Source organism: Streptomyces sp. NPDC048436 (genome assembly GCF_043200355.1).
Classification (GTDB): Bacteria; Actinomycetota; Actinomycetes; order Streptomycetales; family Streptomycetaceae; genus Streptomyces.
The window spans coordinates 536344-590836 of sequence record NZ_JBICXP010000005.1; the positions used below are offsets into that span (position 1 = coordinate 536344).

The window sequence follows — 54493 nt, forward strand, 5'->3', positions numbered from 1 at the left end:
CCGAAGCGCTGCGCAAGACGTTGAAGTCTGTTGTTGTCTCACGGGAGTCGGTGCTGGACGACGCGTCCATCGGGACTTTCGTGCAGAGCATCCGGAACTCTCTGGTTTGGGAGCGTCAAGGGGTGGGCCGGTGGGCGGACATGGCGGACGTTGTGTTCGCCCCGAACGACATCGTCAAACCCTTCGAGAACGAGTACGGCGAGCCCATGATCTTCTGGCAGCAGCGTGGGGAGCCGTTCGCAGTCCTGCTTCATCATGATCTCGACTGGGATCCGGTGCGTGTTCAGGAGCGGATGCTCCGCTTCGATCCCATCCCGATGATCGGCAATGTCATTTTGAACAGTGCGGAAGCGCACTGGCTCATGGGGTGCTTCAAATCCACGGAGTGGTGGCGTCGGCCGGCCGAGCAAAGTGTCTGACCCGCTGGGCTGTTCGCGTCCCGGTCCCAGGCTGCCGGGTCCCAGCGCCGTCAGATGGTTCCCAGGTCGACGGTGACGGAGAAGGGCGCCGCGGCCTTGATCACGCCGGTGAACATCTCGCCGTCCCTGTAGGCCTTGGTGGCGGGGTCGAGGACGTAGGTGTAGATGATGGGGACACCGGTGGCGGCCTGTTCGATACGCCAGTAGAAGGGGATGCCGGCCTTGGCGTACTGGTCCACCTTCACGATCCGGTCGGTGGTCTCCGAACCAGGCGACACGACCTCGACGACCAGGAGTACGTGTTCGGGGCGGGTGGGCGTGAGGTCGATGGTCTCCGCCCGGTAGACGACGACGTCCGGACGGCGGTTGGTGAGCGGAACGTCCTGCAGACGGACGTCAAAGTCCGTGTCGGCGTTCCAGTCCGGGCCTGCGGCGGCGTCCAGGGCATTGGCCAGGATTCGGGCCAGCCGGTTGTGCCGCTTGGACGCGCTCGGGCTCACGACGACCATCCCGTCCACGATCTCAATGCCGGCGCACTGCTCCTCGGACCAGGAGTCGTACTGCTCCGCGCTGATCTGGGTGTGCATCCACGCGGGCGCCACCATCTCGGCGGTCATGATGTGCCTCCTTCGAGGAGCCTTAACAGTTCCAGCGCTGCTGGGCTCAGCCTACTGTTCTGGGATGCCGGGGCGCCGATTTGTCGTCCCCCACGTGATGGCGCACCAGTGCAGCTCGGCCGAAGCGGGTGGGAGCCGCGCGGGCTTCGCCGACAGGAATGGGCACTGTGAGACGCTGGGGCGCATGAACCGGCTAGCTGGCGTGACCTCGCCGTATCTGCTTCAGCACGCTGACAATCCGGTCGACTGGTGGCCCTGGGAACCGGGGGCTTTCGAGGAAGCGCGGCGGCGCGACGTCCCCGTGCTGCTGTCAGTCGGCTACTCGGCGTGCCACTGGTGTCACGTCATGGCGCACGAGTCCTTCGAGGACGAGCGGACCGCCGCCTATCTGAACGAGCACTTCGTCAACATCAAGGTCGACCGCGAGGAGCGGCCCGACATCGACGCCGTCTACATGGAGGCGGTGCAGGCCGCGACCGGGCAGGGCGGCTGGCCCATGACGGTTTTCCTGACGCCCGACGCCGAGCCCTTCTACTTCGGTACGTATTTCCCGCCCGAGCCGCGCCACGGCATGCCCTCCTTCCAGCAGGTGGCCGACGGTGTCCACCGGGCCTGGCAGGACCGGCGTGACGAGGTCGCCGAGGTCGCCGGGAAGATCGTCAAGGACCTCGCCGACCGGCAGCTGGCGTTCGGCGCGGGCGAACTGCCCGGCGAGAACGAACTGGCCCAGGCGCTGCTCGGCCTGACGCGGGACTACGACGAGGCGAGGGGCGGCTTCGGGGGCGCGCCCAAGTTCCCGCCGTCCATGGCTGTGGAGTTCTTGCTGCGGCACTACGCCCGCACGGGCGCGCAGGGCGCGCTGCAGATGGCGGCCGACACCTGCGAGCGGATGGCGCGCGGCGGGATCTACGACCAGTTGGGCGGCGGGTTCGCCCGCTACTCCGTGGACCGCGAGTGGATCGTGCCCCACTTCGAGAAGATGCTGTACGACAACGCGCTGCTCTGCCGCGTCTACGCCCACCTGTGGCGGGCCACGGGTTCGGAGCTCGCGCGGCGTGTGGCGCTGGAGACCGCCGACTTCATGGTGCGTGAACTGCGCACGAACGAGGGCGGGTTCGCCTCCGCGCTCGACGCGGACAGCGAGGACGCCGCCGCCGGCAAGCATGTCGAGGGCGCGTACTACGTATGGACACCGGAGCAGTTGCGCGAGGTGCTGGGCGACGCGGACGCGGAGGTCGCCGCCGCGCACTTCGGGGTGACGGCGGAGGGGACCTTCGAGGAGGGTGCCTCGGTCCTCCAACTCCCGCAGGACGACGGCATGGTGGATGCCGCGCGACTGGCCTCCATCCGGGAGCGACTGCTCGCGGCGCGCGCGGAGCGCCCCGCCCCCGGCCGTGACGACAAGGTGGTCGCCGCCTGGAACGGCCTTGCTGTCGCCGCGCTCGCGGAGGTGGGCGCGTACTTCGAGCGACCGGATCTGGTGGCGGCGGCGGTGGACGCCGCGGATCTCCTTGTACGGGTGCACATGGACGAGCGTGCGCGGCTCGCGCGGACATCCAAGGACGGCCAGGTGGGCGCGAACGCCGGTGTCCTTGAGGACTACGCCGATGTCGCGGAGGGATTCCTCGCGCTGGCCTCCGTGACGGGGGAGGGCGTGTGGCTGGAGTTCGCCGGGTTCCTCCTCGACCACGTGCTCGGACAGTTCGTGGACGAGGAATCGGGTTCTCTGTACGACACGGCGGCGGACGCCGAGCAGTTGATCCGCCGCCCGCAGGACCCCACGGACAACGCGGTGCCGTCCGGGTGGACGGCAGCCGCGGGCGCACTTCTCTCGTACGCCGCGCAGACCGGGGCGGAGCCCCACCGGCGGGCCGCCGAGCGGGCGCTTGGCGTGGTGAAGGGCCTCGGGCCCCGGGCGCCGCGGTTCATCGGGCACGGGCTCGCGGTGGCGGAGGCGGCGCTGGACGGGCCGCGGGAGGTCGCGGTCATCGGTGAGGTGGGCGGCGAGCTGCACCGGGTCGCGCTGCTGGGTACGGCACCCGGGGCGGTCGTCGCTGTCGGCCCTACGGGCGGCGAACTTCCGCTGCTCACGGGGAGGGGGCTGGTCGGCGGGCTTCCGGCGGCTTATGTCTGCCGACGGTTCGTGTGCGACGCGCCTACCACTGACGCGGGGGAGCTGGCGGCGAAGCTTTCGGGGTGAGGGGGTGAGGGGGTGAGGGGGTGAGGGCGGGGCTCGGGCTGGCCCTGCGGGGCTTCCCCGATCCCGCCCCTTCCCGATGTTCCACACTGGCGTGGAAGCGAGGCGCCAAGACCGGCCGACAGCGATTCAGAAACTAGCGAAAGCGACCAGGTCAGCGAAGCCGTTGATTTTGACATGAGTGCGTCCAAGGTTGGCCTGTTCGATCGTCCGCAGCTTGATGGGCGTCCCGAAATTGCTGCCTGACGGCATTTAGCCATACCCAAGGCGTTCCTAAGTGTAAGCATTTCCGGAACGGGTGCGTCGACACGCTTGAGTGGGACCATATGGGAATAGGTCCGCCCAGGAGGTATGCATGAACAATCCTGCCCCGACAACCGGCGGCCCCCCACGCCCACCACGGCCACCAAAAACCCCAGAGCACTGGAACGCCTTAGCCTCTGTCGTCGCCGCCGCGGTGTCAGCTCTGACGTTCCTGGTGGGATTCATCGGTCTGCCGGCAGCTGGTGTTCATTCACCTGCGGCCACGCCTGAAACAGTAACGGCTACAACCACAGTGACCGCTACTGCCACTCGTGAGGCGCCAGAACCAAATGAATCTTCCGACGAGCAGCCGAGTGCCTCCGCCTCAATCGGCGAGCGCTGGTCCGGATCGCTTTTATATGAACCGGACAACGACTACGATCTGGACCTGACCCCTCCCAGGAAGGAGGGGGATCAAACCGACGCGCTTTTCGAAAGTATAACTGAAGGAAGGGATGCGGTATTCTCTTCTGGATCGATGGCGCTCGTCCACCAAGGGGATGAGATGAATGCCGCCGACTGCATTTTCCTGGTCCAAACGCAGTCCAAGGCGAGCATCAGTGTCCCAGTTGGGGGCAGCTTTTGCGTAACAACCACAGCTAGCCGTGCGGCAATTGTTACGGTCAGGAAATTGGATACAACAGACGGCACCGTGACCGTGGACGTTCGAGTGTGGGATAAGGCGCCGTAGCGAGATGTCCCCGGATGCGTCACGGCGCTGTTCGGTCCAGGGACGCCAATGCCCCCGTCACAAGAGAACGTGCGGCAGCCCCGCGCGCGGCTTCCTGAGAAAGTCGTTCGAAGGCTCGGGCGTACAACTCGACCTGAGTGGGCTGGGTGAGGGTGGAAGCCGCATCCAGTGTGTCCGCGTGCACCCTGGTGCCGTCGAAGATGGTGAAAGTTGGCATTGGCCATACGGCCCGCTGCGCCGAGAGCGGGACGATACCGACAGCAACGTTCTGTAGATCCATCACTCCGAGCAAGTGGCCAAGCTGCCCTGCCATGGTCTCCTTGCTGCACAGCCGGTACCGCAAGACCGACTCCTCCAGAACGAACGAGAAGCGGTGCGCCCCGTTGTTCAACACCGAGTTGCGCCTTATTCGAGCCGTCACGGCATCACTCACATCATCTGGGGTCCCGCGGAAGTCCGCGATGGATGACAGGAGGGCGGCGGCATACCCGGGGGTCTGGAGGAACCCGGGGATCACGTCCGAGACGTAGACCCGAAACATTCGGGTCCGCTGGTACAGGCTCTCCGTGGACTCTTGAAGGTGCCGGAGGCCGCTCTGCTGGAGCCGTTTCCACTGGACATGAGCGTCAGCGGACTGCCTGTTGGATGCGATGAGGTCAGGCGCTTGCTCGTCGGCGTCGCAGGCGCGGCACCATGCCCTGATGTCCGCATCGGAGGGAGGCGTCTTGGCGTTCTCGATCCGGGATGATTTCGACTCCGACCAACTGCACCTGAGAGCCAACTCCCGCCCACTGATCCCCGCATCTTTCCGGATCTCGCGCAGGCTGCCGGCGAGGTCCTCGCGGGCTTTCTGCACACTCGAAGAAGGGTGGAGGGACATTGGAGCCGGCCTCGGTCAGATCTCGTACAGGTGGTGTGGGACTGCTCGCTCCCACACCGCTTCAAAGGCAACAGAGCACAGTTTCACTGTCTTCGGCACGCTGGTGATCTCGTCTTCCACGACCACACCGTCACCCGAGAAGTGGTGCACGCGAAGCAGCGCCCCGTCGAACAACCAGAAGTCATTCCCTGGCAGTGGGATGTCTGTGGCACGTCGCCGTGGCAGCCACCGGACCTCCTCGCCTGCGGTGACGTTGGCGTGTGTGACGTAGTGCTCCCACCGGATGTACTCGGATACGGGCTCTGAGACAACTCGTGCCCGGCGGATCACCACGCCCCGAGCCACGGCGTTGCTGATCAACTGGTCGTAGGAATGCCACCATGACGCGCGGTCCTCCCAGTCGATCTGCGCCCCTCGCCGCCACGCCTCGAACCGCTCCGTGGGGGCGTACGAGTCACGCAGCTCCAAATGGACAGCGGAACGTTCGCAACGGCCGAGCAACTCAGCGAAGTTGGGCACGTTCAACGGCATCACATGCCTCCCTGATCAACGGAATCATCCGAGCCGGAATCCTGACGATGGCTTCGCTGTCGGGAACCGAGCCATTAGCGGGGCTGCTGCCCTCGCAGTGCGCCTGAGTCTCCGCGTTCGGCTTCCATCCCTGCAACAAGATCTCCTGAGCTTCCGCGTCCGCCCACACGGTGGGGCAGTGATCCCGGTCGGTGTCGGGGTCGATGCCAACGAACTCTACGGTCATGGCTGGCTCCCTGGACTAGGCAGTTGCTCGAGCTTGCACGAGCTTCGCTGAACAGTGGAGATCGCGTCAACTCCCCCATCTCTTAGGTGAATTAGTGTGCAAGTGCATGCAAGTTTGTGGAGTAACAGGTGAGCCAGCTCCTAGCGTCGCCAGTACCGCGACGGCACCGAGGGGACGGCAAATGACGACAAGTGCGACCGACACGGATGCGACCAGAGACGAGTACGGGACCTTCGCCCCGGCGGGCGAGACATGCCCTACGTGCATGAAGCCGATCAAACCCCTGGAGCCGGTGCGGCGGGGCTCGCTGGAACGGAAGTCGGGGCCGCCCGTGGTCGCCTACCGGCATGTGGCGTGCGTTCGCAAGATGGAGCGGTGAGGGGGCGGGCATGATCCCCATGGATCAGTACAAGAGCGCGCGTGCGGAAGCTGATCACGTGGCCGCGTTGTTGCGGTTTGCTCTCATGCGTGCGGGTGTGCCCGAGGGGGAGGCGGCGCGAGTTCGGGGCGTGGTGACGGGATCGGGGCGCGCTTACGTCGAACTCGGCGCGTTGCGCATGGGCTCTGCGGTGAAGCTGTGCGAGGCGCTGCCGCTCGCAGGGGACGGTGCGGCACCCTCACCTCCCGCCGACTCACTCGGCTGATCAAGACCCCCGTACTTTCGTGGCCGCGCGGCGTGGCAGGGACGGGGCGCTCGCCGGCGCGGCTTCGGCGGGCTGTGGCCTCGTCCGTGCGCTGCCCTCGCGGCGTGCGGGCGGGGCTATTCGTCGCCGGAAGCGCTGCGGTCGCGCACGTAGGTCCCCCGGTTCGGCACGGTGTAGACGAGCCCGTTTTCCCTGAGCACGGAGATCGCTGACCGGACCGTGTTCCGAGCGACACCGTATCGGTCCGTGAGTGCTTTCTCCGAGGGGATGGGCCGATCGGCGGCGAGTTCTCCCCGCTCGATCTGGCCCGTCAGATCGGCAGCGATCTGCCGGTACGGGGGCTCCGGTGCCTGGTGATCAATTTCGAGCGCTGCCATGACGTGAAGCGTAGACAACCGGTCATTGCTGTACCGGACTGGACCGCCCTAGACGGGGCTATACCGGTTGCTCTAACGTCAGGCATGAAAACGCCCCGACAGACCGCTTAGGACCGGTCCGCCGGGGCTCCGCCGAACAGCTTTACAGGAGCTGAACGACTATGCGTGATCGTATCGCCCGAGCCCTCGCATGGACCCTTTCGGTCCTCGCTCCCCGCCGACCGGGACGCCACAGCGCCGCATTCTTCGCCGAGAGGCCCGCCGCGGCCCCCGCCCCGGTCAACCCATGGTCCCGTCCGTTCACCGGGCCGACCAAGGAGGAAGCCGCCGCGATCTTCCGGCAGCAAGCCGAAACCGCGATGGAACCCCGCCTGATCCATGAACGGCGACGCGCGGCAGCTCTCGCGGCGCTCGGCGTGGACTACCCGTACACATACGAGGGGGCCCCGTTTCCCCGGTCCGCGTTCGCTGTTGCGGGGGTGTCGGCATGACTGCCGAAGAACTGTTCCCGGTCGTCCTTGCGGGCCACGACGCGCTCTGCGTCGAGTGCAAGACCCTCACGCGCGCCCCGATCCCCGTCCGCTACATACAGAGCAACAGCGGCCCGGGAACCACTCTCTACGCATGCCCTGAGCACGCCGTGAAGCTCGGGGCGGGACCGACCCCGGATGACGTGATCGGCACCCGCTAAGGCAGGCAACGGGTAGCGCAGACAGCCCCGTTCGGATCTTCCGAACGGGGCTTTCATGACCGGGGGCTCCGCGACCGACCCCCGACGAGATGACCTCAAGCGCTGCGGCGCAGGGGGGACCCCCACGCCGGGCTGGAAGTTAAAGGGGCGGCGTCGGGGAGAATTCCCGTACCGCCCCCGCCACGATTCCCTCCAAGCGGTCGTGGTGCGCCCCCCGCCAGTACACCCTCCCGCACTCCCCACACTCCGCGAACACGTCATACGTCCCCCGCGTCCCGCCCTCCAAGCGCCCCGCCACCTCCTCCTTCGTCGCCGCCTTCAGCATCCCGTTGCACGCCGTGCACCGCGTCCAGGGGGCCAGGGCGGGAGCGAACCTCCCCAGCACATCCCGCAGTTGCTCATCCGGCGCGTCGCTGTAGACGTACGCCCCCGCCCACAGCTCACGTCGCCGCAGCAAGCCCCGGTCCCGGCTGAGCAGCACCCGGCGCTCGGCGGCCGAGCGTGCGGCCAGGGCCGGGTCGCCGATGTCCGTGCTCTCGTACGCCGCGTCCACGCCGAGGAGTCGCAACCGGCGGGCCAGCGTGCCGAGATGGACGTCCAGGAGGAAGCGGAGTGGGGCGCCGGGTACGGATTGGGGGCGGGGGACCGCGTGGACCTCGACCGTCTCGTCCCGCGTCGGGATGTGGGAGGCCGGGACCTCGCCGCCGTCGACCACCAGCGCGCCGACCTCCGTCAGCGGAACGCCCAGCGATTCGACCACGTGCCCGAGCGTGGACGCGCCGTCGGTAACGGCCTTGGTGGGGCCGCCCCTTCGCTCGTACGGGACGAATACGCGCAGCTCGGGGGCGAAACCGATGAGGATCTCCGGACCGTTCATGCGGTCAGGATGGCATGACGAGGGTGGGGGCGGCCCGGGATTTCGGGCTGGCGGGTGGCGTCACGTCCCCGGAGCGTCGGCGCCGCCGCCGAAGCCCGTGGCCAGCATGTCCATCGTCCGGTTCACCAGCTCGCCCAGGTCGTCCTCGTGACCGTGTTCCGCCCAGTACGCCGCCGTCTCCGTCAGCGCGCCGATCAGGCCCATCGAGAACACCCTGACCTCAAGCTCACCGGGGTCGCGACCGGTGCGTTCCGCGATGACGCGGCACAGCATCCGGCCGGTGACCGACATGCTCTCCAGCATCCGGGACCGCACCGCGGGGACCTCGACCATCAGGCGCGTGCGGAGGCGTGACACCTCCGGCTCCTCGGTGAAACCGAGGCCCACCGCCCCGCGCAGCACATGCCGCAGTGACTCCACGACCGGCTCGTCCGCGGGGCGCGCCCGCAGCTCCTCTTCGAGCAGTGGGTCGTACTCGTCGGTGAGGACGATGTCCTCCTTGGTCGGGAAGTAGCGGAGGACCGTCGACGGCGACACCTCCGCGGCCTCGGCGATCCGCTCGACCGTCGTCGCCTCGTACCCCTGCTCCTCGATCAGCCGGTAGGTGGCCTCACGGATCGCGATGCGCGTCTTGAGCTTCTTGCGCTCACGGAGCCCGAGCTGCGCCATGTGCGCTGTCTGCCGCGGGCGAGTCGGCTGAGGGGCGTGCGCGGGAGGGGAGGTACGTGCGGCCGTCATGGCGCTCATTGTCGTGCGCGGCGACCACCGACTCACCCGCGGCCCGGCGGGGAGCGCCCCTAGGGCCGGTACGACGCCTACCCGTGCTGGTACGCCACCAGCGAGATCCCCACGTAATGCACCGCGAACGCGGCCAGCGTCAGCGAGTGGAAGACCTCGTGGAAGCCGAAGAAGCGGGGGGAGGGGTTCGGGCGCTTGATTCCGTAGATCACGCCGCCCGCGCTGTAGAGCAGTCCGCCCACGATCACGCAGACCAGGACGGCGACGCCGCCCGCCCGCAGAAAGTCGGGCAGGTAGAACACCGCGGCCCAGCCCATCGCGATGTAGCAGGGGGTGTAGAGCCAGCGTGGGGCGCCGACCCAGAAGACGCGGAAGAGGATGCCGGCCACCGCCGCGCCCCATACGCCCCAGAGCAGCCACTTCCCCTCGGAGTCGGGCAGGAGCAGCATCGTCAGGGGCGTGTACGTGCCCGCGATGATCAGGAAGATGTTGGCGTGGTCGAGTCTGCGCAGGATGCCGTCCGCCCGCGGACTCCAGGTGCCACGGTGGTAGATCGCGCTCACTCCGAAGAGCAGGCAGGCCGTCAGGACGTAGATCCCGCAGGCGATGCGCCCGCGGGTGGAGTCCGTGAGCGCCGTGAGCACGATGCCCGCGATGAGCACCGCGGGGAACATCCCCGCATGCAGCCAGCCGCGCATCAGCGGCTTCAGCGGGGTCGGCAGGGCGTCGAGCGCGGGCGAATCGGGGCTGGTGCCCTTGGAGTTCGTGATCGCGTCAGGGACGGGTGCGGTCATATCGGCATCGTACCTACGCAACCGTAAGTTAGGCATCAATCAGAGGGGGACCGGAGCCCATAAGTGGCGATGCTCACGGTGATACCCGAGCGTACAAGTGACGGATTCGCGTACGGAAGCCCGGACGGCCGAGTGGCGATGCTCACGCCGCTCAGTTGTGAGGCACTCTGGACATATGCGCAGAAGCATCGGATGATCAAATGAGTGCGGTCGGCACCGGATGAGCGCCAGAGGGAACACGTGAAGCGTCCGGGTCGCAGCCCCCACGGGGCAACAAACCTATAAACCCCTCATATAGGAGCAATCGTGGCGCGCGACATCGCGGCTCCCCTTCTCTCTGAGTCCCTGGGCACCATCCCCACCAACCACCAGGACCTCATCTCCTGGGTGAACGAGATCGCCGAACTGACACAGCCGGACAGCGTGGTCTGGTGTGACGGATCCGAGGCTGAGTACGAGCGCCTGTGCGAGGAGCTCGTCGCCAAGGGCACCTTCAGGAAACTCGACCCGATCAAGCGCCCGAACTCGTACTACGCGGCCTCCGACCCGACCGACGTCGCGCGCGTCGAGGACCGCACCTTCATCTGCTCCGCGAAGAAAGAGGACGCGGGCCCGACGAACCACTGGAAGGACCCTGCCGAGATGCGGGAGATCTTCCAGGGCGAGAAGGGTGTCTTCCGCGGCTCCATGCGCGGTCGCACCATGTACGTCGTGCCCTTCTGCATGGGCCCGGTCGGCTCCCCGCTGTCCGCCATCGGCGTCGAGATCACCGACTCCGCGTACGTCGCCGTGTCCATGCGCACCATGACCCGCATGGGCCAGGCGGTCCTGGACGAGCTCGGCGAGGACGGCTTCTTCGTGAAGGCCGTCCACACGCTCGGCGCACCGCTGGAGGACGGCGAGGCGGACGTGCCGTGGCCGTGCAACTCCACCAAGTACATCTCGCACTTCCCCGAGGACCGCGAGATCTGGTCCTACGGCTCGGGCTACGGCGGCAACGCCCTGCTCGGCAAGAAGTGCTACGCCCTGCGCATCGCCTCCGTCATGGCGCGCGACGAGGGCTGGCTGGCCGAGCACATGCTCATCCTGAAGCTGACCCCGCCGCAGGGCGAGTCGAAGTACGTCGCCGCCGCCTTCCCCTCCGCCTGCGGCAAGACCAACCTCGCCATGTTGGAGCCGACGACCCGCGGCTGGACCGTCGAGACCATCGGTGACGACATCGCCTGGATGCGGTTTGGTGAGGACGGCCGGCTCTACGCGATCAACCCCGAGGCCGGTTTCTTCGGCGTCGCGCCCGGCACCGGCGAGCACACCAACGCCAACGCCATGAAGACGCTGTGGGGCAACTCCGTCTTCACGAACGTCGCGCTGACGGATGACGGCGACGTCTGGTGGGAGGGGATGACGGAGGAGACCCCGGCCCACCTCACCGACTGGAAGGGCAACGACTGGACCCCGGAGTCCGGCGTTCCCGCCGCGCACCCGAACGCCCGCTTCACCACGCCCGCCTCGCAGTGCCCGATCATCGCGCCCGAGTGGGAGGACCCCAAGGGCGTGCCGATCTCGGCGATCCTCTTCGGTGGCCGCCGCGCCAGCGCGGTGCCGCTCGTGACGGAGTCCTTCGACTGGAACCACGGCGTCTTCCTCGGCGCCAACGTCGCATCCGAGAAGACCGCGGCGGCCGAGGGCAAGGTCGGCGAGCTGCGCCGCGACCCGTTCGCGATGCTGCCGTTCTGCGGCTACAACATGGGCGACTACATGGCCCACTGGATCAAGGTCGGCGCCGACAAGGATCAGTCCAAGCTGCCGAAGATCTACTACGTGAACTGGTTCCGCAAGAACGAGGCGGGCAAGTTCGTGTGGCCCGGATTCGGCGAGAACAGCCGCGTCCTGAAGTGGATCGTCGAGCGCCTCGACGGCAAGGCCGAGGGCGTCGAGACCCCCATCGGCATCCTGCCGACGGTCAACTCCCTGGACACGGACGGCCTCGAACTGGCCCCCGCTGAACTGGAGTTCCTGCTCACGGTCGACAAGGACATCTGGCGCGACGAGGCGTCGCTGATCCCCGAGCACCTCAACACGTTCGGCGACCACACGCCGAAGGAGCTGTGGGACGAGTACCGCGCGCTGGTCCAGCGTCTCGGCTGACAGGCCTCGCACGCTTCGCAGGCCTCGCACGCCTTACACACCTCGCATTCCGGATGGGCCCCGCACAACGGCGTGCGGGGCCCATCCGTCTGCCAGCCCCGCCCCATCCGCGTACATACGCATCTTGCGTACGTCGCCTTCACATGGCCCCCACATGTTTCAATGACCCCACAAGGCGGCCCGCCTATCAGCGCAGGCCGCCAACTAAGCCTGTGGGGGGCCAAGTTGAAGCACAGTCAGCGGTTGAGACGGGGGACGGGGATCGTCCTCGCGGTGGCGCTCGGCTCGGCGGGTCTCGTCGGCGTCGGCGCACCCGCCGCGTACGCGGCGACCCCGTCGGACGAGGTGGCGAAGCTGCCCATCTACTCGTTCGGGGCGATGGTGGTCGACTCCGCGCACGAGCGGGTCTTCATCACCGACGGCGGCAGCGGCAGCGGGCCGAGCGAGGTCCTGGTCTACAACTTCCAGGGCAAGCGGATGGGTTCGCTCGCCACCGACAAGGCGGTCTCCGGCATGGCGCTGAGCGCCGACAGCGGCACGCTGCACGTGTCGCAGTCCGACCGGATCCTGAGGTTCGACACGGAGACGCTGACCAAGAGCGGCGCCGCCGTCACGGGGTACGACGTCACCTGTGGCCGTCAGGTGGCGGTGGCGGGCGGCAAGACGTACTTCACGGAGACGGCGTACCTCAGCGGGTACTGCGACCGGACCGACAACATCACGTCGCTCGAACAGGTCGGCGACCCCAACCCCATCGGCACCGGCTGGAGCGGCCTGGGCCGGCTGAAGCTGGAGAGCGGGCCCGGGGCGCCGGACCGGCTCGTGATGGGGCAGGCGGGGGCGGGAACCTCCGCCGACCCCTTCCTCACGACGTTCGACGCGAGCGGCGAGTCCCTGGTGCGAGGTCCCTCGCGCCGGTTCGCGGACGCCGATGGCAAGGGCGCGCTCGACCTGAAGGACATCGCGCAGAGCGCCGACGGCAAGCACATCGCCGTCGCCGACGCGGCGTACGGCACGCGGCTGCTCGACGCCCCCGACCTGACGGACTCCGCGGTCGGCTACCAGCCGCTCCCGGAGGGCGCGAAGGCCTCCGCCGTGGCGTTCAGCGGCGACGGCAGATATGTGGCGCGCGGCGCGGCGGCCTCGGGCAGCACGCCCGATCTGCTGATCCAGCCCGCCGACCCGGCCAAGGGCACCACGCCGCTGGAGTTCGCCTTCGAAGGGGAGCTCGACGGGGCGCGGGTCGTGCCGCAGGGCCTGGACTGGGCCAAGGACGGCTCGCGGCTCTTCGCGGTGACGAGCGGCGCCGGGGGGCAGTGGCTGCACGTCATCCAGCCGCCCGCCGCGCAGTACGACGCGCGCTTCAGCGGCACGCTCGGCACGACGCCCGCGACGCCGGTGGTCGGTGAACCGCTCGGTATCCGGGGCCGTCTTGAGCTGGACGGGCCCGCGCCCGCAGAGCCGGTGAAGGTCGAGGCGGTACGCAAGGACGCGGGCGGCACGAGCGAGGTGGCGCCCGCCAAAGTCGCCGCGGACGGCAGCTTCACCGTCCTCGACGTGCCGGACCGGCTCGGCGAGGCGACGTACACCCTGCGCTTCCTCGGCGATGTCACGCACCGCCCGGCCGAGGACGTCACGGTCACCGTCGACGTGGCCAAGGCACCGACCGCGCTCACGCTGACCGCGCCCGCCGAGGCGACCCGCGCGGGCGGCGTCGAGATCACCGGCAAGCTGACCGGGCAGGGGCGTGCGCTGCCGTCCGGGATCGGCCTGAAGGTGACGCGCACCGACAGGTTCGGCACCACGGGTGAGCTGACGTCGGCGTCGGTCGCGGCGGACGGAACGTTCCGGATCAAGGACCTGCCGAGCAAGCGGGGCAAGACGCTCTACGCCGTGAGCTACGAGGGCGACGACCTGCACTCCGCGTCGTCGGCGCAGGCGACGGTGCGGGTGAGCTAGCCACAGGAGGTGCGTGGCACCCGGTCCGCAGGCCTCTGAGAGCCCGCGGACCGGGGCCGTCTAGAGGGCGCCGACGAGGTGGGCGGCGCCTGCGTGGGCATCCATGCGCTGGGCGGCGAGGATCGCCGCCGCGGTGTCCGCGCGGGAGGCGGCCACCACGAGGGCGCGGCCCGCGAGGGCGTGGGCGCGCTGGTGCAGGGCGGTGAGGTGCGGCTCGTGTATCGCGGTCACGACGGCCGAGCGGACGGGCGCGAGCCCGCCGCGCAGCCGCGCCACCTCGGACGCGAGCTGCTCGGCGGCGGCGTCGAGATCGGCGTCGGGCGCGAGCGCGCGCAGCTCGTCCGTGACGGCGAGGAGCGCGGCCAGATGTCCGGCGAGCTGGATGTCGAGCTCCTCCCCGCGGGAACGGTGCGGGAAGTCGCCGGGGTCGGCCATGGCATGGACCGACTTGGTGCGGATCGGTTCGTACATGGGATGGCCTCCTGGCGGTAGCTTGAAGACCATCCTAGCTTAGATCCTGTCTAAAGTTGAGTCGGGTCGTCTTCTGGTCGGCGCGATCGGCTCACACTCGGCTCACGCCCGGTTCACGGCTGGCTGTAGCCGTCCAGGAAGTTGCCGATCCTGGTCACGGCCTCGGTCAGGTCCGTCGTCGTGGGCAGCGTGACGACGCGGAAGTGATCCGGCTCGGGCCAGTTGAAGCCGGTGCCGTGGACGACCATGATCTTCTCGGTCCGGAGCAGGTCGAGGACCATCTGCCGGTCGTCCTTGATCTTGAAGACCTTCGGGTCGAGCCGCGGGAAGAGGTAGAGCGACCCCTTCGGCTTCACACAGCTCACGCCCGGGATCTGCGTCAGCAGGTCGTACGCGGTGTCGCGCTGCTCCACGAGCCGGCCGCCCGGCAGTACGAGATCGTTGATGGTCTGCCGCCCGCTGAGCGCGGCGACCACGCCGTGCTGGCCCGGCATGTTCGCGCACAGCCGCATGTTGGCCAGGATCGTCAGGCCCTCGATGTACGAGGTGGCGTGCGCCTTCGGCCCTGAAACGGCCACCCAGCCGACGCGGTAACCGGCCACCCGGTACGCCTTCGACATGCCGTTGAAGGTGAGGGTGAGCAGGTCAGGGGCGATGGCGGCGGTGGGGGTATGGGTCGCGCCGTCGTAGAGGATCTTGTCGTAGATCTCGTCCGAGCAGACCAGGAGATTGTGGCGGCGGGCGATGTCGGTCAGGCCGCGCAGCATCTCCTCGCTGTATACGGCGCCGGTCGGGTTGTTCGGGTTGATGATCACGATCGCCTTGGTGCGGTCGGTCACCTTGCGCTCGATGTCGGCGAGGTCCGGCATCCAGTCCGCCTGCTCGTCGCAGCGGTAGTGCACGGCCGTGCCGCCGGAGAGCGAGACGGCCGCCGTCCACAGCGGATAGTCCGGCGCCGGTACGAGGACCTCGTCGCCGTCGTCGAGCAGGCCCTGCATGGCCATGACGATGAGCTCGGAGACGCCGTTGCCGATGAAGACGTGCTCGACGTCGGTCTCGATGCCCAGGGTCTGGTTGTGCATGACCACCGCGCGGCGGGCGGCGAGCAGCCCCTTCGCGTCTCCGTAGCCGTGCGCGTCGCCGACGTTGCGGAGGATGTCCTCAAGGATCTCCGGGGGGCACTCGAAACCGAAGGCCGCGGGGTTGCCGGTGTTGAGCTTGAGGATGCGGTGACCGGCCGCCTCAAGACGCGTCGCCTCCTCGAGCACGGGGCCCCGGATCTCGTAACAGACGTTGGCGAGCTTCGTCGACTGGATGACCTGCATGTCCGCGAGCTTACGGCCGCGTAACGAGACCCGCCTCGTGTTTTGCGCCACGTAGGGCAAGGAGAGCCTGTGCGGGCGGCCGACGGTGTCGGCCTTGGGGCACAGCGGTACAGCCGTTAACGCTAAGCCGGTGATCACGGGGTCAGGGCAGGTCGTGGGCGGACTACCGCAGCTCTGCGTTGGGGTGGGGCTGGGCCTGGAGCCGTTCACGGAGGTCGATTTCCTCGGGGGTGAGCGGGTCCTCGGGCCGGCGGATGCGCACGGGCTTGGGCCGCAGCGGCAGACCGTCGTCGGCCGCGGCTTCCTCGGCTTCCACGAGCGCCCGGTACAGCGAGGCGACCGACGGGGACTTGCCCGCGTTCTTCCCGGTCTTGATGGTCAGCTTCTTCGCGATCTCAGGGACGGGGATGCCCTTGTCCTTGAGCGCGACGGCGAAGGTGAGCATGTCGTCGTCGATGACCTTCGGGCGTCCACCGTGGTTGCCCTTGGACGCGGCGATGACCTGGCCTTCGAGGGTCTTCTCCCGGATGTAGTTGCGCTCGATCTGCCCGGCCACGGCGAGCACGGCGAAGAACATGGCGCCCATGCCGTTGGGGTCGTAGATGCCGGTGAGCGGCCCGGTGAGGAGTTCGAGCTGGATGCCGCCGGCCTGGAGCTCGGCGGACAGCGTCATCGGCTCGGCCGCGTTGCGCGCGAGGCGCTTGAGCTCGTGAACGGTGAGGATGACGGGGGTCTCGGGGGCGGCTTCCTTGAACTGGTGGGCCAGGGCGAGCGCCTTCTCCAGAGGTGTTTCGCGTGGCCACCGGGCGGTCCGCAAGAGGGGCCTGGGGGTGGTGTGTCAGCCCGAGGTGCCGCTGCGCCGGGCGTAGGCGCGGGCGGCACGGACACGGTCGCCGCAGCGTGTGGAGCACCAGTGGCGTCGGCCGTGGGTGCGCAGGAGGAACCGGTCGCAGGGGGCGGAGCCGCAGGCGGCGAGGATGCCGGCGTCGGGACCGGTGAGCAGGTCGGCGGCGTCGGCGGCGAGGGTCGCCAGTGCGTGGTTGACGGCTTGGTCGGTGGGGTGCGCCTGAACGCGGCGCAGCCCCTGGGCCCCGTCCCAGGCTAGGAGGGGGGCGGTGGGCACGGCCGTGAGGGCCTCGTTCACCGCGTGCAGGGATTCCTCGGGCGGGGGCGCGCCGTCCACGCGCGCGGCGAATAGGGCCCGGACGTGTCCGCGCAGGGTGCGCATCCGCTGGGCGCAGAACTCGTACAGCTGCACGTCCGGGGTGGTCAGGTTGTGAGCGGCGAGCCAGCGCATGGCGGATTCCGGGGCGGCGAGCAGGTCGTAGCTCTGGCCGGCGGGCAGGGTGGCGGCGGTGTCGGCGAAGTCCAGGGAGCGGTACCGGTCGGCACCCGGGGCCGGGGGCAGAGCGGTCGGTGCCACGTCGGTGGCCAGGGTGTCGTCCATGCCCCTCATGGTAGCGCTTGCATTTTTCCGTGACACCTGCCTAGCCTGGTGTCACGTTAATCGCCTGCTTTTTTCGTGAGAAATGGAGATGTGATGTCCCAGCTCAACGCCAACCAGTTCCCGGTCCGCACGTTCGGCGGCCCGACCGCCCTGTTCGAGTACGGCGGCCTGCGCTTCCTGACCGACCCGACCTTCGACGGCCCCGGCGACTACCCCGCGCCCGGCGGCCCGACCCTGGTCAAGACCGCGCCCTCCACCGCTACGCCCGCCGATGTCGGCCCCGTCGACGTGGTCCTGCTCTCCCACGACGAGCACGCCGACAACCTCGACACCTCCGGCCGCGCCCTGCTCGCCGACGTCCCCCTCACCCTCACCACCCCCGCCGGCGGCAAGCGCCTCGGGGCGAAGGCCAAGGGCCTGGCCGACTGGGAGACGGTCGAACTGGAGCGCCCGGGCGGCGGCACCATCACGGTGACCGGCGTCCCGGCCATCCACGGGCCCGGCGCGCGTGAGGAGATTGAGCCCTTCGCCGGCCAGGTCGTCGGCTTCGTTCTGACGGGCGAGGGCCTGCCGACGGTCTACGTCAGCGGTGACAACGCCTCGCTCGACGCGGTCAGGGAGATCGCCGACCGCTTCGCCCCGATCGACACCGCCCTCCTGTTCGCCGGCGCTCCCCGCTTCCCCATGCTCTTCGACGGCAACCTGATCGTCCTGGACAGTGCGCAGGCCGCCGAGGCCACCCGGATTCTTGACGCCCGCCGTGTCGTCCCGGTCCACCACGACAGCTGGGCCCACTTCACCGAGGGCCGCGACGCCCTGGAGGCCGCCTTCGCCGCCGCGGGCCTGACCGACCGCCTGGACCAGGACTGGGCGCAGCGCGCCTGAGCCCGGACCACCACTTAGGAACCGAGAGCTCGTGCCGGGGGCGGGGCTCCCCACACCGAGCCCCTCCCCTGCGAGCAACCCCTCGCGGCGTCCCCTGCGCCGTGCCAGAACGACAGACAAGGACTCGATCACATGTCCACCGGAACCAACGCCGGCCTCGTGCACCGCTTCTACCAGGCCCTTCAGCAGGGCGACTACGACACGCTCGCCGGCATGTTCCACCCGGACTTCGTCTTCTACCCCCAGATCGACAGCCCCCGGCCCGGCGCCGCAGGGTTCATCGGCGCGGAGAAGAAGCACGTCGACGCCTTTTCCGATATCCGCCTGACGGTCCTTGACACCGTCGCCGAAGCCGACAAGGTCGGCGCCTACGTCGTGGTCGAAGGAGACCAGGGCGGCGACTACTACGACATCCCCCCACGCGGAGCGCACGTACGGTTTTCCATGTTCAACCTGTTCACGTTCAAGGACGGGAAGATCATCGAGAAGCGGGCCCACTACAACCTGGCCGACATCATGGACCAGCTCACGGCCGGCTCCGCCGCCTGACGACACGGGCCTCGACAGGGCCACACCCTGCCCCTCTCCACCGCCGCCCACCGACGGCACCCGCCTCGAACGAAACGCTCCCACCCAGCCAGCGATCCGGGTCCCGTCGGGAGACGCCAAGAGCTCCTCTACTCCTCGTCGTCCTCATCCAGCCCGAGCCCGGCCGCGTCCGGGTCGCGCAGCGGGCGCAGGGCGCCGGCGGCCGGGGTGGAGGCGGTGAAGCTGTAGCGGCCGAGCACGTTGAGGTTGCGGTGCTCGAGCGGAGAGAGCCGGGCGATGTCCTCGTCCCGCAGCTCGTGTCCCTCGGCGCGGAGCTGGGCGACGGCGGCGTCGATGTACTTCGTGGTCCAGAGCACGATGGCGTTGAGGACCAGATCGCGCGGGGTGCCCGGGACCACCATCTGCCCGATCCCGGCGACCTGGTCGTTGACGGCGTTGAGCCAGGTGATACCGCGCTTGAACCCGAAGTACTTCGGGGAGGGCGCCGCGCTGATCGTGCGGACGGGAACGACGAACCGCAGTCCGTCGACAGGCGGGTCGCCATCAGCACCTGGAACAGGTCCAGGGCCTCGTCGATGGCCTTCGCCTCCAGGTGCCGCATCACCGCGGTGAGCATCGCGGTGCGCTTGGGCTCCTCGGCCCGCTCCAGGCTCGCCGCCTTCGACCCCAGCCCGTAGCGGGCCAGTGCGGCCAGCCGGTTCGGCGGGACCTGCGAGAGCCGCACCCGGCCCAGACCGAACGCTCCGATCTCATCGACCCGCTCCAGCGACCGCGCGAACGCCGTCCCGGTCGTCCGCGTCGGCGGCCGGCGCAGCCATTCCAGCTCCGAGAAACGGGCGCCTTCCGGCACCGCCAGCGTGGCCACCAGGTCCCCGGGCAGCGCCGCGTCCGCCCGGTGCGCGGCTCTGGCGACCGTGGCGTGCAGCCGCTTCTCCGCGACCGCCCGGACCTCCGACACCTTCCGGGCCAGCACGCTCACCCCGGGCAGCAGCACACGGTGCCGGCGCAGCCAGCCCACCGCCTGGTTGAACAGGGCCACCGGCCCCTCGGCGTGCGTCCACGCCCGCCCGTGCAGGAACGTACGGAACTTCCGCCCCCACTCCGCATCGTCGTACTCGTACGCGTCCCGGATCTCCCACGCGTGCTCGTACGCCGTCGGCTTGCGCTCGGTGTACTGCTTCACGCAGCTGACGTCCTCGATGCCGAACTGTTCCCCGAGGTACTCCACCACCGCCCACGGAACGTCCAGCGGATCGTCCGGGAGGAACCGGCCGATGTAGCGCACGGTGCACATCTGGAGAGCGAACCCGAGACGGTGGTGATCACCGCGCCGCTTCGCGACCAGCTTGCGGTCCTCGTCGTCGAGGAAGAAGAACCGCTCCAGCTCCGGCCGGGTCGGCTCTTCGTTGAACTCCCCGTACGAAGCCGCCTGCTCGTCGGTCAAGAACTCCACTGGCATGGACCTGACGCTAACGACGCCCGCAGCCGCTCAACGATCTTCCGACGAACCCCGGCGCCAAGCTGATCGACTGTGCTAGAAGCCCATGATCACCGTCTTAGCGTTAACCGCTGTACCGCTGTACCGCTGTGCCCCAAGGTCGGGTGTGTCCTCTCAGCGGTCAGCTGTGTCCGTATGTGGTCTTGTCCTCGGGGCCGAGTACCTCAACAATGCGCATGACAAAACCGATGCAACTTCGGTCACATAGTCAACAGAGGGGACCCCCCACATGAACAAGCCTCTCGTCGTCGCGTGTTTCTCCGCCCTGCTCCTCGGAGCGACGGCGGTGCCCGCGACGGCCGTCAGCGACGCACGGCCCGCCAAGGCGAAGGCGGTTGACTTCGCCGGGACCGTGGCGCTGAGCAACTGTTCCGGCTCCGTCGTGCGCGTACCGGACTCGCAGCCCGGTGACCCGGCGCTCGTGATGTCCAACGGGCACTGCCTGGAGAGCGGCTTCCCCGCTCCCGGTGAGGTCGTCGTCGACAAGCCGTCGTCGCGCAGCTTCACGCTCCTGAACGCGTCCGGCGGCGACGCCGGAACGGTCAAGGCGAGCAAGGTCGCGTACGGGACGATGACGGACACGGACCTCTCGCTCTACCAACTCACCAGCACCTACGGCGAGATCGAGAGCAAGTTCGGCATCAAGGCGCTTGAACTGAACGCGACGCATCCCGAGCAGGGCAAGGCGATCACCGTCGCGTCCGGCTACTGGAAGAAGACGTACAAGTGCAGCATCGACGGCTTCGCGTACCGCCTCAAGGAGGGGGACTGGACCTGGAAGGACTCGGTCCGCTACACCCCCGACTGCAAGACGATCGGCGGCACTTCGGGCTCTCCGGTGATCGATGACGCGACCGGCAAGGTCGTCGCCGTCAACAACACCGGCAACGAGAGCGGCGAGGAGTGCACGGACAACAACCCGTGCGAGGTCGACGAGAACGGCAAGGTGACGGTCCGCGAGGGCATCAACTACGCCCAGCAGACGTACGGCATCGTGCCGTGTGTGGCACCCGGCAACAAGATCGACCTGAGCCGTGAGGGCTGCGAGCTGCCGAAGCCGTAGGGCTTCGGACCATGGCGGGGCCGGCTCTTCGCGGGGCCGGTCCTTCGCGGGGCCGGTCCCGCCGAAACGCAAGAGTTCTCGCCCCTTGTCCTCCTCCGTGGGGCCCCCGAAGAATGCCCATGACAGCAACATGACAACACCACAGGGCACAGCTACAAGGGGGGCTCCACACATGAAGAAGGCTCTCGCGGGCGGCTTACTCGCCCTCACCCTCGTAGGATTCGGCTCCGCGCCGGCCATCGCGGCTCCGGACAGCGCGCCGTCGACGCGAGCGGTGGGCGATGCCGCGAAGAAGGCCGTCGACTTCGCCGGGACCGTCGCGCTCAGCAACTGTTCGGGCTCGGTCGTCCGCATGCCGCAGTCCAAGGCGGACGACCCCGCGCTCGTCCTCTCCAACGGCCACTGCCTGGAGACCGGCTTCCCGACAGCGGGCGAGGTCATCGTCGACCAGCCGTCCACCCGCACCTTCAAGCTCCTGGACGCGACGGGCGCCGAGAAGGCGACGCTCAAGGCGAGCAAGGTCTCGTACGCGACGATGACCGACACCGACATCTCGATCTATCAACTCACCACCAGCTACGGCGAGATCAAGAAGAAGTACGGCATCAAGGCGCTGGAGATCGAGGACGAGCACCCCGTCAAGGGGCGGGCCATCACCGTCGTCTCCGGCTACTGGAAGGCGACGTACACCTGCGCGATCGACGGGTTCGCCTACCGGCTCAAGGAGGGCGAGTGGACCTGGAAGGACTCCGTCCGCTACACCCCCGCGTGCCAGACCATCGGCGGCACGTCCGGCTCCCCGGTGATCGACCACAAGACCGGCAAGGTCACCGCGGTCAACAACACGGGCAACGAGGAAGGCGAGCGCTGCACCCTCGACAACCCCTGTGAGGTCGACCGGTACGGCAACGTGACGGTCCGCAAGGGCATCAACTACGCACAGCAGACGTACGGGATCGTGCCCTGCGTCGGACACGACAGCAAGATCGACCTCGGCCGCAAGGGCTGCAAGCTGCCGCGCCCGGCCGCCGCTCGCGAGGGCTGAGGCGCCGGCCTCCCTGCTTCGGCGAGGGGGAAGATGGCGGCATGGACATCCGGCAGCTGGAGCATTTCCTCGCCATCGTGGATCAGGGCGGCTTCAACCGGGCGGCGTCGGTCCTGTACGTCTCCCAGCCCGCGCTGTCCCAGACGGTTCAGGCGCTGGAGCGGGACCTGGGCAGCGCCCTCTTCCACCGGATCGGCCGCCGGGCGGTGCTCACCGAGGCAGGGGAGGCGCTGATCGACCCGGCCCGCGCTGCCGTACGGAGTCTGGCGACCGCCCGGGCCAGCGTCGCCGCCGTACATGAGCTTCGTGAGGGCCGGCTCGACGTGGCGGCGATGCCGTCACAGGCAGTGGAGCCGCTGACATCGATGATCCGCGCCTTCAGCACCCTCTGGCCGGGGGTAGCGGTGGTCATCAAGGCCGCCTTCACCCGCCAGGATGTCATCGACATGGTGCGTACCGGCGCTGTCGAGCTGGGGCTGCTGGCCGCCGCGGGGCCGCTGCCCGACAAGGAAGTGGCTTGCCACCTGGTCGGCGAACAGCGCTTCGTACTCGTGGTGCCGCCCGACGGGCCGTTCTCCGGGCGGCAGTCGGTGGACTGCCGGGAACTGGCAGGGCAGCGCCTGATCGTCGGACAACGGGGAACGGGCATGCGGGCCTACGTCGACGGCCTCGTCGAACAGGGGATCGTGTTCGACATCGCCGCCGAGACGGAGCACCGGGTGGCCATCCTGCCGCTCGTCCTGGCAGGGGTGGGTCTGGCCGTGGTGACAGAGTCCTGGCGCACCCTGGCCGAGCGTGCCGGAGCATGGGTGCTGGACATCGAACCGAAGAGCACTCTCAACATCGGACTGATCAGTCGCCGCACCGGCCTTTCACCGGCCGCCGAGGCCTTCCTGAGTACCGTCCTGCCCGCGACGGACACGCCAGACATTGGATAAGCGCGGCTTATAAGCGAGATCAGAACTGCGTCTTGGACGCCGTGACCGGTCCATTGCTGCAATCAACGCATGACGAACCACCGCATTGCCTTGATCCCGGGTGACGGCATCGGCGCCGAGGTGCTGCCCCCGGCGCAGCAGGTTCTCGATGCCGTCGGCGGTCGCCGTGGCTTCGGTTTCACCTATACCGCGTACGACTGGTCCTGCGAGCGCTACGTGCGCGAGGGCGCCATGATGCCCGAGGACGGAATCGACCAGCTCCGTGACAAGGACGCCATCCTGCTCGGCGCTGTCGGCTACCCGGGCGTGCCCGACCATGTCTCGCTGTGGGGCCTGCTGATCCCGATCCGCCGCAGCTTCCGCCAGTACGTGAACCTGCGCCCGATCCGTGTCTTCGATGGCATCGACAGCCCGGTGCGCGGCGCGGTGCCCGGGGAGGTCGACTTCGTCGTCGTCCGGGAGAACGTCGAGGGCGAGTACAGCGAGATCGGCGGACGTCTCAACCGCGGCTTCCCGGAGGAAATGGCCGTCCAGGAAGCCGTGTTCACCCGTGCCGGGGTCACCCGCGTCCTGGATTACGCCTTCGGCGTGGCTGCTCGGCGCGGTGGCAAGGTCACCTCGGCCACCAAGTCGAACGGGATCGTGCACACGATGCCGTTCTGGGACGAGCTGGTCGCCGAGCGCGCCGCCGCGCACCCCGATGTGGCCTGGGACCAGGAGCACATCGACGCACTGGCCGCCAAGTTCGTCCTCGACCCCGCCCGCTTCGACGTGGTGGTCGGTTCCAACCTCTTCGGCGACATCCTCAGTGACCTGGCCGCCGCCGTGGCCGGCTCCATCGGCATCGCACCGGCCGCCAACCTGAACCCCGAGCGCGAGTTCCCCTCGATGTTCGAACCGGTGCACGGCTCCGCTCCCGACATCGCCGGACGGGGCATCGCCAACCCCCTGGGCGCGATCTGGTCGGCCGCCATGATGCTCGATCACCTCGGCCACCCCGAGGCCGGCAAGGACGTCACCGACGCCATCGCGGCGCTCCTGGCGAAGACAGACGTCCGCACTCCCGACCTGGGCGGCACCGCCGGCACCGCCGAGTTCACCGACAAGCTCCTCGAACTCCTGTGAGCTGACCCCTCTGCCGTGGTCGGGACCCCCGGCTGCGCCCGTTCCTCGATGAGGAGTAACGCCATGGCAGCACCCGTGTCCACCGCATCACCCCAGACCGGAACGGCGCCCAAACCGTGGTACCGGCAGCTCTACTTCTGGGTCTTGACCGCGATCGCCACCGGCATCCTTACCGGCGGGCTGTGGCCTTCGGTAGGAGTAGCCCTTGAGCCGGTCGGCACCACCTTCGTCTCGGCGATCAAGATGCTCATCACCCCGATCGTCTTTTTGACCATCGTGACGGGCATCGGCAGCGTCGACAGTCTCGGCCGCGTCGGCCGGGTGGGGCTGAAATCGCTCGCGTACTTCCAGGCAGGCACCCTCGTCGCGCTTCTCGTCGGGCTGATCGCGGTCAACGTCTTCCAGCCCGGCGCCGGCGTCCACGCCCACCCGGGCGACCTCCAGTTGCAGGGTGACGCCGCCCAATATGTGAAGGACGGGGAGGAACAGAGCTGGTGGCACTTCATCACCGACCTGGTCCCGGAGAGTGCCGTCGGAGCCTTCGCCGAGGGCAACATCCTCCAGGTTCTCTTCTTCTCCGTCCTCTTCGGAATCGCGCTCAAGGCCGTCGGTCCGATCGGTGAGCCCCTAGTGGACGGCGTCACCCGGCTCAGCGCCGTGGTCTTCAAGATCCTGCACTACGTCATGCTCGCCGCCCCCATCGGCGCGTTCGGGGCGATGGCCTACACCATCGGCAAGTACGGGGTGTCCACCCTCACCAGCCTGGGCCGGCTCATCGGTCTCTTCTACGGCACGTCGGCGTTCTTCGTCATCGTGATCCTGGGCAGCGTCACCGCACTTCTGAAGATCAACATCTTCCGGCTGCTGGGCTACCTGCGCGAGGAGTTCCTGCTTGTCCTTGGCACCTCCTCCTCGGAGAGCGCCCTGCCCCGCCTCATGGCCAAACTCGAAGGACTCGGCCTCCGCCGGGACATCGTCGGGCTCACCGTCCCCACCGGCTACTCCTTCAACCTCGACGGCAGCTCCATCTACCTCTCGCTGGCCGCCGTCTACATCGCCCAGGCCACCGACACGCCCCTCAGCATCACCCAGCAACTCGGCCTGCTCGCCGTCATGATCCTCACTTCCAAAGGCTCGGGCGGCATCACCGGCGCCGGCTTCATCGCACTCGCTGCCACCCTGTCCACGGTCGGCACCGTCCCCGCGGCCGGCATCATGCTGATCTTCGGCATCGACAAATTCATGTCCGAGTGCCGCGCCCTGACCAACCTCGCAGGCAACAGCGTCGCCACCCTCGTCGTCGCCCGCTGGGAACGCGTCCTGGACACCGCGCACGTCAACGCCGTACTGCACGGCAAGACCCCTGCCACACCGCCCGCGCAGAAGGCGGCCGGCTCCACCCCGCCGGCTGATCTCACCAAGCCACAACCCGCAGCGGCCATCGACAGCCCCTGACCGGACATCCCGGGCCCACGCATCCTTCTAGGCCGTAAGGCGTGTACGGCTTCTGAGCGCTGCCACCCGGCGGTGTACCTCGTGGGGCGGCAGCGCGGCGGCGGGAGCGGGCTGCGTCCCCGCCGCCCCGCCTTGCCCCCGGCAGCCCTTGCAGAGTCCGTCCGGCAGTCTTTCGGGGAGGCCAGGAACGCCGCAGCCGGTGCACTCCACGAGGACCTGGCGCCGTGCGGCGAGCTGCGGCGGCAGTTTGTCGCGCAGCCTGCGGCGGACGAACGCGCCGGGGGAGTGCACCTGTTCCGGCAGCCCGGCGGTGAGGGCGCGCACCAGCGCCTGTGGCGTGGCCCCGCGCGCGAGCCACTGCGCGGCGAGCTCTTCGAGGGCGGCGCACTCGGCCGCCGAGAGCGTCAGCCGGTTGTCGGCCGCCCCGAGCCGGGCGAGCGTGTCGTACGCCTCCGAACGCACGTCCCGCGCCGTGGGCTCCGCCTCCGGTACGTCACCGCTCAGGAACCGCGCCCACCACTCGGCGTCCCGTGCCGTGCGGCTGAAGTACGTACGGAACACCCACTGGGTCAGCGCGTCCCCGAGCGGTACGCGCACGCGTCGGTAATGACCGGCGGCGGTAAGGGAGTTCAGGGCCGTCTGCACAGCCTGCTGGCCGTAGCGGGGCTGCTCCCTGGCGAGGGTCTTGATGTCGATCGCCGTACCTTCGGGCAACCGGTCGATGTACGCCGCGAGATAGGCCTCACGCACGGGCAGATGATCGAAGTCGCCCTTGCGGCGCGGGGCTTGACCGGGCACGGAATGCTTGCCGTAGCCGGGCTTGGCCATGGGGTGCGCGGGGGTGGGCAGGGCGGGGTTAGGCTCTTCGACAGCCACGAGATCTCCGTTGCGGATCTTGTTGGTCAGACCCCGGTTTGGTGTTGGTAGCACCGGCCGGGGTCGTTCGTTATCCGAACGCTAGAGCTTCGCAACGGCGTGTGGCAAGCCGGTCACGAAAAGTCATCATCCCTGGCGTGCGGGGTACTTGGGAGGGCGGGTGGGTTGAAACCCACCACCCATTCCTCAGAAAAGGCGCTCGAATCCCGCGTCCCGGAGCTCGGCCCTGAATCGGGCCCCCATACGCATCGCACATCTCGTCGGCGATCTGGAGCAGCCGTAGCGTCGGCTTGCGGCGGCCGTTCTCCAGCGTATGAGGCATGGAACGCACAACTTCCCCTCCGTCGAGGGAGATTGAGTGGCGGCTGGCCGTCAGCGCGAATTGGGGTGGCGCCGTTGCCGCAACCGGACGGGCCGCCACCCGGTGACGGCGGCCCGCGCCGGTGAGACGTTGCCCCCGCACCCGCCGGATGTGCCGGCGGGGGACGAGGGGTCACCATGACCAAGATGATCGGCCACGTGGAATACGCGAACGACGAGAAAGAGGCCACCGAGCTGCTGATCGCGTACAGCGACGAGATCGGTCTCCCATGGGGGGTCATTCCGCCGACCAAGTGGGCCTCCTCCGTCCGCATCGCGCACACCGAAAGCGACAAGAACGGTCTGGCGGCGGCCAAGAAGACCCTCGACGGCGACCTGATGGACCAGCGACGCGCCGAGCGGGTTGCGGCCCGCAAGGCGGCGATCGAAGGGCAGGGCGACTCGTTGGTGAAGGCGGCCGGAGCGAAGACCCTCGCGGGCTCGCTCCTCGCTCAGTGCCAGCACCACTACGCCCAGGCCAACAATCCGAGCTTCACCTTCGGCTCGGGCATGACGGAAGCGGACTACTCGGCCTTCCAGACCGAGTGGAACGACCTCGGTGAACTCGCCGAGGAGCGCGGTTACGACCAGCTCACGGACTTCTACGCACTGGACATCCAGAACAAGGCGGCCCTGGGCAAGCAGCAGGTCGGGGACACCTTGGCATCGCGTGAATGGCAGGGGAACGCGTTCGTCACCATCCTGGGCGCACAGTTCAATGCGCACATCGACATCAAGAAGAAGAAGTAGTACTAGGGGAACGGGGGCAGAGGCCGCGTTAGCCAACCCGCGCGCCCCCTGACTGTCAGAACACAACTTTCCCAAAGTAGGTCCCGCCCCAGGCGCGGATTGCAACAAAATTCCAGGAATCGTGCCCCCAGAGCCCCTTCTCGTGGAACTTTGTTGCAACCCGCGTGCAACCCGCGCCATCCGTGGCGGCCACCCCCGAGTGCCCGGAACCGCCAACCTCGCGACACCGGATGGCCCCGGTACGCAGCAAGGCCGCAGGTACCGCGAAGCCTCCCGGCTCCCTAGCGGGCCGAGCCCCCGGCCCGCTAGGGAGTCCGGCGCACCGACTGCCCCGCCAGGACGTCCGTGCGCCGGCCGTCCTCCATGACGAACTTGCCGTCGATCAGGACATGCGGGATGCCCCTCGGCAGCGTGCGGGGAGCGTCGAAGGTGGAGCCCGCCGCGACCGTTTCCGGGTCGAACAGGACCAGGTCGGCGCGGTAGCCCTCACGTACGACACCCCGGTCGGGCAGGCGCAGGCGGGCGGCCGGGCGCGAGGTGAGGTGCGCGACGGTCTCCTCCAGGGACATCACGCCCAACTCCCGCGCGTAGCGGCCGAGATACTGCGGGAATGTTCCGTATGCGCGCGGGTGCGGCTTGAAGCCCTGGAGGATTCCGTCGCTGCCGCCGGTGTGCACGCGGTGCCGCATGATCGCCTGGACGTTCTCCTCGTGGCCCACGTGCTGCAGGATCGTCGAGCCCAGCTTGTCGTTGATGAGGAGGCGGCGCGCGGTGATCCAGGGGGCCTCGCCGCGCTGGGCCGCCGACTCGGCGATCGTCTTGCCCACGCAGGAGGCGAGCCCGGGGTCGGAGACGCCCGAGACCTCGATCGTGTCCCACTCGATCGGTACGCCGTGACAGCCGTCGGCGCCGATGACTTCCATGTGGTGGCGGATCTTCTCGGCGGTCTCGTCGTCCTTCAGCCGGGCGAGGATCGAGTCGGGCCCGCCCTCGCTCGCCCAGCTCGGCAGCATGGCGACGAGGGTCGTGCAGCCGGGGGTGTAGGGGTAGGTGTCGAGGGTGATGTCCGCGCCGCGCGCGAGCGCCTCGTCGAGCAGGGCGAGCAGATCGGGCGCCTTGCCCTTGTTCACGCCGAAGTTCATGGTGGCGTGGGCGAGGTGGAGGGGGCAGTTCGCGGTGCGCGTGAGGTCGACCATCTCCTCATACGCCTGAAGGGCGCCGGCGCCGTAACTGCGGTGGTGGGGGCAGTAGTAGCCGCTGTACTGCGCCACCACCTTGCAGAGCTCGGTGAGTTCGGAGTCGTCGGCGTACATGCCGGGGGTGTAGGTGAGGCCCGAGGACATGCCGACGGCGCCCTGTTCCATCCCCTCGGCGACCAGCTGCTTCATGCGGTCGATCTCGGCGAGGGTGGCGGGGCGGTCGTCCCAGCCGCAGGCGTACATGCGGACGGTGCCCTGCGGGATGAGGTAGGCGGCGTTGACCGCGATGCCCTGCCGGTCGAGGCGGTCCAGGTACTCGCCGACCGTGCGCCAGTCGAAGTCGATGTCACTGCCGTCGCCGTTCCAGCCGGTGATGGCCTGACGGACCTGGGCGAGGGTGCGATCGTCGACGGGGGCGTAGCTCAGGCCGTCCTGGCCGATGACTTCCAGGGTCACGCCCTGGGCGGCCTTCGCGCTGTGATCCGGGTCGCGGAGGAGGGCGAGGTCGCTGTGGGCGTGCATGTCGATGAACCCGGGCGCCAGCGCGAGGCCTTGGGCGTCCAGGGTCCGGGCCCCCGAGAGCCGGGGGCCTTCGCCCTCCCTGCGGATCTCGGTGATCCGCCCCTCCTGTACGCCGACGTCAGCGCGGTAGGAGGCACCTCCGGTGCCGTCTATGACACGTGCGTCCCGGATCACCAGGTCCATGGGGGTGCCTCTCTCTTCGCTTCAACGCTGCGGGGTAATCGGGTGGGCGGGAGGGTCAGAAATACGTCCGGACGTAGTCCGTGACCGTGCCGTCCGCCTCGACCAGAGGAATCAGCTGCCACTTGTCGAAGGACGTGCACGGGTGCGAAAGCCCCATCCCCACCCAGTCACCCACGGCAAGATCCGCCTCCGGAGTCGTCCGGACCCACCCGTGCTGATCGGAGAGCCCGGTGACCGTGACCCCGGTCGCGGGCCGGTCCACCCCGCCCCGGTGCACCACCTGCGCCTCGGGCAGGTCGATGTCGTACGCCGCGTCCCGCTTCCCCGCGTTGACGAACGCCTGCTCCGGCGTAGGCCGGGACACCACCTGCGCCCACAGCCGGAACGCCGGATGCAGCGCACCCTCGTCCGGGACGCGGTTGAACGGCGTCAGGTGACGGTAGTGACCGTCGTCGTGAGAGACGTACGCACCCGAACGCAGCAGCTTCAGGACCGGCGCCGACAGCGCGGGAATCTCCGCGAAGACGTCCGCGACCGCGTCGAACCACGCGCTGCCGCCCGCACTGACGACGATCTCGTCCAGATCGGCGAAGCGGTTCGCCTTGTCGAACTCCACCGCGAGGGAGACCAGGCGGCGCAGCCACGCCTCCACCCGCTCCGGAGTCGCGTCCGGCACCTCGCCCTCGTACCCGGCGACCCCCACGAGACGCAGCGTGTCCGCCGCCGCGACCGCGTTCGCGATCTCCACGCACTCGGCTTCCGTACGCACCCCGGTCCGCGCCCCGTCACCCGCGCCCAGCTCCACCACGACGTCGACGGGACGCGTCGCGCCCGCCTCGCGCAGAGCGGCGTCCATCAGGGCCACGCCCGGTACGGAGTCGACGTAACAGATGAAGCGGAACGCGGGATCCGCGTCCAGCTCGCCCGCGATCCAGCGCAGCGCCGCCGCGTCCACCAGCTCGTTGGCGAGGAAGATCCGCTCGATGCCGAAGGCCCGCGCCACCCGCACCTGGTGCGGCACGGCGAGGGTGATGCCCCACGCGCCGCGCTCCAGCTGGCGCGCGAAGAGCTGTGGCGCCATGGACGTCTTGCCGTGCGGGGCGAAGGCGAGGCCGTGCCGCTCGGAGTACGTCTCCATCAGCGCGAGGTTGTGTTCGAGGCGCTCGGCGGAGAGGGCGAGGACTGGCGTGGTGAAGCCGTCCGTGAAGAGGTTCTTGCGCAGAGCCGCGAGCTCACCGACCGTCAGCCCCTCGGCCTCGGGCGGCAGACCCTTGAACCGGTGATCGACCCGCTCTTCGGCGAGCCGGTCGAGCTCCCGCGCGAGCCGTCCGGCAGAGCGGTCCGCAGAGCGTCCGGCAGAGCGGTCGGCGGCGTTGTCGGCGGCCATGGGCGCCTCCTCGAAAAGGTGCGTTGCATGATGTGCAACGGTCATTGCGTATGTCGTTTACTGCTGTCTAACATCCGAGCCAACGCCGGGTCAACGGATCCGGACCGACGGTTGAGGGGCAGGAAGATCGTGACCGCAGAGGCCGCGCAGGCAGCAGTGGACGCGCAGGCAGCAGTGGACGTCGTCGCGCTCGGCGAGTCCATGGTCACGTTCCTGCCCTCCCGCGCGGGCCGCCTCGCCGACGTCCCCTCCTTCGAGCGCGGAATCGGCGGCGCCGAGTCCAACGTCGCCTGCGCGCTCGCGGCGGCCGGGCACCGCACCCGCTGGGTCAGCCGCGTCGGCGCCGACGGCTTCGGGGACCACCTCGTCGAGGCGATCGCCCGCTATGGGGTGGACACCGGGTCCGTCGGACGTGACCCGCACCGTCCCACCGGCATCTACTTCCGCACCGCCGACGACCGCGACACCGACGCCCACGAGGTCCTCTACTACCGGGCGGGCTCGGCCGCCTCCGCGATGTCCACGGCCAACCTCGACCAGGCTGCCCTCCGCTCCGGGTACCTCCTGCACCTGTCCGGCATCACCGCCGCGCTCTCCACGGACTGCCTGGACCTGCTGCGCGCGCTCACGGACGCCGCGACGGGAGCGGACGGCGTCTCCTTCGACGTCAACTACCGGCCGGGCCTGTGGCCGGACGGCGGTCAGGAGGTGCTCCTCGATCTCGCGCGCGGCGCCGACATCGTCTTCGTCGGCGAGGACGAGGCCGCCGACGCCTGGGGCGTCACCGGCGGCCCCGAGGCGATCCGCGCCGCCCTGCCCGAACCGCAGCTCCTCGTCGTCAAGCGGGGAGCGGACGGCGCTGTCGCCTACGGCAGTAGCGGCGCGCGGTACGAGGAGCCCGCACCCCGCGTCGACGTCGTCGCGGCCGTCGGCGCAGGTGACGCCTTCGCCGCCGGGTTCCTGTCCGCGACTCTGCGGAAGCTCCCCGTGGGGCAACGCCTTCGCCACGGCCACCTCATGGCCGCCGCCGCCCTCACCGTCCCCGGCGACCTCGCCACGCCGCCGTCCCGCGACCACGCCGACCGTCTCACCGCCCTCGACGCGGCTGCCTGGGGGAGACTGCACCTCGGCCCCGGCTGGACCGCAGCCGACGACGGGGCCGCGCAGGAGGTACTCACGTCATGAGCCAGACCGTCGACCGCGCCCTGTCCATCCTGCCGCTGCTCGCCGAGGGCCCCGCCGACCTCGGCCAGGTCGCCGAGCGCCTCGAAGTGCACAAGTCCACCGCCCTGCGGCTGCTTCGCACGCTCCACGAACACGGCCTCGTCTACCGCCAGTCCGACCAGCGCTACCGCCTCGGCGCCCGGCTCTTCGCGCTCGCCCAGGAGGCCGTCGAGAACCTCGACGTACGCGAGATCGCGCACCCCCACCTCCTCGCGCTCAACGAGAAGTGCGGCCACACGGTCCACCTCGCGGTCTACGAGGAGCAGGAAGTCCTCTACATCGACAAGGTCGAGAGCCGCTACCCGGTGCGGATGTACTCCCGCATCGGGAAGCCCGTGGCGATCACGGTCGCCGCCGTCGCCAAGCTGCTGCTCTCCGACCTCCCCGAGGCCGAGCGCCGCGCCGTCGCGGAGAAGCTCGACTACCCCACCTACACGTCCCGTTCGACGCCCAACGCCGCCGCGTTCCTCAAGGAACTCAGCGCCGTACGCGAACAGGGCTGGGCCACCGATCTCGGTGGCCACGAGGAGTCCATCAACTGCGTCGGGGCCCCCATCCGCGGCGCGGACGGCCGGGTCGTCGCCGCCATGTCGGTCTCAGCGCCGAATGTCGTCGTCACCGCCGACGAACTCCTCACGCTGCTCCCGCTGGTGCGCCGTACGGCGGACGCCATCAGCCGGGAGTACTCCGGCAAATCACCCCTCAAGGAAGCCTGAACGACCATGACCGAGAACACCGTGAAAACCGCGCTCACCCCGGCCACCCACACCACCCCGCCCGCGAAGTTCTCCCACGGCGTCAAGAAGGGCAACATCCTTCAGGTCGCGGGCCAGGTCGGCTTCCTTCCGGCAGAGGAGGGCAAGGCCCCCACCCCCGCGGGCCCGACCCTGCGCGAGCAGACCCTCCAGACGTTCGCCAACGTCAAGGCCATCCTCGAAGAGGGCGGCGCCACCTGGGACGACGTGATGATGATGCGCGTCTACCTCACGGACGTCGACCACTTCGCCGAGATGAACGAGATCTACAACGCCTACTTCGAGGAGCAGGGCCTCAAGGCCCCCGCCTCGGCCCGCACCACGGTCTACGTGGGCCTGCCCAAGGGTCTGCTCATCGAGATCGACGCGCTCGCCGTCATCGGCTGACACGCGCACCCGTACCGAACAAACCCCCGCAAGCCGTACGTCTCACGGCGCGGCTCCCCCAAGCTCTCGGCTTCGCTCGAGCAGGGGGGACCCCCACTCCCCCCTTCGGGCGCCGCGCCGTGATCCCCCCTGCCCTGAAAGCCCTATGCACTTACGAGGTCAACGATGTCCCCGTCCCCCTTCACCGCGCTCGCGGCCGCCCCCGCCGCCGAGGTGCCACCCCACACGGGTGGAATCCTCGCCCTGATCGACGGCACGGCCGGTCTGCTGACCGTCGCCGCGCTCGGCATCCTGCTTCTGCTCGTCCTGATCATCAAGGTCAGGCTGCAGCCCTTCGTGGCGCTGCTCGCGGTCTCCATAGCCGTCGGCCTCTCGGCCGGTCTCTCCGTCACCGAACTCTTCGGCACGGTCCAGAAGTCCGACGCGGTCTCGGTCATCGAGTCCGGGATGGGCGGCATCCTCGGCCATGTGGCGATCATCATCGGCCTCGGCACGATGCTCGGCGCGATCCTCGAAGTCTCCGGTGGCGCAGAGGTGTTGGCCTCCCGCCTGCTCGGTCTCTTCGGTGAGAAGCGCGCGCCCCTGGCGATGGGCCTCACGGGCCTGATCTTCGGCGTCCCGGTCTTCTTCGACGTCGGCATCTTCGTCCTCGCACCGATCGTGTACGCCGCCGCCAAGCGCAGCGGCAAGTCGATCCTGCTCTACTGTCTGCCGCTGCTGGCCGGTCTCTCCATGACCCACGCGTTCCTGCCGCCGCACCCCGGCCCGGTGGCCGCGGCCGGGCTCCTGCACGTGGACCTCGGCTGGGTCATCCTGATGGGCATCGTCTGCGGCATCCCGGCCGTCCTCGCCGCCTGGGTCTACTCCGCCTGGATCGGCAAGCGCATCTTCGTACCCGTCCCGCAGGACATGGTGGAGGCGGCCGAGGAGGCGAAGGCGGCGGTCGTCGCCGAGCAGCGCGCCTCGGGAGTGCAGCCGAGCGAGAAGCCGGTGCCGCTGGGCACGGTCTTCGCGATCATCGGAACCCCGCTGTTCCTGATCCTCCTGGCGACCTTCTCGTCGATCGCCTTCGACCCCTCGACGCTGCGAAGCGTCATCGAGTTCTTCGGCAGCCCCTTCGTGGCGCTGACGATCGCGCTCCTGATGGCGTACTACCTGCTCGGCATCCGGCGCGGCTGGTCGCGCAAGTCCCTTGAGACGGTGTCGACTTCGTCCCTCAAGCCGGTCGGCAACATCCTGCTCGTGGTCGGCGCCGGCGGCATCTTCGGCGCGGTCCTCAAGGCGAGCGGCGTGGCCGGCGCCCTCTCCGACACCTTCCAGGACGTGGGCCTGCCCATCATCGTCCTCGCCTACCTGCTCTCCCTGGTGCTTCGCGTCGCCCAGGGCTCGGCGACCGTCGCGATCGTCACGACGGCGGGCATCGTGGCCCCGCTGCTGAGCGAGGGCGACCACTCCCAGGCCTTCGTGGCCCTGGTCATCATGGCGATCTCGGCGGGCTCGATCTTCGCCTCGCACGTCAACGACGGCGGCTTCTGGATGGTGGCGAAGTACTTCGGCATCTCGGAGCGGGACACGCTGAAGACGTGGACGGTCCTGGAGTCGGTGCTCTCCGTGGCCGGATTCGTGGTGGCGGCCGTGGTGAGTCTGTTCGTGTAAGCGCCGCGTTGCGGCGGCACACCGCGGCCCCGGACCCCCTCAGGGGCCCGGGGCCGCGCTGCCGTGACCGTCAACTCGTGCAGTACTGCTGCTCCTTGCCGATGGACCGGTACATGCAGTCCGCGTTCTCCAGGAGCTGGAGCACCGCGTCCCTGTTGCGCGCCGTCTCCCGCTCGATCACCTCGTCCGGCGGGTAGAAGCCGCCGCCGCCCGAGGACGGATACATCTCGAAGGTGTAGCTGAATATCTTCTGGTTGCCCCAGAGCCAGTCGTCGATCGTGCCGTCCGTGATGTAGAGGTCACTGGACTGCTCAGGGGTGTAGCCGTTGCTCGCGGCCATCTTTCCGCCGACCGCCGCGTGCGCGTCGCGGTCGTCCTTGGTGAGGCCCGCCGCCGTGTCCGCGTAGGTGAAGCCGTAGGGCCACAGGACCAGTTCGCTGTACGTGTGGAAGTCGATCCCGGCCTTGATCTGCTGCTTGCCGCCGACGATCCGGCTGCGTACGAAGTCGGCTACGACCTTGACCTCGGGGGCGGACTCTCCTGCCTTGCCCCGGTAGGTCTCCGATCCGGTGGAGCTCGACGAGCCGCCGCAGCAGCCCCACTTGTAGTTCCAGTTGCGGTTCAGGTCGGTGCCGACGTTCGACGAACCGGCGTTGGGCTGGCGGTTCTTGCGCCAGCTGCGGTAGGAGCCGGTCGCGATGTCGTACTCGCCGCCGTCCGGGTTCATGTCCGGCACGATCCAGATCTCGCGGCTGTCGACCATCTTCTTGACGCGCGCGTCCGTGCCGTAGTCGTCCCCGAACTCCCGCAGCAGATACAGCGCCATCTCCACCGTGAGGTGCTCGCGCGCGTGCTGGTGGTGGGTGAAGAGGACCTCGGGCTCGGCCTCGTCCGTGGCGGCGTTGTCGCTGATCTTCACGGCGATGATGTCGCGGCCCTGGTAGGACTTGCCGATGACCTTCTTCGTCATGATGTCCGGGTGGGCGGCGATGCGCTGGTCGATCTCCGCGTTCATCTCGGCGTAGTTGTGGTACTTGGAGTCGGCGGGCGGGAAGTCCATGGCCTCCACCGGCTCACCGTTCGTACGCTTGGGGGGTCCGGCCAGGGCCTTGAGCTCATAGCCCGCGTCCCGTAGCTCCGCCGCCTCGCGGCCGTCGGCGGAGACGACCACCGCGCGGGCGTCGACCTCGTCGATGGCGACGCCGGTGCGGGCGAGCGCGGTGCGTGCGGCGGGGTCGTCGCCGAGGGGAACCTCGTACTGGCGCGTTTCGTTGCCGTCCGCCGCCGCCGCCGTGCCGCGTGCGGCCCGGGCGGTGGAGTCAGGGGTGGCGTTGGCGGTGATGGGCGCCGCCACGGCGAGGGCGAGAAGGACCGCGAGGGAGGCGGATCTTCTGCCGCGTATGCGAAGTCGCATGAAGTCTCCTGGGGGTGGGGGGGTGGTCCAGTGCGACGCGTGCGGTGCGGGTTGCGCGGCCCCATCGTGGGTGCCTGGCATGCTCCGGTCAACGCTGTCTTCGGCCAACCCCCTTGTGCCACACCCCCGGCATACGGTTTCTTGATCGGCATGGCTGACACGACAAGCAGTGGCACTGCAACGGGAAACGAGGCTCCCCAGCCCCGCAAGTCCAGCTGGAAATACATCGGCCCCGGAATCGTCGTCGCCGCGACCGGCGTCGGCGCGGGCGACCTCGTCGCCACGCTCATCGCGGGCAGCAACTTCGGCTACACCCTGCTGTGGGCCGCGGTCATCGGCTGCGTCGTGAAGATCTCGCTCGCCGAGGCGGCGGGCCGCTGGCACCTGGCGACGGGACGCACCCTCTTCGACGGCTGGGCGAGCCTGGGCCGTTGGACGACGTGGTTCTTCGTCGTCTACGTGGTGATCTGGGGGTACGTCTACGGAGCGGCGGCCATGTCGTCGTCCGGACTGCCGCTCCAGGCGCTGTTCCCCGACGTCATGGACCTCAAGTGGTGGGCCATCCTCACCGGCGTCGTCGGACTCGTCTTCGTCTGGTTCAACAAGTACGCCGTCTTCGAGAAGGTCATGACGGTGCTCGTCGGCATCATGTTCGTCGTCACCGTCTATCTCGCCATCCGCGTCACCCCGCACCTGGGCGACGCCTTCGCCGGCCTGCTGCCCGTCCTGCCCGACGAGAAGGACTCCATCCTCAACACGCTCGGCCTCATCGGCGGCGTCGGCGGCACCATCACCCTGGCCGCGTACGGCTACTGGGTCAACGCCAAGGGCTGGACCAACTCGGGCTGGATGAAGGTGATGCGGCTCGACAACCGCGTCGCGTACGTCACCACCGGCATCTTCGTCGTCGCCATGCTCTTCGTCGGCGCCGAGCTCCTGCACTCCTCCAACATCGCCATCGCCAGCGGCGACAAGGGCCTCGTCCAGCTCTCCGGCATCCTGGAGAAGGAGTACGGCAACGCCACCGCCAAGATGTTCCTGATCGGCTTCTTCGCCACCTCGTTCACCTCGCTCATCGGCGTGTGGCACGGCGTGAGCCTGATGTTCGCCGACTTCGTCGAGCGCTACCGCAAGCAGCGGTCGGGCGCCGACGGGAAGGCCCTGACCGGTGCGGAGGTCGCGTCCGGCGCCCGTGAGAAGTCGGTGCCGTTCCGCGCCTACCTGCTGTGGCTGACGTTCCCGCCGATGATCCTGCTCTTCCAGGGGCAGCCGTTCCGGCTCATCATCCTCTACGGCGTCCTGGGCGCGGCCTTCATGCCGTTCCTGGCCCTCACCCTGGTCTGGCTGCTCAACTCCTCGCGCGCGCCCGCGGAATGGCGCAACGGCTGGCTGAGCAACGGCATGCTGGCCATCGCGGGACTGCTCTTCCTGGTCCTGTGCATCAAGCAGATCACCGACCAGGACTGGAGCAGCTTCTTCTAGCGCGTACGAGAAACCTCTGGCGTCACCTGAACCCCGGTCGACCGGCCAACCTCAATGTGAACAGTGGGAAGTTGGGTGTTGAGGTGACCCCGACCTGGATATGGTGCTGAGGCGCAAGTGCAGAAGTGCAGAAGTGCATGGAGACCGGGCCGAAGTGCGCAGAGTCCGGCACGAAATGCGCGCAGACCGGGGGGTGTACGCATGCCGACCGCCATAGCCGTCACCGGCCCCGACCTGGTGCTGCCCCCGCCCGACCGGCACACCCCGTCGGCGGCCGTCCTCCAGAGCGCCGTCCGGTCGGCAAGGACGTACTCCCTTGACCAGTCGCTCACCGAGATGCACACGCTCATCGAGCACCACGGCTATGTGATCGTCCTCTGCCCCGCCTCCGCGCCGCCCGCGGTCGTGCACCGCCTGCACGCCATCCGCTCGGTCCTGGAGAGCGACCGCATCGCGATCCTGCGCCCCGAACTGCCGCCGCTCGGCCTCGCCGTCCTCGCCCTCCAGCTGCGCCAGCTCTCCATCTGCGACTTCAGCCCCGGAGTGCTCGCCTCGTCGGCCCGGCTCCTGTCCCACTACATCCACGCGGGCGCGCTGCTCGGCTCGGTGGCGAAGCTCGACCGCGTCCCGGTCACCCTGCAGTCCCACGCAAAGTCGTGGATGCCGGGCACCCAGTTCGCCGTACTCGCCACCCCGCGCCCCGAACTGATCAAGGTGACGGGCGACGCGGTGCTCCCGGCCCCCCAGTTCGGTACGAAGATGCTGTACGCCACCGGCCAACTGTCCCCGGACTGGGTCACCGGGACGCTCGCCCCCGCGTGGCAGGCCCAGGAGGTGACGGAGGCGCGGCTGCCCGGGGAGTCCGCGCGCTGGTGGGCGACGGGCAAGCTCGTCGAGTTCGCCGCGGCGATCCCCGACATCTCCGTCCTCTACCAACTCGTCACGTCCGTCCGCCGGGACGACTGCCACTGGTGCGGCCTCGAACTCATCGGCGACCGCTGCGGCTTCTGCTCGGCGCCGCTGACGGCGCCCCCCGAACGCCCGGCGCCCGCGCCTGCTCACGCGGTACGCGCACTGCCGCGAGGCGCGACGTAGAACCCCGCACCTCCGACGTACACAACCGCTCGCACCCCACAACCGAACGCGCGCCACACCGCTCACTGTCCGTAGCCGTCCGCACCCGATCGAGGTAGTCCGGTCCATGAACTCACGCCAGCGCCGCGGCGTCATCCTGCTGGTCCTTTCGGTCCTGGCCGCGTTCGGTGCGTTCGCCGGCGTCCTCTCGGTGGTCCGGGACGTGAACTCGAAGGTGGGGCCGGAGGTGGCGGCGTACAAGCTCAAGGGGGACATAGCCCCCTACAAGGAGCTGAGCGCGGACCAGTTCGAGAAGGTCGAGATGCCGGAGCGGTGGCTCTCGGAGAACGCGGTGAAGGACCTGAGCGAGGTCCGCGGCAAGATCGCGGTGACGGAGCTGCGCAAGGGCTCGCTCCTCCAGACCGACATGATCGTCAAGCGTCCCGAACTCGACCCGGGCCAGCAGGAGATCGCCATCATGATCGACGCGGCGACCGGCGTCGCGGGCAAGATCACTCCCGGCTCCACGGTCAACATCTACGCCACCTTCAAGGGCGAGAGCGACAAGGCCAAGGACCAGTCGAAGGTCATCGTCGAGTCCGCGAAGGTGATCGACGTGGGCAAGCTGACGGCGCTGGAGCCCGACCAGGACGACCGCAGCAGCCGCCGTACGGCGACGGAGGCGGTGCCGATCACGTTCGCCCTGGACACGGCGGACGCGCAACGCGTCGCGTACGCCGAGTCGTTCGCGACACACGTCAGGCTCGCCCTGGTGGGCCAGGGCGAGGAGTCCACGATCCCGCGGGGTGACCGGACTTACACACTCGACGAGGACAAGTAGGGGGCCTGCGGATGTGCAGCACAACTGAACCGCCGCTTCTCGCTCCCGCCGGGGGCGGCAGTCCAGGGCGGCGGGTTCTCGCTGCCGCCACGGGCAGCTCCCCACAGTCGCCCCTTTGCGGCGGATCTCTCCCGTCCGCCCACCTGATGACCCGGCAGGGTGACCTATGACGACCCGCATCCTCCCCGCCGTAGCGGACCTTGAGGCCGCCCGAGCGCTCTCGACGCTCATCGGGCAGCTCCCCGACGCCGAACCCGCCCTCCCCGTGGCGGACTCCACCGCGCTCCTCGACACCCTGGCAAGGCTCGCCTCCGAATCCCTGGACGAGCTGCCCGAGGTCGTCCTCATCCACGAGCGCATCGGCCCGGTCCCGGCCCTGGACCTCATCCGGGATCTGGTGCTCCGCTTCCCGGCGGTCGGCGTCGTCCTCATCACCGTCGACACCAGCCCCACCCTCCTCACCGCCGCCATGGACTCCGGCGCCCGCGGCATCATCGGTTTCCCCCTCGCGTACGACGCCCTGGCCGAACGCGTGCACGCCGCGGCGTCCTGGTCGGCCGGCATGCGACGCCACCTCGGCAACGGCGGAATGGAGCTGTACGCCGGCCGCCCGGAAACCCCCGGCGGCGGACAGGTCGTCGCGGTGAGCGGCGCGAAGGGCGGCGTGGGAACCACCCTCGCCACGGTCCAGCTCGCCCTCGCGGCCAACGCCTCCGGCCGCACCGTCGCGCTCCTGGACCTGGACCTCCAGTCCGGGGACGTCGCCTCCTACCTGGACGTACAGTTCCGCCGCTCCATCGCCGACCTCGCCGCGATCACCGACATCACGCCCCGTGTCCTCCAGGACGCCGTCTACACCCACGAGACCGGCATCGGCCTCCTCCTCGCGCCATCCGAGGGCGAACGAGGCGAGGAGATCACCGACCGGGTGGCCCGCCAGACGCTCAGCGCCCTGCGCAGCCGCTACGACGTCGTGCTCGTCGACTGCGGCGCGTACGTCACCGGGGCGAGCGCGGCGGCCGTCGAACTGGCCGACCAGGCGGTCCTGCTCCTCACCCCGGACGTCGTCTCCGTACGCGCCGCCAAACGCATGGTCCGCCTCTGGGACCGCCTCCAGATACGCAAGGCGGAGGAGACGATCACGGTGGTCAACCGCCACGGCAAGGGCACGGAGATCCAGCCCTCCCTGGTGGAGAGGGTGACGGGAACGAAAGTCGCCCGCACCACCGTCCCCGCGAACTTCAAGGAACTGCAGGGCGCGGTGGACGCGGGCCGCATGCAGGACCTGGACAGCAAGTCATCGGTGAAGCAGGCACTGTGGGCGCTGGCGGGCGAGCTGGGCCTGGTGGACCCGAAGGCCGCGTCGGGCGGCACCAAACGGCTGACCCTCAGGAAGCGGGTCGGCGGCGACCGTGGCGCGGTCACCCTGGAGTTCGCCGGGATGTTCCCGCTGCTCCTGGCCGTGATGGGCCTGATGTGGCAGTGCGCGCTGTACGGCTACACGTACTCCCTGGCGGGAAACGCCGCGGACGAGGCGGCGAGGGCGGCCACGGCGGCGTACGCGGCAGGAGAAGGCGCGGCGGCGGCCTGCTCGGCCGCCGCGAAGGAGCACCTGCCGGGGGCCTGGCAGGGCGCGGAGGTGTCGTGCACGGACGAGGGCGCGGTATGGAAGGCCCGGGTGAACGCACAGGTCCCGCTGTTCTTCCCGGGGATCGACGCGGGCTGGCAGGTCAACGGGGAGGCGGGGGCGGCGAAGGAGGGTGAGGACGAGTGAAAGGTGCCCCGGCGGCGTTGCGCACCGTCGATCACCGGCTCCGCCGAGTTCGTCCTCAAACGCCGGACGGGCTGAAACACCCGGCCCGCCCAGCGGACGAGGGCCGAGCGAGGAAAGCCGCCTACGACGACCGCGGCGTATCCATGCTGGAGTTCGCCGGATTCCTCCCCATCCTGCTCCTCATCGCCCTCGCCGCCATCCAGCTCGGCCTCGTCGGCTACGCCGTCAACCAGGCCGGATCAGGGGCCCGGGCAGCGGCCCGTGTCGCCTCCCAGGGCGAGGGAGGCGAAGCCGCGGGCAAGGCGGCGATGGACGGCGGGCTCGACAGCAGCGTCGGCATCAGCGGCGGCGGGGAGACCACCACGGCCACCGTCACCGTCCAGGTCCCCACGCTCCTGCCCTTCGTGGACGCCGGCTGGAGCGTGACCAAGGAGGCCACGATGCCCAACGACGACGCCCCATGAAGCATGAAGCATGAAGCAAGCAACAAGTGGTGCCCAACAGCGCATCACCTCACCTGAAGGGAGTTGACGGACGACAATGAGCCTCCGAGATCGCGTGGCGATCCCGCACGACCACGGCAAGGACGGCGGCCCCTCCCGCGACGACAGCCTCGTGGCCGTCTACCGTTCCAAGCTCCTGGAAGAGATCGACCTCGCCGAGATGTCGTCCCTCACCGCGGCGGACCGCCGCGTCCGCCTGGAGCGGGTCATGGGCCACATCATCAGCCGGGAAGGCCCCGTCCTCTCGACCTCCGAGCGCTCCCAGCTGATCCGCCGCGTCGTGGACGAGGCCCTCGGACTCGGCGTACTCGAACCACTCCTCGCCGACGCGTCCATCACGGAGATCATGGTCAACGGCCCGGACTCGATCTTCGTCGAGCGCGCGGGCCGCGTCGAGCAGCTCCCCCTCCGCTTCGCCTCGAACGACCAGCTCATGCAGACCATCGAACGCATCGTCTCCACGGTCAACCGCCGCGTGGACGAGTCGAACCCGATGGTCGACGCCCGCCTCCCCACGGGCGAACGCGTGAACGTGATCATCCCGCCGCTCGCGCTCACGGGACCGACCCTCACCATCCGCCGCTTCCCGCGCGCGTACACGCTCCACGAGCTCATCGGCCTCGGCTCGCTCGACGAGCACATGCTGCTCCTGCTCTCCGCCTTCGTACGCGCCCGTTTCAACATCATCGTCAGCGGCGGCACCGGCTCCGGGAAGACCACGCTCCTCAACGCGCTCTCCGGCCTCCTTCCCGCCCACGAACGCATCATCACCATCGAGGACTCGGCGGAGCTACAGCTCCAGCAGGAGCACGTGATCCGCCTCGAATCCCGGCCCGCGAACGTCGAGGGCAAGGGCCAGATCACCATCCGCGACCTGGTCCGCAACAGCCTGCGCATGCGCCCCGACCGCATCATCGTCGGTGAGGTACGTGGCGGCGAGACGCTCGACATGCTCCAGGCGATGTCGACGGGCCACGACGGCTCGCTGGCCACCGTGCACGCGAACACGGCCGAGGACGCCCTGATGCGGCTGCAGACGCTGGGCTCCATGTCCGAGGTGCAGATCCCCTTCGAGGCGCTGAAGGACCAGATCAACTCCGCGGTGGACGTGGTCGTCCAGCTCGCCCGGCACGCGGACGGCTCCCGCAAGGTCGCCGAGATCGTCCTGCTCGTCTCGCACGGCCGCGAACAGTTCCGCATCGCCCCGGCGACCCGCTTCGTGGCACGCCGGCCCGCCGGAGGCCTGGACCGCCGCGTGCACGGCTACTTCGAGCACCTGCCGCTGCCGCGCTCCGTCGCCGAGAGGCTGTACGTGGCGGGCGAGCCGGTGCCGCCCGGTTTCGGCGTGGCGCAGGCCATCGACGTACTGAACACGAGGGAGGCGCTCGGCTGATGACGCGTGAGGCGTACGAGACGTACGAGACGTACGAGACGTACGAGACGTACAAGACAGGTCACCGGCCGAGGACCGCGGGCCACCGGCCGATGACCGTGACGAGAAGGGCCACCGGCTGATGGAGAACCCCGCCCTCCTCGCCCTCGGCGCCACCATCCTGACCGGGACGCTCGCCGTCGCCGGCGTCCAGCTGTACGCGTCGGGCCGGGCCCAGCGCCAGGCGCTGGTCGACCGCCTGTCGATCGGCCCCGGCACGGGCGACACCGGCGGCCGGGGCCGGCGCTTCTCGGCGGTGGACCGGCGGCTGCGCCGTACCCGCCTCGGCCGCTCCATCCACCTGCGCCTCTCGGCGACGGGCCTCGACCTGACGGCGGGCGAGTTCTTCGTCTACGTCGTCGCGGTCGTCGCCGCGCTCTGGCTGATAGCGGCGGCGACGCTGGCACCGTTCTTCGGCCCGATCGCGGGCATCGTCGCGGTCTGGAGCGCGGTGGTGTTCCTCAACTGGCAGCGCCAGAAGCGTATCGAGGCCTTCATCAACCAACTCCCGGACGTGGCCCGCATCCTGGCGAACGCGACGGCGGCGGGCCTGGCGCTGCGCACATCCCTCGCGATGGCGGCGGAGGAGCTCGAGGCCCCGGCGGGCGAGGAACTGTCCATGGTGGCCGACCAGTTGTCGCTGGGCCGCTCCATCGACGACACCTTGGGTGAACTGGCCGAGCGCCTGCCGTCCCGCGAGCTGATCGTGCTGGTCACCACCCTGGTTCTCTCCAACAAGGCGGGCGGCTCGGTGGTGAACTCCCTCAGGAATCTCACCCAGACCCTGGAGGACCGCAAGGAGACGAGACGCGAGGTGCGCACGATGCTCTCGGAGGTCCACGCGACCGCGTTCACGGTCCCGCTCCTTGGCCTCGGCTCGCTCCTCCTGATCAATTCTTCCAACGAGGGCGCGCTGGCACGGGTGACGGGATCCCCGATGGGCCAGACGCTGATCCTGATCGCGCTGGGCCTGTACGCGGTGGGCTTCTTCGTGATCAGGCGCCTCGGCAAGATCGAAGTGTAGGGAGCGGGTCACGTGTTCGGACTGGCGATGGCGGCCGTGATGGGCCTGGCGGTGGCGGGCGTCTGCCAGGGCGTCCGGATGTACCGCGCGGAGGCGAAGGTGCCGTCGGACCTCGCGATCGCCCTGGAGGTCGGCGCCACCCGCGTCTCCACGGCGGACTCGGCGGTGGACCGCCTAGGCATGCGCTTCGCCCCTCTGGTCCTGCGCCTGATGGGCCCGAAGCGGGTGGACGCCAAGCGCCGCAGGATCGACATGGCGGGCAACCCGGGCGGCCTGACGCTCGACCGCTACGCGGCGCGGAGGGCGGTCTACGGCATCTTCGGCCTGGTGATGGGCCTGGTGTTCCTGTCGAACGGCTCCCCGCTCTTCGGCCTGCTCACGTTCGCCTTCGGCGTGACGGCGGCGGACGCCCTGATCTGGCAGGCGATACGAGAACGCCGCGAGGTCATCGACCGCACCCTCCCGGACTTCCTGGACGTCCTCGCGGTGGTGGTCTCGGCGGGCCTGGGCTTCCGCCAGGCGCTGGATCGCGTGGCGGAGCGGTACGAGGGCCCGTGGGCGGATGAACTGCGCATCACGCTGCGCCAGATGGACATGGGAGTAAGCCGCCGCCAGGCCTTCGACGAGCTGCGCCGCAGGAACGCATCGGAGCAGGTCTCCCAGTTCGTCTCGGCGCTCCAGCAGGGCGAGGAACTGGGCTCCCCCATCGCGGACACGCTGATCCAACTGGCCACGGACATGCGCCGAACAGACGCCCAGAACTCCCGCCGCCGGGCAGCGAAGACGATCCCCAAGGCGACGATGGTGACGCTGGTCTTCATGCTTCCGGCGACGATGATTCTGATCGCGGCGGGGATGTTTCTGGGGTCGGGGTCGGACTTCGGCTCGATCTTGGGCAAATGAGTCTCGCCATGCTGGGCCGCGGGTGCGGGTGCGGGTGCGGGTGCGGGTGCGGGCGCGGGGGCGGGGGCGGGCTCACATGCGGAGTGAGGGAAACCTCTTCGCGCATGCAACTGAATGTGGGACAGTCGCTCGAAGGGGCAGTCGATGGTCGGCATTTGGGGAGTGCATGGTGACCTTGCTGTGGGGGAAGGGAATCCGCCAACTTGCATGCCCTGGCGAACGTTTGTTGCAGAGAGTTGCTGACGGGACACGTCTTGTGGCGTACGTTCTCCGTGGCGATAGCGGCATCGGTATCGGCAGAGGTCGCGCGATCGGGTGGGAGAGAAGGGGCCGTCGTGCTGAAGGAACGTGTGCTCGGATATTGGATCGACTGGACCGTGACTGTGGCAGGCCGAATTCGGGGCAGGCAGCGGGACGCGGGGGCTGGGTTCGTGGAGTACGCCGGGCTGATGATTCTCATCGCGGGGATCTTTACGTTGATCGACGGCCTAGGGCTGGACGGTCAGATCTCCGGGGCGATCGGCGAAGCGGTGGCCTCCGTCGTCGGCGGTTGATTGCCAAGGAGTGGCGCGGCGACCGAGGGCAGACTCTCCCTATCTACATCTGGATGACGGGGATTCTGCTCTTCGTCGCGTTCGCTTTCTTTGCGTTCGCCCAAGCTGCGTCGGCTCGTAACGGAGCTCAATCTGCGGCTGACGCGGCGGCATTGGCAGCGGCTCAGGACTCTCGGGATGAGTTGGTCGATGGGCTGGGGCTGTCGATAGGCCAGGGGGACGACTGGCTCGACTGGCTTGAAGGTGACAACTTCACCGGTGTTGGAGCTCAAGGTGCGGCGGACGCACTGGCTGCGGACAACGACTCGACCGCAACGCTCAATCCGGCCGAAGTAAACGGGTACCCGGGCTACCGGGCAAAGGTCAGAACCAATTACACCGTTGGTGACTCGATCATTCCGGGAACGGAGTCCCAGCACGCGACGGCTGAAGCCACCGCGATCATCAAGCCCCGCTGTGAGGTCACTCCGTCGATTGATCCAGAGAAGGCCGTGGAGTTCCAATGTGACGGCGACTCATTCGAGATCGATCCGGACGACTTCGATGTGGATGATCTCCCGGATGCCTCCGTCCTCTTCGCCGTGCACCTGGCCAAGTGACAAGTGATCGACGAGAGAAGGAACCCTTAGTAATGAGTATTCGGCGCACCATGAAGGCCCGCAGGGCAATGACCGCTGTGGCGATCACGACTGGCCTGGTCCTCACGGTGGCCGGCTGTGGAGGAGGCGGGGACGGGGACGACAAGTCCAAGTCCGAGAAGAGTTCGTCTTCTTCATCAGCGCAGAAGGATGACGGAGACGATGACAAGGAGCAAAGCGAGCAGCCCCCGGCGCAGGACAAGGTGCTCGCGGAGTCGAAGCAGGACGACATCTCACTTGTGGTCACGTCTGCGGTTCGCGATGAAGGAGGCTTCGTCACGGTCTCCGGCAGGGTCACCAACAATGGTTCACGACTGTGGGTGGCTGCCGACTGGCGCGGCGACGAGCGGGAGCTGACGAAGAACGCGTCTTCCGTCGCTGGCGCAAGCCTGGTGGACAAGGCCGGGAAGAAGAAGTACCTCATCCTGCGTGACACGGGTGGCCGTTGCCTGTGCACCCGGTTCGTAGGCGGAGTCAGGTCAGGGGACAGCGCCGACTGGTACGCCCAGTTCCCGTCGCCGCCCGAGGGGACCTCCAAGGTGGAGTTCCAGGTCGGCAACATGCCCCCCGCCTCCATCGAAATCTCCGAGGGTGAGTGACCCCATGGGCCGCCGAACCCTAGCCACAGCAACAGCCGCCACCACCTTCACAGTCCTCCTCTTCCTCGCAGGCCCCACCCCCGCCTTCGCCGACGACAAAGACCCCACCGCACCCCCCGGCAGCACCACCACCTCCCCACCCCCCGAGGTCGACTCCAACAGCCCCGGGCTGAAGCTCGCAGACGGCGCCACCCTCGCCCCGGCCAAAGTCCTGGACATCAAATCCGTGGTGGAAGACCTCGGCGGCGAGGAGCGTCGCGAGGACACCAACACGGACGTCAAGTTCGCCCTGCAAGCCGAAGTCCTCTTCCCCAAGGACAGCAACAAGCTGAACCCGGAAGCCAACGCCCGTATCAAGGCGATCGCGGAAGAGGCCAAGGCGCAGAAGGCGACGAACGTCAGGGTGTTCGGGTTCACGGACAACCTCGGCTCCTACAGCCACGGCAAGACCCTGTCCAAGAAGCGCGCGGAAGAGGTGCACGACAAGCTGGCGAGCTACCTGGGCCCCGAGGTCACCTACTCCGTACGCGGCTACAGCGAGGATTACCCCATCGCGGACAACACCTCCGAGCAGGGCCGCAAGAAGAACCGCCGCGTCGAAATCACCTTCCCGCGAGGCGCGGCAGGCGGCGGCGACACCGGCACCGGCACCGGCACGCAGAGCTAGGCCAGAGCTAGGCCAGAGCTAGGGCCAGGGCTTCGTCGGACCGGGCGACGGCAAGGGCCAAGCGGGGGACCGCGCGGGCGTGGCACCCACATGCCATGTCCGCCGCTCATAGCGTGCCCCGTGTCCGCCGTCGGGATAGCCCAGGGGCCAGGGAGCGCGCGCATGGCAGTCACATCCACCTTGAGCCGCCCGCGCGAAGAGGGGACGACGACGGAGCCCCGAACCGGCCCCGGCCCCGGCTCCACCGCACAGTGGTGGACAGCCTGGTGGCCCTCGATCGCCATCTGCGCACCGTTCGCCGCGTTCGTATGGCTGGTGGTCCAGCGCGAACCCTGGATGTGGGACTACGGCCAGCACGCCTCGGTCATCGACCGTCTGCAGCAGTCCCTGACGCACCCGGGCAACCCACTCCTGGACCTCCCGAACGGATCAAGCCCGTACTACACCCCGTACACAGTGGCAGCCGCCTGCGTCGGCCGGATGCTGGGCCTCACGGCCTTCGGCACGCTCAAGCTCTGCGCCCTGTTCAACATGCTGCTGCTGTTCAGCGGGGTGTGCCGGGTGACCGCCATGTCCAGCACGAGCCGCTGGGCACCCCCGACCGCCGTACTGTTCGCGCTCTTCCTGTGGGGCCCGCACAGTTTCAGCGGGGCGGGGTACCACTGCGCACTCGGGGTGGCGCTCACCGTCGGGTTTCCCAGCTACTTCGCCCTGGGGGCGGCCCTGCATCTGTGGGTCGCGGTGGCCCGCTGGGCGCACCGGCCACGTCCCGTCCCCCTGCTGCTGATCAGCCTCGCCGCCGCGGTGACCCTCATCAGTCACACGATCGCCGGCACGGGCGCGCTCCTGGGCTGCGCCGCGTTCCTGGCCCGCCCCTTCACACGCCTCACCGGAGCACAGCGACTCCAACTGGCCTCCGCAGTAGCGCTGTTCGCCGCTTCCGTCATCTCCTGGCCCTACTACAACGTCCTCACCCTTGCCGGCTCCGGCCAACTCGACGCCCTGCACGTGCGCGCGTACGACGACCTGCTGGGCGTATACGGATTCGGGGTCTTGGGCATCGTGGCCATCCTCGTACGCGCCCGCCGGGACGTCCTGGACCCATTTGCCTTGCTGGCCTGCATGGCCCTGGCGGCGGTGACGTACGGATGGTTCAGCGGGCACTACACCCTCAGCCGTATGTTCGTCTTCGCCATGCTCTCCCTCCAGTTGGCACTCGCGATCGAGTGGGTGACGTGGCTGCGGCGGAGGAACGGCATCAAACGTCTGCTCGCGGGAGCGACCGCTTCGGCCTGCGCCGTGGGGATCTGGGCGCAGTCGTCGCCGGTCGTATGGCTGGTGCCGACGCCCCTCAAGACGGCGGCCGAGCGCGCGCTGCCCCCGGCTCTCCAGCTGTGGCCTCATCTGGACTGGGCAGCCGCGTACATGCGCCGCGGTGATGTCGTCGCGGCCACGGCCAAGCCGCTGAGTCACCTGATCCCCGCCTATGGAGTGTCCCTGATCAGCCCGGCCTGGCCCGACCCGGCACTCTCGAACCGGGAATCCGCGGCCCGGGCACAGGCACAGCGCGCGCTGTTCTCACCGCGTACGACACCGCCGCTACGGCAGGAAATCCTCGCCCGGTATCAAGTGCGCTGGATTCTCGCCTCGCCGGACCAGGCGGCCCTGTTCGCGCGGGCAGGAGGGGTTACCGAGGTGCGCAGGGGGCCGCAGGGCACGGTTCTCTTCCGTGCTCGGCCAGGGGCAGTCGATCAGTCGGTCAGGTAGCGGGCCAGCTCGCGCAGGCGCGCCTGAGTCCCCAGCCGTAGGTCGCGGTGTACCTCCGAGCTCGTCTGGACGACGTCGAGCAGCGGGTGGACTTCGCTCGGGTTCTCGATTTCGCGGTGGTAGTAGTAGGCGTCGCCGCAGTGCAGGCGTACGTCGGACGGTGCGTACCCCAGCCGGGCGACCTGCCGGACAGCGGTCTCCTCCTCGTCGAGCACGGGCTGCGTCATCTCGACCCAGTCGGCTCCGAGGGTGCCGCCCGGGTCCCGTACGTTGCCGAGGCCGAGCCCACCCTCACCCCTCACACATACCCGGCGGCCCCGCTGCGCGGGAGGGTAACCCACGTCCTCGTACCACCCCCCGGTTCACGCGCGTCACCGAACCCCCAGTCGCCCCGACAGGTGCGTACGACGCAGGCCAGCAGTCTGAGCGCGGCCCGCCGACGACTGTCGCAGGCAGCGGCGAGGCGGGCGTGGGTGTGGCGAGGATGGCTGTCGTACGCGGTGACGCGGAGGGAGCCGTCCCGGTAGCGAAGCGAGAGGTAGATCTCGGGCGTCGAGGTGAACGTGCACGCCACCGCCGCCAGTTCGGCAACCGCCTGCGTGGCGGGGTCGACCATGGCGGTGAGTCCATGCGCGGTCAGGACGGTACGGGTCGCTGAGCGAGCGATGGCGGGAGAGGTCAGGGCCGAGGGGAGGGTGAGGCTGTAGGTGAGGTTCTCGGGCGTGGGCGGCGAGTGGTCGCCGCCGCTGGGGCAGGCGGAGACCGAGGCGGTCGGGGACATGCGGAACTCCCGTGGGGTGAGCGTGTGTTGTTCCGGCCCGGCGGTCGGTGGCCCGTCTCCCTGACGCGGCCCGGCCCCTCCCAGGGAGGAAGCGTGCGGGCGGGCACGCGCGATGCACTGCCGACTGCCGTGTGTAGCTTGTGCGTTACTTAACGTACTCGACGCGGGGCCTAATTTGGCACCTGTCGGTGAAAATTGCGCTCGTACGGGGGTCTGACCGCATGCGTGGGCGGCAGACTGCAGTGGACCGCACGTAGGAGGAATGGCATGGCGGCGAGGACAGCTCCTACGGAGCGCCAGAAGAGACTGGGGGCCGAGGTGCGCAGGATGCGTACGGCGGCGGGTATGTCGGCAGAATTCGCTGCGGGCCTGCTGGGTGTGGACCGGGGCAAGATCTCCCACATCGAGACCGGCATGCGGGCCATCGGGCCGGACCGGCTTCGCACTCTGGCCTGCAACTGTGAGTGCCAGGATGAGCGGTACGTCGAAGCGCTGGCGGAGATGGCCGAACTGGGGAAGCGCGGGTGGTGGGACCGCTATCGGGGCTCGCTCCCGCAGGGGCTGCTGGACATCGCCGAGTTGGAGGCCTACTCGGCGCGTATGCGGGCCGCGTACTCCATGCATGTGCCCGGCTTGCTCCAGACCTCGGAGCACGCGCTCGCCGTCTTCAGGGCTGTGATCCCCGAGCTTCCGCAGCACGAGATCGCCCTGCGGTTGGCGCACAGGGTGGAGCGGCAGCAAGTCCTGGACGCGGAGAACGCGCCGGACTTCATGGCTATCGTGCATGAGGCCGCGTTGCGTATGCAGTTCGGCGGACGGGATGTAGCGCGGGCCCAGCTCTTCGATCTGCTCAAGAGATCAGAGCAAGCCAACGTGACGCTTCTGGTCATCCCGTTCGAGGCGGGAGCTTTCCCAGGGGCAGGGCAGACGGTTCTCTACGCGGAAGGTCCCGTGCCGCAACTCGACACCGTGCAGATCGACAACTCGCACGGGCCGGACTTCCTGCACGCCGAGGGGCAACTGACCAAGTACCGCGCCCATCTGGACTGGATGGAGGGCATCGCGCTGTCTCCCGACGACTCGCGAGCGCTCATCCGCAGCATCGCCAGCCAACTCTAGGAGAGGTCCATGACTGAAATTACCTGGGAAGAGCCGTTCTGCGGCGAGGGCAACTCCTGCTTCCGCATAGGCACCGACACCGAGGGCAACGCCTACATCGCGGTAGCGGGCCAGGAGGAGGATTACCTCACGGACTCTGCGGAAGCGCTCCGCACCCTGATCCGGGACATCAAGGCGGGCAAGGCGGACCACCTGCTCTAGGAGAGGTTCCCTGATGGATATCACCTGGGAAGAGCCGTTCTGCGGCGAGGGAGCAAGCTGCTTCCGACTCGGCACCGACACCGAGGGCAACGCCTACATCGCGGTAGCGGGCCAGGAGGAGGATTACCTCACGGACTCCACGGAAGCCCTCCGCACCCTGATCCGGGACATCAAGGCGGGCAAGGCGGACCACCTGCTCGGCTGAGCGCAAGCCGGGCACCGGCGTCTCGGGTGTGGGAGGGCTCAGTTGCAGGAAAGTTCCGCGCCACCCCCGCTCTCGCCCGGTACGCCTGGAACTTTGCTGCGATTCGCGGCCCGAGTGTCACAATGCCGCATGGTCGACGGGGGCAGCGGGGACGGCGACGTCAGTGAGAGCGAGTGGGCGGCGATCCGGGGGCGGCTTCGCTTCGGGCAGGTTTTCACCGGGACCGTCGTTCACGTGCCGAGGCCCGGCGCGATCGGGCTCTTCGTGGACATCGGCCTGCCGGTGGGCGGCTTCGTGGATGTCCTGATGCTGCCGATGACGGCGGAACGCTGGCCGGCTGAAGGCACGGTCACCGGGTTCGAGGTGTGGTGGGCGGACGCCGGCCGCGTACAGATTCGCCTGAAGCCGGTCGAACTGGCCTACCTGAACGAGGACTTCGACGAGTTAATGGCGAGTCTTCACCCCAACTGGCGTTCCCGCGTCGGGCAGCCCATGGACTACATGGAGTAGGCGCTCGAAACCCTGGAGCGGGAGTTCCGCGAGGACGAGGGCAGCTTCCTGCGCCGGCTGCGATCGGAACTGACCTGGGACCGGGCCGCCTTCACCCGCCTGGAACGCATCGGCGACCTGGCCGACTGGTTCTTTGCGGGCCAGTCCTCGTACGACGAAAGGCACGTCTGGCCCGATCTGTGAGGACGGGGCGGGCCGCCGCCCGCACGCCCCCGACCTTGCTGTCCGCGCCCCGCGGCTCAGGCGGGGTCGTCCGAGGTCACTTCGCCGTCCGGCGTCGTGTCGGGTTTCGTGGAGAGGATCTCGCGTGCCTGTTCCGCGGCTCGGGCGAGGTTCTCGCTGACGAAGTCGAGGAAGCGGGCGACGTTCTCCAGGCGGGAAGCGGCGGCGGAGCCCGGCCCGAGAACTCCGACGCCCTGCCGCGCGACCTCGACGACGTGGGCGGTGGAGCGGGCGCTGGCCATCATCGACTGGTACCAGATGTCGTCGTCGACGACGTAGAGATCGCGGCGGCGTTCGTCGCGTTCCCGGCGGACGAAGCCCTGGCTTTCGAGGAACGCGATCGCCTTGGAGATGGACGGCGGGCTGACCTGGAGCCGCTCGACGAGCTCGGAAGCGGTGAGGCTGCCGGAGTCGGTGATGGTGAGGCAGGCCATCACGCGGGACATCATCTTGGGCATGCCCGAGCCCATGAGGACGGTGGTGAACAACTCCTCGTACTCACGCACGGCTTCGGCGTCGCGGCCGTGGGTCTCCGTGGGCGCCTTGGGGTCCCGGGGCGTGGCCTGCCTGCGGCGGTGGGCGCGGTGTTCGGTGGCGCGGTGGGCGAGGTCGGCGCGGTACGCGGTGGGGCCGCCGTTGCGCATCACCTCGCGCGTGATCGTGGAGGTCGGGCGGTCGAGGCGCCTGGCGATCTCCGCGTAGGCGAGCCCGTCGGCCAGCCCCAGCCCGATCTCCTGGCGTTCCCGCTGAGTGAGTCTGCCTCCCGGCATCGCGGTCTCCTTCGTGGTCCGTGGTGCCCTCACCATAGCGTTCATCGGCAACTCATTGCAACGTGGTGAGGGTTGTTGTTGCGTTCTGCTTCTTTCCGCTGCAACGATTACTCGCCTATGACCTGGGCTTATGAATATTGCTTGCAACATCGCTGTTGTCAGAATCGTGAACGCAACTTAGCGTTTCCATCATCAGAAAGCGCGGGCCGCAAGGCACGCCACACCAGAAGGAGTGCACCATGCAGAAGTTCGACACCCCCGCCCCGGTCTCCGCCGTCGTCGACATCGCCGCGGGAAACATCCGGCTCATCGCCGCCGACCGCGCCGACACCACGGTCGAGATCCTGCCCGCGAACGCCTCCAAGAGCCGCGACGTGAAGGCGGCGGAGGAAGCCACGGTCGAGTACGGCGCCGACGGCGTCCTGCGGATCAACGCCGCGCCGGCGAAGAACAAGATCCTCGGCGCCTCCGGAGCCATCGAGGTCACCGTCCAGCTGCCCGCGGGGTCCCGCGTCGAGGCGAAGGCCGCCGCCGCCGAACTCCGGGGCGTCGGACGGCTCGGCGAGGTCGTCTTCGAGGGCGCGCAGGGCTCGGTCAAGCTCGACGAGACCGGAACCGCCCGCCTCACCGCCCTCGCCGGTGACATCTCGGTCGGCCGCCTGGGCGGCGCCGCGGAGATCAGCATCCAGAAGGGCGACATCCGTATCGCCGAGGCCGTACGCGGCACGGTCACGCTCCGCACCGAGCAGGGCGAGATCTCGGTCGGCGCCGCCCGCGGAGTCTCCGCCTCCCTGGACGCGGGCACCACCTACGGCCGGATC

57 protein-coding genes and 2 pseudogenes (2 of these 59 running past the window's edge) are annotated in these 54493 nt (G+C 68.8%); 38 read left to right on the plus strand and 21 right to left on the minus strand.

The genetic code is table 11. From position 1 onward, the window contains the following. A protein-coding gene (locus tag ACGFX9_RS21015) for a DUF4365 domain-containing protein (RefSeq protein ID WP_393473765.1) crosses the window boundary here: on the plus strand, positions 1-419 show its 3' portion. The gene continues 307 nt to the left of window position 1, outside the view; the window shows 419 of its 726 coding nt (coding positions 308-726); its start codon lies beyond the left edge, outside the window; its stop codon occupies positions 417-419. Between the two features lie 50 nt (positions 420-469). Here ACGFX9_RS21015 and ACGFX9_RS21020 read toward each other — a convergent pair whose 3' ends face one another. Then, complete coding sequence (locus tag ACGFX9_RS21020) at positions 470-1036, minus strand: Uma2 family endonuclease (protein WP_393473768.1); 567 nt, start codon at positions 1034-1036, stop codon at positions 470-472. 184 nt (positions 1037-1220) lie between these two features. On the opposite strand from ACGFX9_RS21020, the gene ACGFX9_RS21025 reads away from it, so the two are divergent. Beyond that, complete coding sequence (locus ACGFX9_RS21025; RefSeq protein WP_393473771.1) at positions 1221-3236, plus strand: thioredoxin domain-containing protein; 2016 nt, start codon at positions 1221-1223, stop codon at positions 3234-3236. 352 nt (positions 3237-3588) lie between these two features. Beyond that, entirely contained in the window at positions 3589-4227 is a 639-nt protein-coding gene (locus ACGFX9_RS21030; RefSeq protein ID WP_393473774.1) for a hypothetical protein, read from the plus strand. Positions 4228-4246: 19 nt separating this feature from the next. Here ACGFX9_RS21030 and ACGFX9_RS21035 read toward each other — a convergent pair whose 3' ends face one another. The 3 genes from ACGFX9_RS21035 to ACGFX9_RS21045 are packed head-to-tail and all read right to left on the minus strand — an operon-like array spanning position 4247 to position 5864. Then, positions 4247-5107, minus strand: a complete 861-nt coding sequence (locus ACGFX9_RS21035) for a helix-turn-helix domain-containing protein (protein WP_393473777.1) — start codon at positions 5105-5107, stop codon at positions 4247-4249. A 15-nt stretch (positions 5108-5122) separates the two neighbouring features. After that, a complete protein-coding gene (locus ACGFX9_RS21040) occupies positions 5123-5638 on the minus strand; it encodes a DUF6879 family protein (protein WP_393473780.1) in 516 nt (171 codons plus the stop codon). Next, a complete protein-coding gene (locus tag ACGFX9_RS21045) occupies positions 5610-5864 on the minus strand; it encodes a hypothetical protein (protein ID WP_393473784.1) in 255 nt (84 codons plus the stop codon). The genes ACGFX9_RS21040 and ACGFX9_RS21045 overlap by 29 nt, the downstream gene beginning before the upstream one ends. A gap of 398 nt (positions 5865-6262) precedes the next feature. On the opposite strand from ACGFX9_RS21045, the gene ACGFX9_RS21050 reads away from it, so the two are divergent. After that, the gene (locus tag ACGFX9_RS21050; protein WP_393473787.1) at positions 6263-6508 is read left to right on the plus strand and encodes a hypothetical protein; all 246 of its coding nucleotides are present in this window, start codon (positions 6263-6265) and stop codon (positions 6506-6508) included. A gap of 116 nt (positions 6509-6624) precedes the next feature. Here the strand turns inward: ACGFX9_RS21050 and ACGFX9_RS21055 are convergent, their stop codons facing one another. After that, a complete protein-coding gene (locus tag ACGFX9_RS21055; RefSeq protein ID WP_393473790.1) occupies positions 6625-6885 on the minus strand; it encodes a GntR family transcriptional regulator in 261 nt (86 codons plus the stop codon). Between the two features lie 487 nt (positions 6886-7372). On the opposite strand from ACGFX9_RS21055, the gene ACGFX9_RS21060 reads away from it, so the two are divergent. Next, positions 7373-7576: a hypothetical protein gene (locus tag ACGFX9_RS21060; RefSeq protein WP_393473794.1), complete on the plus strand. Its 204-nt coding sequence runs from the start codon at positions 7373-7375 to the stop codon at positions 7574-7576. 139 nt (positions 7577-7715) lie between these two features. Here the strand turns inward: ACGFX9_RS21060 and ACGFX9_RS21065 are convergent, their stop codons facing one another. The 3 genes from ACGFX9_RS21065 to ACGFX9_RS21075 form a co-directional block, all read right to left on the minus strand. Beyond that, positions 7716-8453: a Mut7-C RNAse domain-containing protein gene (locus ACGFX9_RS21065; RefSeq protein WP_393473797.1), complete on the minus strand. Its 738-nt coding sequence runs from the start codon at positions 8451-8453 to the stop codon at positions 7716-7718. 60 nt (positions 8454-8513) lie between these two features. Beyond that, a complete protein-coding gene (locus tag ACGFX9_RS21070; protein ID WP_393473800.1) occupies positions 8514-9191 on the minus strand; it encodes a TetR/AcrR family transcriptional regulator in 678 nt (225 codons plus the stop codon). A gap of 77 nt (positions 9192-9268) precedes the next feature. Continuing rightward, entirely contained in the window at positions 9269-9985 is a 717-nt protein-coding gene (locus tag ACGFX9_RS21075) for a hemolysin III family protein (RefSeq protein ID WP_393473803.1), read from the minus strand. 306 nt (positions 9986-10291) lie between these two features. Here ACGFX9_RS21075 and ACGFX9_RS21080 point away from each other — a divergent pair, with 306 nt between their 5' ends. Further along, positions 10292-12133, plus strand: coding sequence for a phosphoenolpyruvate carboxykinase (GTP) (locus ACGFX9_RS21080; protein ID WP_393473806.1), 1842 nt, complete (start codon positions 10292-10294; stop codon positions 12131-12133). A gap of 243 nt (positions 12134-12376) precedes the next feature. Continuing rightward, complete coding sequence (locus ACGFX9_RS21085; protein ID WP_393473809.1) at positions 12377-14092, plus strand: Ig-like domain repeat protein; 1716 nt, start codon at positions 12377-12379, stop codon at positions 14090-14092. Between the two features lie 60 nt (positions 14093-14152). Here ACGFX9_RS21085 and ACGFX9_RS21090 read toward each other — a convergent pair whose 3' ends face one another. From ACGFX9_RS21090 to ACGFX9_RS21105, 4 genes are all read right to left on the minus strand, one after another. Beyond that, positions 14153-14563 carry a hypothetical protein gene (locus ACGFX9_RS21090; RefSeq protein WP_393473811.1) on the minus strand — a complete coding sequence of 137 codons (411 nt, stop codon included), beginning with the start codon at positions 14561-14563 and terminating at the stop codon, positions 14153-14155. A gap of 113 nt (positions 14564-14676) precedes the next feature. Beyond that, complete coding sequence (locus ACGFX9_RS21095; protein ID WP_393473814.1) at positions 14677-15888, minus strand: pyridoxal phosphate-dependent aminotransferase; 1212 nt, start codon at positions 15886-15888, stop codon at positions 14677-14679. 163 nt (positions 15889-16051) lie between these two features. Then, positions 16052-16705 (minus strand): recombinase family protein, encoded by a 654-nt coding sequence (locus ACGFX9_RS21100; RefSeq protein ID WP_393473817.1) that lies wholly within the window; start codon positions 16703-16705, stop codon positions 16052-16054. A 21-nt stretch (positions 16706-16726) separates the two neighbouring features. Next, complete coding sequence (locus tag ACGFX9_RS21105; RefSeq protein ID WP_393473820.1) at positions 16727-17335, minus strand: ABATE domain-containing protein; 609 nt, start codon at positions 17333-17335, stop codon at positions 16727-16729. A 93-nt stretch (positions 17336-17428) separates the two neighbouring features. On the opposite strand from ACGFX9_RS21105, the gene ACGFX9_RS21110 reads away from it, so the two are divergent. Together ACGFX9_RS21110 and ACGFX9_RS21115 are read left to right on the plus strand one after the other, a co-directional pair. Then, entirely contained in the window at positions 17429-18220 is a 792-nt protein-coding gene (locus tag ACGFX9_RS21110) for an MBL fold metallo-hydrolase (RefSeq protein WP_393473823.1), read from the plus strand. Positions 18221-18352: 132 nt separating this feature from the next. Then, entirely contained in the window at positions 18353-18769 is a 417-nt protein-coding gene (locus ACGFX9_RS21115) for an ester cyclase (protein WP_393473826.1), read from the plus strand. A gap of 128 nt (positions 18770-18897) precedes the next feature. On the opposite strand, the pseudogene ACGFX9_RS21120 reads toward ACGFX9_RS21115, so the two are convergent. Together ACGFX9_RS21120 and ACGFX9_RS21125 are read right to left on the minus strand one after the other, a co-directional pair. Then, positions 18898-19299: pseudogene (locus tag ACGFX9_RS21120) on the minus strand (Tn3 family transposase); the annotation flags it as partial. Further along, positions 19299-20228 (minus strand): annotated as a pseudogene (locus tag ACGFX9_RS21125) (DUF4158 domain-containing protein); the annotation flags it as partial. The pseudogenes ACGFX9_RS21120 and ACGFX9_RS21125, both read right to left, overlap by 1 nt. A gap of 268 nt (positions 20229-20496) precedes the next feature. On the opposite strand from ACGFX9_RS21125, the gene ACGFX9_RS21130 reads away from it, so the two are divergent. The 5 genes from ACGFX9_RS21130 to dctA all read left to right on the plus strand — a co-directional run bounded on the left by ACGFX9_RS21130 (position 20497) and on the right by dctA (position 25893). Then, the gene (locus tag ACGFX9_RS21130) at positions 20497-21330 is read left to right on the plus strand and encodes a trypsin-like peptidase domain-containing protein (RefSeq protein ID WP_393473829.1); all 834 of its coding nucleotides are present in this window, start codon (positions 20497-20499) and stop codon (positions 21328-21330) included. A gap of 172 nt (positions 21331-21502) precedes the next feature. Beyond that, positions 21503-22375, plus strand: a complete 873-nt coding sequence (locus tag ACGFX9_RS21135; protein ID WP_393473832.1) for a serine protease — start codon at positions 21503-21505, stop codon at positions 22373-22375. Between the two features lie 41 nt (positions 22376-22416). After that, positions 22417-23313: a LysR family transcriptional regulator gene (locus ACGFX9_RS21140; RefSeq protein ID WP_393473835.1), complete on the plus strand. Its 897-nt coding sequence runs from the start codon at positions 22417-22419 to the stop codon at positions 23311-23313. 69 nt (positions 23314-23382) lie between these two features. Then, complete coding sequence (locus ACGFX9_RS21145; protein ID WP_393473838.1) at positions 23383-24438, plus strand: tartrate dehydrogenase; 1056 nt, start codon at positions 23383-23385, stop codon at positions 24436-24438. 63 nt (positions 24439-24501) lie between these two features. Continuing rightward, positions 24502-25893, plus strand: coding sequence for a C4-dicarboxylate transporter DctA (gene dctA / locus ACGFX9_RS21150; protein WP_393473841.1), 1392 nt, complete (start codon positions 24502-24504; stop codon positions 25891-25893). Between the two features lie 27 nt (positions 25894-25920). Here dctA and ACGFX9_RS21155 read toward each other — a convergent pair whose 3' ends face one another. Beyond that, positions 25921-26769 carry a hypothetical protein gene (locus tag ACGFX9_RS21155; protein WP_393473844.1) on the minus strand — a complete coding sequence of 283 codons (849 nt, stop codon included), beginning with the start codon at positions 26767-26769 and terminating at the stop codon, positions 25921-25923. Between the two features lie 498 nt (positions 26770-27267). On the opposite strand from ACGFX9_RS21155, the gene ACGFX9_RS21160 reads away from it, so the two are divergent. Further along, positions 27268-27879 (plus strand): hypothetical protein, encoded by a 612-nt coding sequence (locus tag ACGFX9_RS21160; protein WP_393473846.1) that lies wholly within the window; start codon positions 27268-27270, stop codon positions 27877-27879. Positions 27880-28184: 305 nt separating this feature from the next. Here the strand turns inward: ACGFX9_RS21160 and ACGFX9_RS21165 are convergent, their stop codons facing one another. Together ACGFX9_RS21165 and ACGFX9_RS21170 are read right to left on the minus strand one after the other, a co-directional pair. Beyond that, positions 28185-29783 carry an amidohydrolase family protein gene (locus ACGFX9_RS21165; protein ID WP_393473848.1) on the minus strand — a complete coding sequence of 533 codons (1599 nt, stop codon included), beginning with the start codon at positions 29781-29783 and terminating at the stop codon, positions 28185-28187. A gap of 55 nt (positions 29784-29838) precedes the next feature. Continuing rightward, on the minus strand, positions 29839-31170 hold the full coding sequence (locus tag ACGFX9_RS21170) for an amino acid deaminase (RefSeq protein WP_393473851.1): 1332 nt from the start codon (positions 31168-31170) through the stop codon (positions 29839-29841). Positions 31171-31299: 129 nt separating this feature from the next. Between ACGFX9_RS21170 and ACGFX9_RS21175 the strand changes: the two genes are divergently transcribed. The 4 genes from ACGFX9_RS21175 to ACGFX9_RS21190 all read left to right on the plus strand — a co-directional run bounded on the left by ACGFX9_RS21175 (position 31300) and on the right by ACGFX9_RS21190 (position 35192). Then, positions 31300-32355 (plus strand): sugar kinase, encoded by a 1056-nt coding sequence (locus tag ACGFX9_RS21175; RefSeq protein ID WP_393473856.1) that lies wholly within the window; start codon positions 31300-31302, stop codon positions 32353-32355. Beyond that, positions 32352-33110 carry an IclR family transcriptional regulator gene (locus ACGFX9_RS21180; RefSeq protein WP_393473859.1) on the plus strand — a complete coding sequence of 253 codons (759 nt, stop codon included), beginning with the start codon at positions 32352-32354 and terminating at the stop codon, positions 33108-33110. Before ACGFX9_RS21175 ends, ACGFX9_RS21180 begins: the two co-directional genes overlap by 4 nt. Positions 33111-33116: 6 nt before the next feature. Continuing rightward, the gene (locus tag ACGFX9_RS21185; protein ID WP_393473862.1) at positions 33117-33536 is read left to right on the plus strand and encodes a RidA family protein; all 420 of its coding nucleotides are present in this window, start codon (positions 33117-33119) and stop codon (positions 33534-33536) included. 165 nt (positions 33537-33701) lie between these two features. Next, on the plus strand, positions 33702-35192 hold the full coding sequence (locus ACGFX9_RS21190) for a GntP family permease (RefSeq protein ID WP_393473865.1): 1491 nt from the start codon (positions 33702-33704) through the stop codon (positions 35190-35192). A 70-nt stretch (positions 35193-35262) separates the two neighbouring features. Here the strand turns inward: ACGFX9_RS21190 and ACGFX9_RS21195 are convergent, their stop codons facing one another. Further along, the gene (locus tag ACGFX9_RS21195) at positions 35263-36606 is read right to left on the minus strand and encodes a M14 family metallopeptidase (protein WP_393473868.1); all 1344 of its coding nucleotides are present in this window, start codon (positions 36604-36606) and stop codon (positions 35263-35265) included. 150 nt (positions 36607-36756) lie between these two features. Between ACGFX9_RS21195 and ACGFX9_RS21200 the strand changes: the two genes are divergently transcribed. The 14 genes from ACGFX9_RS21200 (at position 36757) to ACGFX9_RS21265 (ending at position 49864) form a co-directional block, all read left to right on the plus strand. After that, on the plus strand, positions 36757-38088 hold the full coding sequence (locus ACGFX9_RS21200; RefSeq protein ID WP_393473871.1) for an Nramp family divalent metal transporter: 1332 nt from the start codon (positions 36757-36759) through the stop codon (positions 38086-38088). A gap of 201 nt (positions 38089-38289) precedes the next feature. After that, positions 38290-39183: a hypothetical protein gene (locus ACGFX9_RS21205; protein WP_393473873.1), complete on the plus strand. Its 894-nt coding sequence runs from the start codon at positions 38290-38292 to the stop codon at positions 39181-39183. A 106-nt stretch (positions 39184-39289) separates the two neighbouring features. Further along, positions 39290-40003 (plus strand): Flp pilus assembly protein CpaB, encoded by a 714-nt coding sequence (gene cpaB, locus ACGFX9_RS21210; RefSeq protein WP_393473876.1) that lies wholly within the window; start codon positions 39290-39292, stop codon positions 40001-40003. A gap of 166 nt (positions 40004-40169) precedes the next feature. Continuing rightward, positions 40170-41777 (plus strand): CpaE family protein, encoded by a 1608-nt coding sequence (locus ACGFX9_RS21215; protein WP_393473879.1) that lies wholly within the window; start codon positions 40170-40172, stop codon positions 41775-41777. A gap of 143 nt (positions 41778-41920) precedes the next feature. Continuing rightward, positions 41921-42241 carry a TadE/TadG family type IV pilus assembly protein gene (locus tag ACGFX9_RS21220; RefSeq protein WP_393473882.1) on the plus strand — a complete coding sequence of 107 codons (321 nt, stop codon included), beginning with the start codon at positions 41921-41923 and terminating at the stop codon, positions 42239-42241. A gap of 76 nt (positions 42242-42317) precedes the next feature. Next, on the plus strand, positions 42318-43673 hold the full coding sequence (locus ACGFX9_RS21225) for a CpaF family protein (protein ID WP_393473884.1): 1356 nt from the start codon (positions 42318-42320) through the stop codon (positions 43671-43673). Next, positions 43673-43795, plus strand: a complete 123-nt coding sequence (locus ACGFX9_RS21230) for a hypothetical protein (protein ID WP_393473887.1) — start codon at positions 43673-43675, stop codon at positions 43793-43795. Before ACGFX9_RS21225 ends, ACGFX9_RS21230 begins: the two co-directional genes overlap by 1 nt. Next, positions 43795-44736 (plus strand): type II secretion system F family protein, encoded by a 942-nt coding sequence (locus tag ACGFX9_RS21235; RefSeq protein ID WP_393473890.1) that lies wholly within the window; start codon positions 43795-43797, stop codon positions 44734-44736. Before ACGFX9_RS21230 ends, ACGFX9_RS21235 begins: the two co-directional genes overlap by 1 nt. A gap of 27 nt (positions 44737-44763) precedes the next feature. Continuing rightward, entirely contained in the window at positions 44764-45639 is an 876-nt protein-coding gene (locus ACGFX9_RS21240) for a DUF5936 domain-containing protein (protein ID WP_393474029.1), read from the plus strand. 365 nt (positions 45640-46004) lie between these two features. After that, entirely contained in the window at positions 46005-46193 is a 189-nt protein-coding gene (locus tag ACGFX9_RS21245) for a hypothetical protein (RefSeq protein ID WP_393474032.1), read from the plus strand. Continuing rightward, positions 46190-46792, plus strand: coding sequence for a pilus assembly protein TadG-related protein (locus ACGFX9_RS21250; RefSeq protein ID WP_393473893.1), 603 nt, complete (start codon positions 46190-46192; stop codon positions 46790-46792). Before ACGFX9_RS21245 ends, ACGFX9_RS21250 begins: the two co-directional genes overlap by 4 nt. Before the next feature lie 32 nt (positions 46793-46824). After that, on the plus strand, positions 46825-47430 hold the full coding sequence (locus tag ACGFX9_RS21255; protein ID WP_393473896.1) for a hypothetical protein: 606 nt from the start codon (positions 46825-46827) through the stop codon (positions 47428-47430). A 4-nt stretch (positions 47431-47434) separates the two neighbouring features. Beyond that, positions 47435-48097, plus strand: a complete 663-nt coding sequence (locus tag ACGFX9_RS21260) for an OmpA family protein (protein ID WP_393473899.1) — start codon at positions 47435-47437, stop codon at positions 48095-48097. A gap of 162 nt (positions 48098-48259) precedes the next feature. After that, complete coding sequence (locus tag ACGFX9_RS21265; protein ID WP_393473902.1) at positions 48260-49864, plus strand: hypothetical protein; 1605 nt, start codon at positions 48260-48262, stop codon at positions 49862-49864. Here ACGFX9_RS21265 and ACGFX9_RS21270 read toward each other — a convergent pair. Together ACGFX9_RS21270 and ACGFX9_RS21275 are read right to left on the minus strand one after the other, a co-directional pair. After that, on the minus strand, positions 49849-50166 hold the full coding sequence (locus ACGFX9_RS21270) for a hypothetical protein (RefSeq protein ID WP_393473905.1): 318 nt from the start codon (positions 50164-50166) through the stop codon (positions 49849-49851). The genes ACGFX9_RS21265 and ACGFX9_RS21270 overlap by 16 nt on opposite strands. Continuing rightward, positions 50163-50645: an ATP-binding protein gene (locus ACGFX9_RS21275; protein ID WP_393473907.1), complete on the minus strand. Its 483-nt coding sequence runs from the start codon at positions 50643-50645 to the stop codon at positions 50163-50165. Before ACGFX9_RS21275 ends, ACGFX9_RS21270 begins: the two co-directional genes overlap by 4 nt. Before the next feature lie 267 nt (positions 50646-50912). Here ACGFX9_RS21275 and ACGFX9_RS21280 point away from each other — a divergent pair, with 267 nt between their 5' ends. The 4 genes from ACGFX9_RS21280 to ACGFX9_RS21295 all read left to right on the plus strand — a co-directional run bounded on the left by ACGFX9_RS21280 (position 50913) and on the right by ACGFX9_RS21295 (position 52680). Beyond that, complete coding sequence (locus ACGFX9_RS21280; RefSeq protein ID WP_393473910.1) at positions 50913-51764, plus strand: helix-turn-helix domain-containing protein; 852 nt, start codon at positions 50913-50915, stop codon at positions 51762-51764. A gap of 9 nt (positions 51765-51773) precedes the next feature. Beyond that, complete coding sequence (locus tag ACGFX9_RS21285; RefSeq protein WP_393473914.1) at positions 51774-51965, plus strand: hypothetical protein; 192 nt, start codon at positions 51774-51776, stop codon at positions 51963-51965. 10 nt (positions 51966-51975) lie between these two features. Continuing rightward, a complete protein-coding gene (locus ACGFX9_RS21290) occupies positions 51976-52170 on the plus strand; it encodes a hypothetical protein (RefSeq protein WP_393474035.1) in 195 nt (64 codons plus the stop codon). Positions 52171-52299: 129 nt separating this feature from the next. Further along, positions 52300-52680 carry a hypothetical protein gene (locus ACGFX9_RS21295; protein ID WP_393473916.1) on the plus strand — a complete coding sequence of 127 codons (381 nt, stop codon included), beginning with the start codon at positions 52300-52302 and terminating at the stop codon, positions 52678-52680. 239 nt (positions 52681-52919) lie between these two features. Here ACGFX9_RS21295 and ACGFX9_RS21300 read toward each other — a convergent pair whose 3' ends face one another. Beyond that, on the minus strand, positions 52920-53672 hold the full coding sequence (locus ACGFX9_RS21300; RefSeq protein ID WP_393473919.1) for a helix-turn-helix domain-containing protein: 753 nt from the start codon (positions 53670-53672) through the stop codon (positions 52920-52922). A gap of 239 nt (positions 53673-53911) precedes the next feature. Here ACGFX9_RS21300 and ACGFX9_RS21305 point away from each other — a divergent pair, with 239 nt between their 5' ends. After that, a protein-coding gene (locus ACGFX9_RS21305; protein WP_393473922.1) for a DUF4097 family beta strand repeat-containing protein crosses the window boundary here: on the plus strand, positions 53912-54493 show its 5' portion. It continues 93 nt past the right edge of the window; only the first 582 of its 675 coding nucleotides appear in the window; the start codon lies at positions 53912-53914; its stop codon lies beyond the right edge, outside the window.

Bases quoted from the DNA above. Each gene is read 5' to 3' on its own strand.
- ACGFX9_RS21095 (WP_393473814.1), bottom strand. From the start codon at position 15,888: ATGCAGGTCATCCAGTCGACGAAGCTCGCCAACGTCTGTTACGAGATC.
- ACGFX9_RS21165 (WP_393473848.1), bottom strand. From the start codon at position 29,783: ATGGACCTGGTGATCCGGGACGCACGTGTCATAGACGGCACCGGAGGT.
- ACGFX9_RS21200 (WP_393473871.1), top strand. From the start codon at position 36,757: ATGGCTGACACGACAAGCAGTGGCACTGCAACGGGAAACGAGGCTCCC.
- ACGFX9_RS21285 (WP_393473914.1), top strand. From the start codon at position 51,774: ATGACTGAAATTACCTGGGAAGAGCCGTTCTGCGGCGAGGGCAACTCC.
- ACGFX9_RS21065 (WP_393473797.1), bottom strand. From the start codon at position 8,453: ATGAACGGTCCGGAGATCCTCATCGGTTTCGCCCCCGAGCTGCGCGTA.
- ACGFX9_RS21090 (WP_393473811.1), bottom strand. From the start codon at position 14,563: ATGTACGAACCGATCCGCACCAAGTCGGTCCATGCCATGGCCGACCCC.
- ACGFX9_RS21140 (WP_393473835.1), top strand. From the start codon at position 22,417: ATGGACATCCGGCAGCTGGAGCATTTCCTCGCCATCGTGGATCAGGGC.
- ACGFX9_RS21075 (WP_393473803.1), bottom strand. From the start codon at position 9,985: ATGACCGCACCCGTCCCTGACGCGATCACGAACTCCAAGGGCACCAGC.
- cpaB (WP_393473876.1), top strand. From the start codon at position 39,290: ATGAACTCACGCCAGCGCCGCGGCGTCATCCTGCTGGTCCTTTCGGTC.
- ACGFX9_RS21115 (WP_393473826.1), top strand. From the start codon at position 18,353: ATGTCCACCGGAACCAACGCCGGCCTCGTGCACCGCTTCTACCAGGCC.
- ACGFX9_RS21300 (WP_393473919.1), bottom strand. From the start codon at position 53,672: ATGCCGGGAGGCAGACTCACTCAGCGGGAACGCCAGGAGATCGGGCTG.
- ACGFX9_RS21180 (WP_393473859.1), top strand. From the start codon at position 32,352: ATGAGCCAGACCGTCGACCGCGCCCTGTCCATCCTGCCGCTGCTCGCC.
- ACGFX9_RS21130 (WP_393473829.1), top strand. From the start codon at position 20,497: ATGAACAAGCCTCTCGTCGTCGCGTGTTTCTCCGCCCTGCTCCTCGGA.
- ACGFX9_RS21215 (WP_393473879.1), top strand. From the start codon at position 40,170: ATGACGACCCGCATCCTCCCCGCCGTAGCGGACCTTGAGGCCGCCCGA.
- ACGFX9_RS21185 (WP_393473862.1), top strand. From the start codon at position 33,117: ATGACCGAGAACACCGTGAAAACCGCGCTCACCCCGGCCACCCACACC.
- ACGFX9_RS21275 (WP_393473907.1), bottom strand. From the start codon at position 50,645: ATGTCCCCGACCGCCTCGGTCTCCGCCTGCCCCAGCGGCGGCGACCAC.
- ACGFX9_RS21050 (WP_393473787.1), top strand. From the start codon at position 6,263: ATGGATCAGTACAAGAGCGCGCGTGCGGAAGCTGATCACGTGGCCGCG.
- ACGFX9_RS21160 (WP_393473846.1), top strand. From the start codon at position 27,268: ATGACCAAGATGATCGGCCACGTGGAATACGCGAACGACGAGAAAGAG.
- ACGFX9_RS21055 (WP_393473790.1), bottom strand. From the start codon at position 6,885: ATGGCAGCGCTCGAAATTGATCACCAGGCACCGGAGCCCCCGTACCGG.
- ACGFX9_RS21220 (WP_393473882.1), top strand. From the start codon at position 41,921: ATGCTGGAGTTCGCCGGATTCCTCCCCATCCTGCTCCTCATCGCCCTC.
- ACGFX9_RS21040 (WP_393473780.1), bottom strand. From the start codon at position 5,638: ATGCCGTTGAACGTGCCCAACTTCGCTGAGTTGCTCGGCCGTTGCGAA.
- ACGFX9_RS21265 (WP_393473902.1), top strand. From the start codon at position 48,260: ATGGCAGTCACATCCACCTTGAGCCGCCCGCGCGAAGAGGGGACGACG.
- ACGFX9_RS21045 (WP_393473784.1), bottom strand. From the start codon at position 5,864: ATGACCGTAGAGTTCGTTGGCATCGACCCCGACACCGACCGGGATCAC.
- ACGFX9_RS21025 (WP_393473771.1), top strand. From the start codon at position 1,221: ATGAACCGGCTAGCTGGCGTGACCTCGCCGTATCTGCTTCAGCACGCT.
- ACGFX9_RS21030 (WP_393473774.1), top strand. From the start codon at position 3,589: ATGAACAATCCTGCCCCGACAACCGGCGGCCCCCCACGCCCACCACGG.
- ACGFX9_RS21035 (WP_393473777.1), bottom strand. From the start codon at position 5,107: ATGTCCCTCCACCCTTCTTCGAGTGTGCAGAAAGCCCGCGAGGACCTC.
- ACGFX9_RS21255 (WP_393473896.1), top strand. From the start codon at position 46,825: ATGAGTATTCGGCGCACCATGAAGGCCCGCAGGGCAATGACCGCTGTG.
- ACGFX9_RS21205 (WP_393473873.1), top strand. From the start codon at position 38,290: ATGCCGACCGCCATAGCCGTCACCGGCCCCGACCTGGTGCTGCCCCCG.
- ACGFX9_RS21190 (WP_393473865.1), top strand. From the start codon at position 33,702: ATGTCCCCGTCCCCCTTCACCGCGCTCGCGGCCGCCCCCGCCGCCGAG.
- ACGFX9_RS21145 (WP_393473838.1), top strand. From the start codon at position 23,383: ATGACGAACCACCGCATTGCCTTGATCCCGGGTGACGGCATCGGCGCC.
- ACGFX9_RS21020 (WP_393473768.1), bottom strand. From the start codon at position 1,036: ATGACCGCCGAGATGGTGGCGCCCGCGTGGATGCACACCCAGATCAGC.
- ACGFX9_RS21110 (WP_393473823.1), top strand. From the start codon at position 17,429: ATGTCCCAGCTCAACGCCAACCAGTTCCCGGTCCGCACGTTCGGCGGC.
- ACGFX9_RS21105 (WP_393473820.1), bottom strand. From the start codon at position 17,335: ATGGACGACACCCTGGCCACCGACGTGGCACCGACCGCTCTGCCCCCG.
- ACGFX9_RS21260 (WP_393473899.1), top strand. From the start codon at position 47,435: ATGGGCCGCCGAACCCTAGCCACAGCAACAGCCGCCACCACCTTCACA.
- ACGFX9_RS21230 (WP_393473887.1), top strand. From the start codon at position 43,673: ATGACGCGTGAGGCGTACGAGACGTACGAGACGTACGAGACGTACGAG.
- ACGFX9_RS21235 (WP_393473890.1), top strand. From the start codon at position 43,795: ATGGAGAACCCCGCCCTCCTCGCCCTCGGCGCCACCATCCTGACCGGG.
- ACGFX9_RS21070 (WP_393473800.1), bottom strand. From the start codon at position 9,191: ATGACGGCCGCACGTACCTCCCCTCCCGCGCACGCCCCTCAGCCGACT.
- ACGFX9_RS21195 (WP_393473868.1), bottom strand. From the start codon at position 36,606: ATGCGACTTCGCATACGCGGCAGAAGATCCGCCTCCCTCGCGGTCCTT.
- ACGFX9_RS21225 (WP_393473884.1), top strand. From the start codon at position 42,318: ATGAGCCTCCGAGATCGCGTGGCGATCCCGCACGACCACGGCAAGGAC.
- ACGFX9_RS21280 (WP_393473910.1), top strand. From the start codon at position 50,913: ATGGCGGCGAGGACAGCTCCTACGGAGCGCCAGAAGAGACTGGGGGCC.
- ACGFX9_RS21135 (WP_393473832.1), top strand. From the start codon at position 21,503: ATGAAGAAGGCTCTCGCGGGCGGCTTACTCGCCCTCACCCTCGTAGGA.
- ACGFX9_RS21295 (WP_393473916.1), top strand. From the start codon at position 52,300: ATGGTCGACGGGGGCAGCGGGGACGGCGACGTCAGTGAGAGCGAGTGG.
- ACGFX9_RS21170 (WP_393473851.1), bottom strand. From the start codon at position 31,170: ATGGCCGCCGACAACGCCGCCGACCGCTCTGCCGGACGCTCTGCGGAC.
- ACGFX9_RS21060 (WP_393473794.1), top strand. From the start codon at position 7,373: ATGACTGCCGAAGAACTGTTCCCGGTCGTCCTTGCGGGCCACGACGCG.
- dctA (WP_393473841.1), top strand. From the start codon at position 24,502: ATGGCAGCACCCGTGTCCACCGCATCACCCCAGACCGGAACGGCGCCC.
- ACGFX9_RS21240 (WP_393474029.1), top strand. From the start codon at position 44,764: ATGGCGGCCGTGATGGGCCTGGCGGTGGCGGGCGTCTGCCAGGGCGTC.